The sequence below is a fragment of the Parajatrophihabitans canadensis genome (assembly GCF_053764775.1).
The window spans coordinates 5,091,171-5,134,520 of sequence record NZ_CM132445.1 but is presented as its reverse complement, the minus strand read 5'-3'; the positions used below and the strand labels follow the sequence as shown (position 1 = coordinate 5,134,520).

Annotated in this window: 45 protein-coding genes (1 of these 45 cut by a window edge); 27 read left to right on the top strand and 18 right to left on the bottom strand. The window is 63.6% G+C overall.

Annotated elements, in window-relative coordinates; translation table 11 throughout:
* Positions 1–604 precede the first annotated feature (604 nt).
* From rpmH to ACSMXN_RS24615, 8 genes are all read left to right on the top strand, one after another.
* On the top strand, positions 605–742 hold the full coding sequence (rpmH, locus tag ACSMXN_RS24650) for a 50S ribosomal protein L34 (protein WP_081649318.1): 138 nt from the start codon (positions 605–607) through the stop codon (positions 740–742).
* A 32-nt stretch (positions 743–774) separates the two neighbouring features.
* A complete protein-coding gene (rnpA, locus tag ACSMXN_RS24645) occupies positions 775–1,170 on the top strand; it encodes a ribonuclease P protein component (protein WP_022915135.1) in 396 nt (131 codons plus the stop codon).
* Complete coding sequence (gene yidD, locus ACSMXN_RS24640) at positions 1,167–1,610, top strand: membrane protein insertion efficiency factor YidD (protein WP_081649317.1); 444 nt, start codon at positions 1,167–1,169, stop codon at positions 1,608–1,610. Before rnpA ends, yidD begins: the two co-directional genes overlap by 4 nt.
* Positions 1,610–2,725 (top strand): membrane protein insertase YidC, encoded by a 1,116-nt coding sequence (gene yidC, locus ACSMXN_RS24635; RefSeq protein WP_022915134.1) that lies wholly within the window; start codon positions 1,610–1,612, stop codon positions 2,723–2,725. Before yidD ends, yidC begins: the two co-directional genes overlap by 1 nt.
* An 81-nt stretch (positions 2,726–2,806) precedes the next feature.
* Entirely contained in the window at positions 2,807–3,448 is a 642-nt protein-coding gene (locus ACSMXN_RS24630) for a Jag family protein (RefSeq protein ID WP_022915133.1), read from the top strand.
* The gene (gene rsmG, locus ACSMXN_RS24625) at positions 3,445–4,158 is read left to right on the top strand and encodes a 16S rRNA (guanine(527)-N(7))-methyltransferase RsmG (RefSeq protein WP_022915132.1); all 714 of its coding nucleotides are present in this window, start codon (positions 3,445–3,447) and stop codon (positions 4,156–4,158) included. Before ACSMXN_RS24630 ends, rsmG begins: the two co-directional genes overlap by 4 nt.
* Positions 4,159–4,205: 47 nt before the next feature.
* The gene (locus ACSMXN_RS24620; RefSeq protein WP_022915131.1) at positions 4,206–5,537 is read left to right on the top strand and encodes a ParA family protein; all 1,332 of its coding nucleotides are present in this window, start codon (positions 4,206–4,208) and stop codon (positions 5,535–5,537) included.
* Positions 5,537–6,670 carry a ParB/RepB/Spo0J family partition protein gene (locus tag ACSMXN_RS24615; RefSeq protein WP_022915130.1) on the top strand — a complete coding sequence of 378 codons (1,134 nt, stop codon included), beginning with the start codon at positions 5,537–5,539 and terminating at the stop codon, positions 6,668–6,670. The genes ACSMXN_RS24620 and ACSMXN_RS24615 overlap by 1 nt, the downstream gene beginning before the upstream one ends.
* 81 nt (positions 6,671–6,751) lie before the next feature.
* Here ACSMXN_RS24615 and ACSMXN_RS24610 read toward each other — a convergent pair whose 3' ends face one another.
* Positions 6,752–7,387, bottom strand: coding sequence for a nitroreductase family protein (locus ACSMXN_RS24610; protein WP_051149037.1), 636 nt, complete (start codon positions 7,385–7,387; stop codon positions 6,752–6,754).
* Between the two features lie 75 nt (positions 7,388–7,462).
* Between ACSMXN_RS24610 and ACSMXN_RS24605 the strand changes: the two genes are divergently transcribed.
* The 3 genes from ACSMXN_RS24605 to ACSMXN_RS24595 all read left to right on the top strand — a co-directional run bounded on the left by ACSMXN_RS24605 (position 7,463) and on the right by ACSMXN_RS24595 (position 9,693).
* Positions 7,463–8,698, top strand: coding sequence for a pyridoxal phosphate-dependent aminotransferase (locus ACSMXN_RS24605; protein ID WP_022915128.1), 1,236 nt, complete (start codon positions 7,463–7,465; stop codon positions 8,696–8,698).
* A 9-nt stretch (positions 8,699–8,707) separates the two neighbouring features.
* Positions 8,708–9,331 carry a GNAT family N-acetyltransferase gene (locus ACSMXN_RS24600; protein ID WP_022915127.1) on the top strand — a complete coding sequence of 208 codons (624 nt, stop codon included), beginning with the start codon at positions 8,708–8,710 and terminating at the stop codon, positions 9,329–9,331.
* Positions 9,332–9,426: 95 nt separating this feature from the next.
* Positions 9,427–9,693, top strand: a complete 267-nt coding sequence (locus ACSMXN_RS24595) for a DUF2277 domain-containing protein (protein ID WP_022915126.1) — start codon at positions 9,427–9,429, stop codon at positions 9,691–9,693.
* A 4-nt stretch (positions 9,694–9,697) separates the two neighbouring features.
* On the opposite strand, the gene ACSMXN_RS24590 is transcribed toward ACSMXN_RS24595, so the two are convergent.
* The 6 genes from ACSMXN_RS24590 to ACSMXN_RS24565 form a co-directional block, all read right to left on the bottom strand.
* A complete protein-coding gene (locus ACSMXN_RS24590) occupies positions 9,698–10,831 on the bottom strand; it encodes an N-acetylmuramoyl-L-alanine amidase (RefSeq protein WP_022915125.1) in 1,134 nt (377 codons plus the stop codon).
* A 398-nt stretch (positions 10,832–11,229) separates the two neighbouring features.
* Positions 11,230–11,559 carry a thioredoxin gene (gene trxA / locus ACSMXN_RS24585; RefSeq protein ID WP_022915889.1) on the bottom strand — a complete coding sequence of 110 codons (330 nt, stop codon included), beginning with the start codon at positions 11,557–11,559 and terminating at the stop codon, positions 11,230–11,232.
* Between the two features lie 91 nt (positions 11,560–11,650).
* The gene (gene trxB / locus ACSMXN_RS24580; RefSeq protein WP_455407659.1) at positions 11,651–12,652 is read right to left on the bottom strand and encodes a thioredoxin-disulfide reductase; all 1,002 of its coding nucleotides are present in this window, start codon (positions 12,650–12,652) and stop codon (positions 11,651–11,653) included.
* A 47-nt stretch (positions 12,653–12,699) separates the two neighbouring features.
* Positions 12,700–14,727, bottom strand: coding sequence for a murein biosynthesis integral membrane protein MurJ (gene murJ, locus ACSMXN_RS24575; RefSeq protein ID WP_022915887.1), 2,028 nt, complete (start codon positions 14,725–14,727; stop codon positions 12,700–12,702).
* On the bottom strand, positions 14,724–16,850 hold the full coding sequence (locus tag ACSMXN_RS24570; protein ID WP_022915886.1) for a DUF6049 family protein: 2,127 nt from the start codon (positions 16,848–16,850) through the stop codon (positions 14,724–14,726). Before ACSMXN_RS24570 ends, murJ begins: the two co-directional genes overlap by 4 nt.
* The gene (locus tag ACSMXN_RS24565) at positions 16,847–17,314 is read right to left on the bottom strand and encodes an NUDIX hydrolase (protein WP_022915885.1); all 468 of its coding nucleotides are present in this window, start codon (positions 17,312–17,314) and stop codon (positions 16,847–16,849) included. Before ACSMXN_RS24565 ends, ACSMXN_RS24570 begins: the two co-directional genes overlap by 4 nt.
* A 137-nt stretch (positions 17,315–17,451) precedes the next feature.
* Here ACSMXN_RS24565 and ACSMXN_RS24560 point away from each other — a divergent pair, with 137 nt between their 5' ends.
* Complete coding sequence (locus ACSMXN_RS24560; protein WP_022915884.1) at positions 17,452–18,885, top strand: CCA tRNA nucleotidyltransferase; 1,434 nt, start codon at positions 17,452–17,454, stop codon at positions 18,883–18,885.
* On the opposite strand, the gene ACSMXN_RS24555 is transcribed toward ACSMXN_RS24560, so the two are convergent.
* Entirely contained in the window at positions 18,854–20,233 is a 1,380-nt protein-coding gene (locus ACSMXN_RS24555) for an MFS transporter (protein ID WP_196811475.1), read from the bottom strand. The two genes, ACSMXN_RS24560 and ACSMXN_RS24555, sit on opposite strands and share 32 nt — an antisense overlap.
* Before the next feature lie 185 nt (positions 20,234–20,418).
* Between ACSMXN_RS24555 and ACSMXN_RS24550 the strand changes: the two genes are divergently transcribed.
* The gene (locus ACSMXN_RS24550) at positions 20,419–21,057 is read left to right on the top strand and encodes a YqgE/AlgH family protein (RefSeq protein WP_455407658.1); all 639 of its coding nucleotides are present in this window, start codon (positions 20,419–20,421) and stop codon (positions 21,055–21,057) included.
* A gap of 83 nt (positions 21,058–21,140) precedes the next feature.
* Here the strand turns inward: ACSMXN_RS24550 and ACSMXN_RS24545 are convergent, their stop codons facing one another.
* Both ACSMXN_RS24545 and ACSMXN_RS24540 read right to left on the bottom strand, forming a co-directional pair.
* Complete coding sequence (locus ACSMXN_RS24545) at positions 21,141–22,247, bottom strand: inositol-3-phosphate synthase (protein ID WP_022915880.1); 1,107 nt, start codon at positions 22,245–22,247, stop codon at positions 21,141–21,143.
* Between the two features lie 200 nt (positions 22,248–22,447).
* Positions 22,448–23,005 carry a PadR family transcriptional regulator gene (locus ACSMXN_RS24540; RefSeq protein ID WP_022915879.1) on the bottom strand — a complete coding sequence of 186 codons (558 nt, stop codon included), beginning with the start codon at positions 23,003–23,005 and terminating at the stop codon, positions 22,448–22,450.
* A gap of 288 nt (positions 23,006–23,293) precedes the next feature.
* On the opposite strand from ACSMXN_RS24540, the gene ACSMXN_RS24535 reads away from it, so the two are divergent.
* The 4 genes from ACSMXN_RS24535 (at position 23,294) to ACSMXN_RS24520 (ending at position 30,527) form a co-directional block, all read left to right on the top strand.
* Entirely contained in the window at positions 23,294–25,612 is a 2,319-nt protein-coding gene (locus ACSMXN_RS24535; RefSeq protein WP_155958595.1) for a transglycosylase domain-containing protein, read from the top strand.
* Positions 25,613–25,623: 11 nt separating this feature from the next.
* Positions 25,624–27,081, top strand: coding sequence for a glycosyltransferase 87 family protein (locus ACSMXN_RS24530; protein ID WP_022915876.1), 1,458 nt, complete (start codon positions 25,624–25,626; stop codon positions 27,079–27,081).
* Positions 27,082–27,221: 140 nt separating this feature from the next.
* Positions 27,222–28,670: a S10 family serine carboxypeptidase-like protein gene (locus tag ACSMXN_RS24525; protein ID WP_035944980.1), complete on the top strand. Its 1,449-nt coding sequence runs from the start codon at positions 27,222–27,224 to the stop codon at positions 28,668–28,670.
* A gap of 102 nt (positions 28,671–28,772) precedes the next feature.
* A complete protein-coding gene (locus ACSMXN_RS24520; RefSeq protein WP_035944979.1) occupies positions 28,773–30,527 on the top strand; it encodes a proline--tRNA ligase in 1,755 nt (584 codons plus the stop codon).
* A 106-nt stretch (positions 30,528–30,633) separates the two neighbouring features.
* Here ACSMXN_RS24520 and ACSMXN_RS24515 read toward each other — a convergent pair whose 3' ends face one another.
* Positions 30,634–31,416, bottom strand: coding sequence for a deoxyribonuclease IV (locus ACSMXN_RS24515; protein WP_022916113.1), 783 nt, complete (start codon positions 31,414–31,416; stop codon positions 30,634–30,636).
* Between the two features lie 252 nt (positions 31,417–31,668).
* Here ACSMXN_RS24515 and ACSMXN_RS24510 point away from each other — a divergent pair, with 252 nt between their 5' ends.
* The 7 genes from ACSMXN_RS24510 to dnaB all read left to right on the top strand — a co-directional run bounded on the left by ACSMXN_RS24510 (position 31,669) and on the right by dnaB (position 38,766).
* On the top strand, positions 31,669–33,747 hold the full coding sequence (locus ACSMXN_RS24510) for a hypothetical protein (RefSeq protein ID WP_455407657.1): 2,079 nt from the start codon (positions 31,669–31,671) through the stop codon (positions 33,745–33,747).
* A 128-nt stretch (positions 33,748–33,875) separates the two neighbouring features.
* Positions 33,876–34,928, top strand: coding sequence for a hypothetical protein (locus ACSMXN_RS24505; protein WP_022916029.1), 1,053 nt, complete (start codon positions 33,876–33,878; stop codon positions 34,926–34,928).
* A gap of 259 nt (positions 34,929–35,187) precedes the next feature.
* Positions 35,188–35,532: a 30S ribosomal protein S6 gene (rpsF, locus tag ACSMXN_RS24500; protein WP_022916028.1), complete on the top strand. Its 345-nt coding sequence runs from the start codon at positions 35,188–35,190 to the stop codon at positions 35,530–35,532.
* A 1-nt stretch (position 35,533) separates the two neighbouring features.
* Positions 35,534–36,049: a single-stranded DNA-binding protein gene (locus tag ACSMXN_RS24495; protein ID WP_022916027.1), complete on the top strand. Its 516-nt coding sequence runs from the start codon at positions 35,534–35,536 to the stop codon at positions 36,047–36,049.
* Positions 36,050–36,085: 36 nt separating this feature from the next.
* Entirely contained in the window at positions 36,086–36,322 is a 237-nt protein-coding gene (rpsR, locus tag ACSMXN_RS24490) for a 30S ribosomal protein S18 (protein ID WP_022916026.1), read from the top strand.
* A gap of 17 nt (positions 36,323–36,339) precedes the next feature.
* On the top strand, positions 36,340–36,786 hold the full coding sequence (gene rplI, locus ACSMXN_RS24485; RefSeq protein ID WP_022916025.1) for a 50S ribosomal protein L9: 447 nt from the start codon (positions 36,340–36,342) through the stop codon (positions 36,784–36,786).
* A 519-nt stretch (positions 36,787–37,305) separates the two neighbouring features.
* Positions 37,306–38,766, top strand: coding sequence for a replicative DNA helicase (gene dnaB / locus ACSMXN_RS24480; RefSeq protein WP_081649409.1), 1,461 nt, complete (start codon positions 37,306–37,308; stop codon positions 38,764–38,766).
* A gap of 148 nt (positions 38,767–38,914) precedes the next feature.
* Here the strand turns inward: dnaB and ACSMXN_RS24475 are convergent, their stop codons facing one another.
* The 3 genes from ACSMXN_RS24475 to ACSMXN_RS24465 form a co-directional block, all read right to left on the bottom strand.
* The gene (locus tag ACSMXN_RS24475) at positions 38,915–39,373 is read right to left on the bottom strand and encodes a MarR family winged helix-turn-helix transcriptional regulator (RefSeq protein ID WP_022916023.1); all 459 of its coding nucleotides are present in this window, start codon (positions 39,371–39,373) and stop codon (positions 38,915–38,917) included.
* 67 nt (positions 39,374–39,440) lie between these two features.
* The gene (locus ACSMXN_RS24470; RefSeq protein ID WP_022916022.1) at positions 39,441–40,148 is read right to left on the bottom strand and encodes a hypothetical protein; all 708 of its coding nucleotides are present in this window, start codon (positions 40,146–40,148) and stop codon (positions 39,441–39,443) included.
* Between the two features lie 7 nt (positions 40,149–40,155).
* Complete coding sequence (locus ACSMXN_RS24465; RefSeq protein WP_022916021.1) at positions 40,156–40,374, bottom strand: hypothetical protein; 219 nt, start codon at positions 40,372–40,374, stop codon at positions 40,156–40,158.
* Positions 40,375–40,536: 162 nt separating this feature from the next.
* On the opposite strand from ACSMXN_RS24465, the gene ACSMXN_RS24460 reads away from it, so the two are divergent.
* On the top strand, positions 40,537–40,956 hold the full coding sequence (locus tag ACSMXN_RS24460; RefSeq protein ID WP_027140083.1) for an MmcQ/YjbR family DNA-binding protein: 420 nt from the start codon (positions 40,537–40,539) through the stop codon (positions 40,954–40,956).
* A gap of 11 nt (positions 40,957–40,967) precedes the next feature.
* Entirely contained in the window at positions 40,968–41,483 is a 516-nt protein-coding gene (locus tag ACSMXN_RS24455; RefSeq protein WP_196811485.1) for a DUF1697 domain-containing protein, read from the top strand.
* Between the two features lie 8 nt (positions 41,484–41,491).
* Here ACSMXN_RS24455 and ACSMXN_RS24450 read toward each other — a convergent pair whose 3' ends face one another.
* Positions 41,492–41,806 (bottom strand): GNAT family N-acetyltransferase, encoded by a 315-nt coding sequence (locus ACSMXN_RS24450; protein WP_022916018.1) that lies wholly within the window; start codon positions 41,804–41,806, stop codon positions 41,492–41,494.
* Positions 41,807–41,916: 110 nt separating this feature from the next.
* Here ACSMXN_RS24450 and ACSMXN_RS24445 point away from each other — a divergent pair, with 110 nt between their 5' ends.
* Positions 41,917–42,567: a DNA-3-methyladenine glycosylase gene (locus tag ACSMXN_RS24445; RefSeq protein ID WP_022916017.1), complete on the top strand. Its 651-nt coding sequence runs from the start codon at positions 41,917–41,919 to the stop codon at positions 42,565–42,567.
* A 40-nt stretch (positions 42,568–42,607) separates the two neighbouring features.
* Here the strand turns inward: ACSMXN_RS24445 and ACSMXN_RS24440 are convergent, their stop codons facing one another.
* The 3 genes from ACSMXN_RS24440 to ACSMXN_RS24430 form a co-directional block, all read right to left on the bottom strand.
* Positions 42,608–42,898, bottom strand: coding sequence for a hypothetical protein (locus tag ACSMXN_RS24440; RefSeq protein ID WP_022916016.1), 291 nt, complete (start codon positions 42,896–42,898; stop codon positions 42,608–42,610).
* 35 nt (positions 42,899–42,933) lie between these two features.
* Positions 42,934–43,185 (bottom strand): DUF4242 domain-containing protein, encoded by a 252-nt coding sequence (locus tag ACSMXN_RS24435; RefSeq protein WP_455407656.1) that lies wholly within the window; start codon positions 43,183–43,185, stop codon positions 42,934–42,936.
* 111 nt (positions 43,186–43,296) lie between these two features.
* Positions 43,297–43,350 carry the 3' end of an AAA family ATPase gene (locus ACSMXN_RS24430; protein WP_022916078.1) on the bottom strand. It continues 2,565 nt past the right edge of the window, so only the last 54 of its 2,619 coding nucleotides appear in the window; its start codon lies off the right edge, out of view; the stop codon is at positions 43,297–43,299.

Sequence of the window (43,350 nt, the reverse complement as noted above, 5' to 3'; positions counted from 1 at the left end):
ATTTTACCGGCCACCCTACGGATCATCCACATCGTTATCCACAGGGTGTGGAGGGTCCCGGAGATAGCCACGACGCCTGAGCGACGTGGAACATCACTACCCCGGAACCTCGATGCGTTGTCGTGAGCGGAACCCGCAGCGCATTTAGTTCGAGCGGACAACGTAACAGCGACCCGGGGTTATCCACAATGCAGGGTGGGACGAATTTGAGGCGATCGAAGGGCGCAATCGGCGTGTCGGCGACTCGGTAGAGTGAAGGACCACTAAGGTGCCGACAATTCGGGTGATGTATGACCCGTGTTCTGGGTCGATCGGACCATCGATGCCTTAGCAGCTCGGGTGCAGGTCGACCTTCAGGTCGGTGATGTGATCTTGCTCGTGCTGTCCTGCTGGATCACCCTGAGCCATCACCCTGGGCCAGGTGGTGCGGGTGCATCGGAAGGGACCCGCAGTTTGACCGCGGTGGGGTCCGATCCGTACCGTTGACCTTCCGTGTGCCGCTCATTCTTGCGGCGCACCGAATGTGACGTGGCCACCCACGGCCAGCAGCGCCTCTCGTCCCACCCGGGGTGCTGATGCCTACTTGATGTGATGGAGCGAGACCGTGAGCAAGCGGACCTTCCAACCGAATAATCGCCGTCGGGCGAAGACCCACGGTTTCCGCCTTCGGATGCGTACCCGCGCCGGTCGCGGCATCCTTTCAGCGCGTCGCCGTAAGGGCCGCACCGAACTGTCGGCATAGGCCGGCCAGGACTAGCCGACGGCGGTTCGACCGTGTTGCCCGCTCCGCACCGGATGCGGTCTTCGTCGGATTTCACCGCAGTGACGCGCCGTGGGCGCCGAACTCGTTGCGGCAGTGTCGTCGTGTACTTGCTGGACGATGCCAGCGTTAGCCTTCGAGCTGACCGAGCTGTTGGCGATCCGATTGCTGCTGATTCCTCAGCGGCACCGGCGAAGGTCGGATTGATCGTCGGCAAGACTGTTGGCGCGAGCGTCCTCAGACATCAAGTTTCTCGTCGATTGCGCGCACAGCTCAGCCAGCGCCTCGACCAGATACCCGCTGGATCTCGATTGGTGGTGCGAGCGTTGCCAGAGTCAGGCCCGGCGACCTCGGCTGCGCTCGGTCGCGATTTGAACAAGGCGTTGTCTCGCCTCGTGGCGCAACGATGACTACTTCTGGTGTGTCGACGGATTCCTCAGCGAGTTCCGAATCCACGACCACCCGAAGGATCAGCCCCGCGGCACGGTTGGGCTTGCTGTTGATCCAGGCCTATCAGGCCGGCTGGAGTTCACGCCGGCCGCCGTCCTGTCGTTATCTGCCAAGCTGCAGTGCGTACACCGCCGAGGCGATCGCCGTCCATGGGTTGATCCGCGGTAGTTGGCTTGGTGCTCGACGTATAGCGCGTTGTCATCCGTTTCATAGTGGCGGTTACGACCCCGTGCCTGATCCGGCTCCCGAGGCTTCAGCTCCCAAAGCTCCCAAAGCTCCCACTGCTTCGCCTGCGAAGGCAGGGCACGCCACCGCAGTGGCATCCTCGGGCGCAACTGTCGGAACTGATAACCGTGCCGATTCGTCGGAATATGTGAATCTCCTAGAACAGGCTGGTTGATGCTGGATCCCCTATATACCGCTGTCTCATGGGTACTGCTGCGCTGGTACCAGCTGTTCACCTTCCTCGGGATGGACAAGCAAGGCGGCCTGACGTGGGCGCTGTCCATCATCATGCTGGTGGTTACGGCGCGCCTGCTGTTGTTCCGGTTCTTCGTCAAGCAGGTTCACTACCAGCGACGCATGCAAGAAATGCAGCCGAAGATCAAGAAGCTGCAGGAGAAGCACAAGGGCGATAAGGCCACGCTCCAGCGCGAAATGATGGCGCTGCAGCAGTCTGAGGGATTCAACCCGATCTCCGGCTGCCTGCCGATGTTCCTGCAGATTCCGATCTTTATTGCCTTGTTCCATGTGCTCAAACACATGTCGAACTCGATCAACCTCAAGCCGGGCGACCCAGGGCTAAGTCTGTACGGCTTCACCGAGCAGCAGACTCACGATGCGTCCCACGCGAAGTTGTTCGGCGCGCCACTAGCCGCCTCGCTGCACGAGTCCGCGGACAAGATCCTGCAACTCGGTGGAGACGTCACCGCTACACGAATCGTGACGTTCGTCCTCGTCGTGATCAGTGCGGCGGCCACCTTCATCACGCAGCGCGCCGTCATCCGGAACGCACCGACGCCAGCCGAAGGCCAGGCCGCGGTGATCCAGAAGCTGATGCAGGTCGGTATCCCGATCTCCGTCGTGGTTTCCGGTTTCATCTTCCCGCTGGGTGTCCTCCTTTACTGGTTCACCTCGAACCTCTGGACCATGGGTCAGCAGTTCTACATCTTCAGGTTCCACCCGCACCCGGGCACCGTGACGGCTAACGCCGCCGGCCCGCAGAACGAGGTGGGTCGCAGCCTCGCACCGAAAGTGGGGGCAAAGCCCGTCAACCAGAAGAACAACCGGTCGACCGTGAAGCCGCCGTTGAACGGCGCGACGCCGGCAGACGATTCTTCAGCGGCGAGTGGCACCGAGTCAGACGATGATGTTGCTGTGACACCGAGTGCCGATAAAGCGTCGGGCAATGCCTCAGGTAACGGTTCCGGTGCGAATCGGCCCGCTAATAGACCCCCGCGCAGTACGGCCAATCGACCTGCGAACAAGCGCTCGCCCAGCAAGAAGAGGCGTTGACCGGGCGGTCTCCCCCTCTCCCGATACCTGTACGTGGTGCCAGGCCGGATACCCGGCGGCCCAGCTAGATAAGGAACCGCAATGACCGACACTGAAACCAGCCTGTCCGAGCACGCCTCGGAGGACGGCACTGACTTGAACCCCGCCGAGTTGACCGCCGAGTCCGATGTTCCCCTAGCGTCCGATGCCCAGTCTGATTCTCAGTCTGTTGCTGAGTCTGATTCTGATGAGGCCTTGGATGATGACGAGCCCGAAGAGGGCGGATCGCTTCTGGTGCGCGAGGGTGACATCGCTGCTGATTACCTCGAGCGCCTTCTCGACATCGTCGACTATGACGGCGACATCGACCTCGATGTCGAGAACGGCCGTGCGATGGTTGCCATCGTCGGTTCAGATCTGCAGCCACTCATCGGTCAGAACGGCGCCACCTTGGACGCGTTGCAGGAGCTGACCCGGCTGGCCGTCCAGCAGCAGACCGGCGTTCGAAGCCGCTTGATGCTGGACGTCTCCGGGCATCGCCGAGCTCGCCGTGAGGAGCTGACCGCGTTGGCGCAGCAGGCCGCTGAGAAGGTTGTCAGTTCGGGCGACTCAGAGCGTTTGGCGCCGATGAACCCGTTTGAGCGCAAGGTTGTGCACGATGCGATCTCTGCGATCGACGGCGTCGTGAGCGAGTCTGAAGGCGAAGAGCCCTCCCGCCGGGTTGTGGTTCTGCCCGCACGATGAACGACGGTGACTTCGTCACCGATGGCGGTGACCGCGTCACCGCTGTGGACCGCGAGACTCGGGCGGAGCCGGTAACCCCGGCTCCGCCCGAAGTCGTTGCGGAACGCTTCGGGGCGGCGACGATGCAGGTCTTGATGCGCTATGCGAACTGGTTGGCCGGAGCAGGGACGCTTCGTGGCCTTATCGGTCCTCGTGAGGTTCCGCGCCTTTGGGATCGCCACATCCTGAACTCAGTGGCCGTGAGCGAGCTGCTCCCCCGCGATGCCAGAGTCGTTGATATCGGCACCGGGGCTGGTCTGCCCGGGTTAGCCATCGCTTGCGTTCGGACGGACCTACGGGTCGATCTGATCGAATCATTGCAGCGTCGTACCGACTTCTTGGACGAGGTCGTCGCAGACTTGAATCTCGGCGATCGCGTGCGTGTGATTCGAGGTCGGGCAGAGGACGCGGCGGTGGTCAAGGCGGTAGGTTCAACACCGTTCGTAACTGCTCGCGCCGTGGCTCCACTGGACAAGTTAGTTCGGTGGTCATTTCCGCTTCTCGTGCACGGCGGGAGCCTGCTAGCCCTCAAAGGCGCAACTGCGGAGGACGAGTTGGTACAGCACGCGGCGGTTCTGAGGAAGTACCCCGCGGAGGTTGTCGGTGTTCAGGAGTGCGGGCAGGGCCTGGTGGATCCGCCCACTAGGGTCGTGCACCTAGTCCGTCGTTAGTCGCGGTACCCGATGCAAATCTGTAAGACCGATGATGAGGTGACTGCATGCCTGATGAGGCAGCGATCGATGTTTCACGTGAAACACACGACGCCAGGCCAGAGCTTGCCGACAATACTTCGGACGGCGCTTCCGAAGAGATCTCGGTGGTGAAAGACGGCTCCCCCGGCGCTGCCCCACGGGTCATCACTGACGTCAGAGACGACACAGACGGGTGGTCCACGGTGACGCAGACCCGCGGCACCCTTAGCGAGGTTTCACGTGAAACATCGGCCGACCAGGAGCTGCCTACAGCTGATCCCGCGTTTGACGTTTCACGTGAAACATCAAGCCCGCAGCAGTCGCCGAAAGCTGACCCGGCATTCAATGTTTCACGTGAAACATCAGCCACTGAGACTCCGGGTAACGCTGGCGAGCTGGTGACGGACCACCTCTCCTCGATTCTGGACTCCGAAGACGGCAGCACGGCGCATGTTTCACGTGAAACATCACCTATTGAGCGCGAGGCCATGCAGGCAGTGCATGTCCGCAACGTGCGACAGGAGGTGTGGCCCCGTCCGCCGGAGCGTCGCATTCTCACGATCGCGAATCAGAAAGGCGGCGTCGGTAAGACGACAACGGCCGTAAATATCGCGGTCGCACTCGCGCAGCACGGCCTTCGAGTTCTGCTCATCGACCTGGACCCGCAGGGGAACGCAAGCACGGCGCTTGGAGTCGACCACAGCGTAGGTACTCCGTCCGTCTATGACGTTCTATTAGGCGGTGCGACGCTAGCTGAGGTATCTGCTGTTGTTGAGGTCGCTCCGACGCTGCGCTGCGTTCCGGCCACCATCGACCTCGCAGGTGCCGATATCGAACTGGCGTCGCAAGTGGCTCGCGAACACCGCTTGCGGCGCGCCGTTGCCGAGTATCGCGAGGAGGTCGATTACATCCTGATCGATTGCCCACCGACGCTTGGTTTGCTCACCTTGAACGCCTTAGTCGCGGCACGGGAGATCCTGATCCCGATTCAGTGCGAGTACTACGCCCTCGAGGGCCTCGCTCAACTTCTCAACACCGTTGAGCTCGTAAAGACTCAACTCAACTCGACGCTCGAAGTAACAACCGTCCTACTGACCATGTACGACAGCCGGACCAAGCTCGCGGACCAGGTCGCAGACGAAGTGCGGAACCACTTCGGACCGAAGGTCATCCAGTCAGTCATCCCGCGTAATGTGCGAGTGTCTGAGGCACCCGGCTACGGCCAGACCGTCATGACCTATGACGCCGGCTCACGGGGAGCAATTGGATACCTCGAAGCTGCGCGGGAGTTGGCCGCTCGAGGTGCTGAGCAATCAAATGCGGGTCAGAGTGGTTCTACGTCGGCGAGTGGAGAGTAATGACTGGCAAGCAGCGTCGCGGCGGTCTCGGTCGAGGCCTCGGAGCACTCATCCCGACCGGTCCCGCACCGGTGGAGGACGGGGAGGGTACTGAGGTAGCCGACGCGAACGGGTCCACGCCAGGATCACCGTCGGTTATGTCAAGTCATAGCCAGCCTGTAGAGGGGACGCCCGCTGAGAAGGGGGCATCTCCGGCAACGGCGCCCTCAGGTGCCGGGGTGAAGATTGTCAATCGAGTGCCTTCAGTTGCTTCCATCGCCGCGTCGTCGGCTACCGATTTCTACTTCGACCCGGCTCCGGTGCCCGGCGCTACCCTCCGCGAGATACGTCCGGATGAGATCAAGACGAATCCGAAGCAGCCGCGAACCGTTTTCGACGAAGAAGCGCTTATCGAGTTGACGCACTCGATCAAGGAGTTCGGCGTGCTGCAGCCGATCGTGGTCCGGGCTCGGCCGGACGGCTATGAGCTGGTGATGGGTGAGCGCCGCCTTCGTGCGTCCATCGCGGCGGGCCTGGCGAAGATCCCGGCTATCGTCCGCGACACCGCAGACGATGCGATGTTGCGCGATGCCTTGTTGGAGAACATCCATCGCGCCCAGCTGAACCCGCTGGAAGAGGCGGCGGCGTATCAGCAGCTTCTCGAGGAATTCGGCGCGACCCATGACGAACTGGCGAGCCGGATTGGACGAAGTCGGTCGCAGGTCAGCAACACGATTCGTTTGATGAACCTGCCGATTCCGGTGCAGCGCCGAGTAGCTGCTGGCGTCCTCTCAGCCGGGCACGCTCGGGCACTGCTCGGCCTCGCCGACCGGGACAGCCAGGAGGAGCTCGCCGGCCGCATCGTGGCGGAAGGGCTATCGGTGCGCGCTACCGAAGAACTCGTCTCGTTGGCCGCTAACGCTGGAAGCGCCAACCGCGCCGCCAAGAGGGTGGCACCCGCACGGATCACGGCGCCAGCTCTCGGTGAACTTGCGAACAAGTTATCGGATGTCTTGGAAACACGGGTGAAAGTCGATTTAGGTCGGCGCAAGGGCAAGATCACCGTCGAGTTCGGATCGATCGATGACCTCGAACGCATCGTCGCCGTCATCGCCCCGCAACTCGCCACGAAGCCCAGAGCCAGCGCCGAATAAACGCAGAACACCCGCGCGTTCGCCCGGCAGGTAAGCGTTCGCCGAGCAGCGCTACGAATCTATTCGGTCAGCTCTGCTCGGTCAGCTCTGCTCGGCCGATTCTGTTCGGCCAACGGGGTCCATCAGACCGTAGGTGACGACTTCGGCCAACTCTCGCCGGCCGCGCTTCAACGACGGCGACCGTCGATCCGGTGCGGAGTGGCCGAGGCTGATCACCCCGACGAAGCCGAGACCAGCAGGTACACCCAGAGCGGCCCGTACGGCTCCCTGAGCGGTGGGTGGGACGCCGAAGAAGCAACTCGCCAGCCCGGCGTCGACGGCCCCCAGCAGGATCAACAGGCTCGCCATGCCGGTATCGACGTCCCAGTACGGCACCGGCCAGCGCGCCTCGTCGCGATCCGTCCATCCCTTATCGGGTTCGGCGTAGCGATTCAGATAAACGTCCTTATCGGAAAGAGCCAGAATCAGGACGGGTGCAGACTGCATGCCGAGCAGCCATGGATCGGCGGGACGCCCTGGCTCGGTCGTTGCGGCCCAGAACGCCGCGCGGTCCTCCGCTGACTCGAGGACGAGAAAATGCCAGCCCTGGCTGAACCCCGCCGAGGGTGCTCGGATCGCATACTCGAGCAGTTGGTCGATCGTCTCGCGGTCGACCGGACGCTCGGGTAGGTAGCTGCGAACCATGCGCCGCTTGCGGACGACTTCGGCGAATTCCATGTGCACATTGTCTATGAGCCGCTCGTGACGAATATCCGCGAGCGCAAACATGGCAAGGTGTGAAACCCTTGACCCGTGCAACTCGACCAGTCAAGCAAACTAGCCGGCGTTTCCTATGACATCCGCGGACCAGTGCTCGAAGAGGCAAAGCGCCTTGAAGAGCAGGGCCACCGGATTCTGAAGCTGAACATCGGCAATCCGGCAACCTTCGGCTTCACGGCGCCGGACGAAATCCTGGTGGATGTGATCCGGAACCTTCCTACCGCAGAAGGCTATTCCGATTCGCAGGGCTTGATGTCCGCCCGTACTGCCATCGTCCAGCACTACCAGCAACGAGGCATGCCGGACCTGGACGATGTAGACGATGTTTGGCTGGGCAATGGCGTCAGCGAGCTCATCATGATGGCTCTGCAGGCGATGCTGAACGACGGCGACGAGGTACTGATCCCCGCGCCGGACTTTCCCCTTTGGACAGCAGCAACTTCGTTGTCGGGTGGTACGGCGGTGCACTACATGTGCGACGAGGCCGAGGGTTGGTTGCCGGACCTCGACGACATGGCGGCCAAGATCACCGACCGGACGAAGGCGATCGTCGTCATCAACCCGAACAATCCGACCGGCGCGGTGTACCCGCTCGCGACGTTGCAGGCGATTGCTGAACTGGCCCGTCAGCACGGGCTGGTTGTGCTCGCCGATGAGATCTACGACAAGATCCTCTACGGCGACGCCGTCCATATCCCTTTCGCCTCGGTTGCCCCGGACTTGTTTACCCTTACGTTCAATGGGCTTTCTAAGGCGTACCGGCTTGCCGGTTTCCGGTCTGGCTGGATGGTGGTCTCGGGCCCCAAACGACACGCGGCGAGCTATCTCGAGGGATTCTCGGTGATGGCGAACCTGAGGTTGTGTGCCAACGTGCCGGCTCAACATGCAATTCAAACTGCGTTGGGCGGGCGGCAGTCGATCAAGGACCTTATCCTGCCGGGTGGCAGATTGCTCGAGCAGCGCGACGCCGCCGTCAAGGCCCTGCGAGCCATTCCCGGGGTCAGCTGTGTCGAACCCAAGGGCGCGCTCTACGTGTTTCCCAAAATCGATCCCGAGCTGTACCCGATATCAGACGATGAGAAATTCGTGCTCGACTTCTTGAGGGAACACCAGGTCCTGCTCGTCCAGGGAACGGGTTTCAATTGGCCGACACCTGATCACCTTCGCATCGTCACGCTCCCCCACGCCGAAGACCTGACCGAAGCGATCGGTCGATTGGGCTCATTTCTCGAGAATTACCATCGACAGCGGCCGGTACTTTCGGCTTAGCTAGAAGACATGTCGGCCTCCCGTCGAATCGTTCCGCTCACGCTGGACAATCTCGACGACCTTCCCTCGCCTTGCCGCACTTGCCTGTTCTGGGAGCTCGGCCCGGTCGTCGATTCTCAGGAGCTGCCGAAGGACGAGGCGATACTCGAGAAGGAGGCGTGGCTCTCCGCGGCCCTGCTCGACTGGGGTAGTTGCGGCAAGATCGTCTACATGGCTGGGGTTCCGGCGGGCTTTGCCCTGTTCGCACCGCCCGGTTTCGTCCCGCGGTCGCTGTCCTTTCCCACGTCCCCGGTGTCGGGCGACGCGGTGCTGTTGATGAACGCGCACGTGCTGCCGGAGTGGCGGTCCGCGGGTGTCGGGCGGATGCTGGCGCAAGCAGTCGCGGCTGAGCTTGTGCCGCGAGGGGTGAAAGCGCTCGAAGCGTTCGGATCGACCGGCAGGCTCTCCAAGGGCTGCCTGCTCCCAGCCGATTACCTGCGGGCAGTCGGCTTCAAGACCGTCCGGCCGCATCCGGCTTACCCACGGCTACGGATGGAGCTGAAGTCCACCGTGTCGTGGCGCTACGACGTCGAGTACGCCCTCGAGCGTATCTTCGGCAGCAATCTCGGACGGTCCCTGACGCCGGTCGGCTGAAACCGATGTTCTGACCCCGATGCGATCGGGGCACCCGGCCGACAAACGGTCTGCTGCGATGGCGCACACCTGCCCACACGTGCCAGGCTTGGGTTATGTGCCGAAATATTCGCGTCCTACACAACTTCGACCCGCCGGCCAGTCAGGACGAGGTTCACGCCGCCGCCCTGCAGTTCGTCAGAAAGGTCAGTGGAACGACCAAGCCGTCTGCCGCCAATCAGGCTGCTTTCGATGAGGCCGTGTACGACATTGCCCACACGACGCGCCATCTGCTGGAGGCCTTGGTGACCACGGCGCCGCCGAAGGACCGCGACGAGGAAGCCGCGAAAGCTCGGCTGCGTAGCCAGAAACGGTACGGCTGATATCTCAGATTGCGAAGGCGGGCAACTTCAGGACGCCGGTCGCCGGGTCGAGATCCCGTGGCAGGTACAGCCGCTGGATCGCCGCCAGCAGCCCTTCGGCCACCCCGTCGCGGAACGCTCCGTCGACCAGTAGGGGCAGGTCGACCGGCGAGGTCAGGTAACCGAGCTCGAGCCGGATCGTAGGCATCGCGGTCAGCAGCAACATCGTCCAGGACTTGGCATGCGTTCGGCCGTCCAGCATCCCGGTGCGGGCAACCACTTCGCGCTGCACCAGCCCGGCGAATCTCTCGCCGATCGACGACGAAACCTCACCCGCGCCGTAGTAATAAGTGGCCACGCCGTTCGCGTGCGGGCTGGGTGAGCCGTCGATGTGCAGTGACAACACCAGGTCGGCTCCCTGAGCGTTGGCGAACTTGGCTCGAGCCGTGTCGTCGGGGCCGCCGTGTCGTCCGCGGGTCAGCCAGGTCGTCACACCGAGGGCGGTGAGACGTCCTTCGAGGCGAGTCGCCAGATCGAAGACGATGTCGGCCTCGCACGTCTCGTCACCGTTGCGGTCCGTCGAGACACCGCGGTCATCGCCGCCGTGGCCGGGATCGATGACGATGCGCTTGCCCAGCAGGTTCGGCCCGGCCTCGGCAACGGCCATCATGTCGCGCAACATCTGGGGCGCGCCACCCCGGACCCGGCGGGCTTCGAGCCGGAGCAATGCGCGCAGTGTCTGGGGGCCGCAGATGCCATCGCCGAGCAGGCCCTGCTCGCGCTGGAAAGACAGCAGCGCGAGTGCGGTGTTGGGGCCGAAATTGCCATCTGCCCGGCCCGCGTTGTAGCCGATCTCGAGGAGCTGCCGTTGGAGTTCGGCTACATCATCACCGATCATCGGCTGGGTCGCGTTGTGCGCCAGGGTTCGGTCGCCGAGGCGCCAGCGAGCGGCCTGGAGCGCTCGCCACGACTCTGCGCCGACTATTCCGTCGATGGTCAGCCCACGGCGCTGCTGGAATGCCCTGATCGCCATCTCGGTGGCACCGTCGAGCAGGTCTTCAGTTGCCGGGTCGGTGTTGTCCAGAAGGCCGAGAGTCGCGAGTATCCGCCGGGTCTCGGACACACCGCGATCGCGGTCACCGAGTCGGAAGACCTGCATTCGATGCCTCACCCTTCGCCGAACGAAAACGCTTACTGCCTGGATAGTGCTCGAACTGCCGTGCAACCCGTCAAGCTCGTGAAACACAGCGCCGCGAACCGATCGATACCGGTCATCGTTGTGGCGACCAGTAACTGATCCATAGCGCGGCTGGAACCATTCTGCCCTACCGGAACCGCTACCGGAGAATCCGGTCGCGGTCTCGCACCGCCCAGCGAGAACGGGTGGCCTCTATATCGGAGTTGTGTCGGGGCCGGCGAAGATCATCGGCTCGGGTGGGGTGAGCGGACTGCTGCAAGTAAAAATGGCGGCCATCTCGCATGTTAGCGAGATGGCCGCCATGTCACGTTTAACCGAAGTGCGCGAGGACTCAGCGTCTTCTTAGTGAGGCCGGGCTATCAGCCGATGTAGTCGGCGAGGTCCTTGAGGAGCGCAGCCTTTGGCTTTGCACCCACGATGGACTTGACGATCTCGCCGCCCTTGAACACCGACATCGTCGGGATCGACATGATTTGGTAATCACGAGCTACGCCAGGGTTCTCGTCGATGTTGAGCTTGACGACCTTGATCTTGCCCTGATGCTCGCCCGCGATCTCTTCGAGAACCGGGGCAACCAGGCGACACGGCCCGCACCATTCGGCCCAGAAATCAACCAAGACGGGGACATCTGACTGCAGGACGTCCGCTGCGAAGCTGGCGTCGGTGACTGGGGTGGTGTTCTGGCCCATATGAGCAACTCCTAGAACTGTTGGATTGGTCGTACTGGCTTTATAACGCGGGAGAGGTCGAAACCCTTCCCTGGTTGCATTCGGTTCGCGCTCAGACTTCGAGCGCCGCCAGCACCGGATCATGAGTTGCTTCCAGTGCCGACAGGAACCTCTCGGTGTCCAGAGCTGCCTGACAACCACTGCCTGCAGCGGTGATCGCTTGACGATAGACGTGATCTACGACATCGCCGGCGGCGAACACGCCCGCCTGGTTCGTCCGGGTCGTCCGCCCGTCGACAAGGATGTAGCCCTCTTCGTCGAGCTCGATCTGGCCCTTGACGAGGTCAGACCGGGGATCGTGCCCGATCGCGATGAACAGGCCGGTCGCCTCGATCTCGCGGGTCTCACCGGTGACGGTGTCGCGCAATGTCAGGCTGCTGACCTTGGTGTCACCGTGGATCTCGGCAACTTCAGAGTTCCAGGCGAAGGTGATCTTCGGGTTCGATTCGGCACGCTCGGCCATGATCTTGCTGGCGCGTAGCGCATCGCGGCGCACGACAACCGTCACGGATTCAGCGAACCGGGTGAGGAACGTGGCTTCTTCCATCGCGGTGTCGCCACCGCCGACGACGACGATGTGCTGGCCTCGGAAGAAGAAGCCGTCACAGGTTGCACACCACGAGACACCGTGCCCGGACAGCTCGTCCTCGCGGGCCAGGCCGAGCCGCTTGTAGGCCGAACCCATGGCCAGGATGACGGAGTCGGCTGTGTATTCGCCGCCCAACGTCCGCACGGTCTTCACCGGGCCCTCGAGGTCGACGGAGACGACGTCGTCAGACACCAGCTCCGCGCCGAACTTCTCGGCTTGGGTGCGGATCTCGGTCATCAGTTCGGGGCCCATGACACCATTGGGGAAGCCCGGATAGTTCTCGACCTCAGTGGTGTTCATCAGGGCGCCGCCGTACTGGCTGCCCTCGAACACCAGGGGATTGAGTTCGGCACGGGCGCTGTAAAGCGCGGCCGTGTAACCCGCCGGCCCAGATCCGACGATGATCACCTTGCGGTGGTTCTCGCTCACAACTACCTCGATATCGCTGACGATTGGCACCCGCACGGACTACTGCCCGCTTGAGCTTTGTGTTAACGAGTCTAGGTGTCGCCCTATTCCGCTGGTACGTCCGTCCGATCGACTGGTTCGTCCATGTTGTCATCCCTCCGGGGCGTGCGGCCGCGCACCGCATCGAGGATCTCGCGGACCTCGGGTAACGGCAAGCGCAGGGCCACCCCGCCCATGACTGCGAGGCCGAGGGTGCCCCCCACCAAGAACTCTATGAGCCCCGATACCCGCCCGATTCCCATCGTCGCGTTACCCACCAGCACAACGGCGAGCGCGACCGCACCACCTGCCACCGCGGCGATGCTGATCCAGCCGACGGTACGGGCAACGGGCATCAGCCCGAGGCGGCCGAATTTGCGCCGCAACAGGAAGTGCCCGACGATGCAGCCGGCCACGTAGGACAGCGACGTCGACACGGTCAGTGCGATGACCACGCCGCGGTCACTCAAGGTGGCGGCCGCGATCACCAGGGCGACGATCTTGGTACCGACCATCGCGATATTGATGAACGTCGGCGTCCGCGCATCGCGCATCGCGTAGAAGACCCGTTGCTGAAGCATCACGAAGGCGAACGGCAACAGGCCGAAGGCGCCCGCGGCGAGCGCGATACCGGTGAGCCGTGCATCGTCGGCCTTGAACCGGCCAAGCAGGATCGCGCTCGTGAACGACGGCCCGAGCACGATGAGCCCTGCAGTGATCGGAATCAGCGCAACCGCTGACAATCGGGCGCCCAGGCGGAGGTCATCGAGCACTTCGGCGGTGTTGCCCCTGGCGGCGGCGCGACTCATCCGTGGCATGAGGGCTGTGAGCAGCGAAACGCCCACGATGCCGTATGGCACCTGGAACAACAGGTCCGCTTGAGCGAAGATCTGCACCGCACCGTGCGAATTGGCGACCCGGTTGATGGCGACCACGCCTAGCTGACTGACCGCGACGTAGCCCAGTACCCACAGCGTGAGTGTCCGGAACTCAGCGATCCGGCCCACCTCGTTGGGGCTCGCACGGAAACGCCACCGCCACCTGAAGCCCGTCCGGCGCAGCGGGATGATCAGGATGAGCGACTGCGCAACGATGCCCAACGTCGTACCGACGCCTAGTACGAGGATCTGGGTATCGGTTATCGATTCGGTAGTCAGGGTGCCGCCATGGCCAGGGACCAGCGCGAACAGCGCGGCGGCGGCAATGGTGATGACGTTGTTCATCACCGGTGCCCAAGCGGGCCAGCCGAATACGTGCCGTGAGTTCAGGATGGCCGCGAACATCGCGCCGAGACCGTAGAAGAAGATCTCGGGCAACAGCAGCGTCGCAAAGAGGGTCGCGGTCGGGCGATCCTGGGCATTGCCGCCGAAGACATCGATCAACCAGGGAGCGGCGACCACCGCGACCAGCGTGCCCGCTCCAAGACCGGCTACCGCGATGGACAGCAGCCGCTGGGTGTAGGCAACGCCGCGGTCACGGTCGTCCTGCTGTGCCTTCACCAGTACCGGAATGATCACGCTCGTTAGCACGCCGCCGAGCAGCAGCTCGTACACCATGTTCGGCAGGGTGTTGGCCAAGCCGTAGGCATCACCCGCACTGTGCAGACCCGATCCGACGGCTGCGGCGATTGCGATGTTTCGAAGGAACCCCGTGGCCCGACTCGCGAGGCTGGCGATGGCCATCGTCCGGCTAGAGGCCATCAGGCTCGGTTCAGGCACGGCGTCGAAGGCCACCGACGCCGCGTCCGGAGCCGCGTCCGACGACGCGTCCGGAGTCGTTGCCGGATTCTCGTCGATGACCGGTCCGGCCGATTGAGCTACGGTCCCTGTCGCCAGCCCGGTGACCGCCTGCTCGGTGCCCGACGGCGGGGTGCCGAAGTCGGTTCGCGGACGGTGGCGTCGCGGCCCGTGATAGATCGGTGGACTCCAGGCCTCGTGCACCCGTCCGTCAGCCTGCGCTGTTGCCACCGCGAGCGACGATCCATCTCCGGGAACAGGCATGGGTGCGCCGTAGATGCGAGGGGCACTCCAACCCCCATCACCGTCGCTGGCAGTCACGTCGGCGCCGAATCCGGTACCGGATGGGTCGCTCATACCGGGGCCCCAGCGACGCGATTGGCGCGGCGATGGTTGCGGTAGCGCAGGACGAAGCGGCGAACCAAGGCAATCACAAGTACGGCACCTGCGACGATCGTGATGGTCTTCGTGATGCCACCGAGCGCCGTTGCGCGCAACTTGAGCTCAACCGGCTGCCCCAACTGCTGGCCGTCCGGCGTCGTCAAGTTGGCGGTGACTCGGAACTGACCCAACCGTTCGACATGGGTAGGGAGCTGGACCTGAGTACGTCCCGGGGGCACGATCTGGGTCTGAGGCGTCGCTTCGAAGCCGCTGACTCCCGGCCCGGCGTCGACCGATACCCGGACGGCTATGTCCTGACCCAGATCGTTGACGATCGTGACGACTACTGGTGCCGTCGATGACGAGAGTCCGTAGCTACCGTTGGATGGCTTTACCAGTCGGACCGAATTCAATCTGGCGTTGATCGCTGCCACGAGTTCGTTTGTAATCGCCTCGCCGCCCTGGCGGTCGATCCGCCACGCGCTGGACTCCGCTCGCTGGATTCCGAGGTTGAAGCCTCCTAGCAAAGCAGCCGAGGCGTCACTCTTCATCGCGTCCCGCATCGACGCCACCTGCTCGCCGACTTGGACGATCCGCGCCATCTGGGTCGGACTGATCTCTGCGGCAGCAGACTCCGCCGAAGTCTGCAATGGACCCCGGTCGATCGGTTTGATCGCCCCCAATGCCTGTGGAATCGACAGTGTCGTGCTCCAGGTGTTGCTGACCGTGGCCATGATCGTGGCCACCGCGACCGACGGATTCGGGTCGACCCAGCGGTCGGGCGTCACGACCACGAAATGCGTCTGGCTGGGCTCGGCCACCGCTCGGACGGCCAGTTGACTGATCAGCGTCTGCTGGTTACTCGCAACGTTTGCCACGTCGGCAGCAGAATGGCCGAGGATCGCGTCCACGGACTTCTCGATCGACGTGTCTGTGACCAGTGCCGAGGCAAATCCGCCGGCAGAGGGCAGTGGTGAGATCGCGTCCGGCCTGGCCCGAGCCTTGTTCTGACCGGACAGCGCTACGTCACTCAGAACTACGGCCGAGGCGCCGCTGGCGATTGTCGCATCGAGGGCCTTGCTCGTCAGGGCGTTTCCGGCCGGCCAGCTCACGTCAGTGCTCAATACCGGCAGATACGGCGTGATTCGCTCGCGAACCTGCGCGTCCAGGGCCATCGAGTAAGGGAGACCGGCCCGCGTCACAGCGTTGACGTCCGGGTCACTGTAACCAGTCAGCACCACGTCTTCGGTGGCTCCGAGGGCCTTGAATTGGGCTAACCAGGCCGCCGCGTCGGTACTGCTCGGCACCTTGATGGCCTTGCCATCGGTACGGACCGAATAGCCGGACGGCCCGGCCATGATCGCCAAGCTGTCGATGAGCTCCGGATCGACAACCAGCGTCATCCTGATCTTCGGCGACGTCAGCCGCACTACCTGCAGAGATCGATAGAGGCGGCCGTTGGGTGCGATCGATTTTGCGAGTTCGTTGTCGGTAAAGACCGTGTCGCTCAGGCTCCGATGCGGCTTGTCGAGCAACGGCCAGATCCAGCCGACCTGGACTGGCTTGGGGGTCGAGACGAAGCTCGGGATCAGGATCTGGGTTCGAGCGACCTCGCTGAAGCCCGAGAATTCACTGGTCTGGCCCCGGACGACGAGCGCATACGGGTAGACCGCGGTGGCGCACAGGCACATCATGGCGGACGTCGGGTCGCTCAGGTAGGTGACAGTGACAGAGCTGTGGGCGGGAAGCGCCTTCTTCTGATCGGCATCGTTCGAGCTCAAGAGTGTGTCGGTGGCCGGGGGCTTGGCGATCGCCGCGTCGAGATCGCTCTGCTGGGTTATCGGGGTGCCGCGTTCCAAGCCGACAGCGAAATCGGAATACGTGGTGTCCGAGGTGTTGACGACTTTCGCCGTGAAGGTGACCTTCTGAGTGAGGTTGGTCGCGTCCGGGCTGCGTGGCGTCATCGAGATCAAGGTGACGGCGACGCCCGGGGTGGTAGTCGCGGCCGTTGCGGAGGTAGCTGCGACCGTGCCTGGGATGAGCGCGGCGAGGAAGATACCGGCCGTGGCCAGCAGGTTGGTGAGCCTTCTACCTCTCACGCGGTATCCCTCAGCATGCGGGTGGCTTTGTCCAGGAGATCCCGTTCGTCCGAGTACGCCAACCGGGCGGCGATCTCCGATATCGGCACCCAGGCGACCTCGGTGACCTCGACGTCGGAGTCCGACAACTCACCACCGGTAGCCCGCAGCAGAAAGTGGTGAACTGTCTTGTGAATCCGCCGGCCCTCGGCGACGAACCAGAAGTCGATGGTGCCGAGTTCGCCGATGATCTGCCCTTCGATGCCGGTCTCCTCGGCCACTTCCCGGACTGCGGCCTGTTCGGCCGTCTCACCGGCCTCCAGGTGGCCCTTGGGTAGCGACCACAACAACTGCCCACGTCGGCTCGTCCGTCCGATGAGGGCACCGTACGGAACGGTGCCGGACAGGTCGACAACCAGGCCGCCGGCACTGGTCTCGTCGAAGCGCGGCAGTCGTGGGCGTCGGGTGGTCGACGCTCGGGACATGAACCGATGCTACCCAGCGCATCGGTAGGCTCCGCTTACGTGACCGCCGACGCGACCGTGCCGCTTTCGAGATCCCGCCTATCGACTGCGGATGCGAGATCCATCGAAGGACCGATCGTGGAACCAAAGGATAAACTATGACGAATCCCGGCGAACTGGTCGAGATTCCGGCGGCCGCAGCACGGCTGGGCCAGGCATTTGCGACGGCAGGACACCAGCTGTATCTCGTTGGCGGCCCGGTCCGTGATGCCCTGATGGGCCGCCCGGTGAGCGACCTCGACTTCACCACCGACGCGCGCCCGGAACAGGTCCTGGCAATCACCAAGCCACTGGCGCAGTCCGTCTGGACCACGGGCATCGAATTCGGAACCATCGGGGTCCAGATCGACGGTCAGGCCTGCGAGATCACGACGTTTCGGGCCGATCGCTACGACCGAGTCAGCCGCAATCCACAGGTGGCGTTCGGTGACAACATCACCGACGATCTGCTTCGCCGCGATTTCACCATGAACGCGATGGCGGTATCGGTCGTGGATCGGTCATTCCACGACCCGTACGGCGGGTTGGCAGACCTGGCCCGCGGTGAACTGCACACGCCTGCGGCGCCCGTCGAGTCGTTCGCCGACGATCCGCTGCGGATGCTCAGGGCAGCCCGATTCGTTTCCCAACTCGGTGTCACCGTGGCGCCCGAGGTGCTGGCGGCCATGACCGAACTGGCGCCAGAGCTCTCGCGCATCACCGTCGAACGCGTGCAAGCGGAGTTGAACCGGCTGATCGCTGGACGGTTTCCGAGGCGAGGTCTGGAGGTACTGGTCGATGCCGGTCTCGCGCAAGTGGTGCTTCCCGAAATCGCCGCACTACGCATGACCACCGACGAACACGGGCAGCACAAGGATGTCTATGCACATTCGCTGCAGGTGTTGGAGCAGGCGATCGAGTTGGAGCAGGCGGGAGCGGCCGAGGACTCAGCAGTGCCTGCCGATCTCGTCCTGCGGTGGGCTGCGCTGCTTCACGACATCGGCAAGCCCGACACCCGCCGGTTCGTGGATGCGCCCAGCGGCGGCAGCCAGGTGACCTTTCATCACCACGAGGTGGTGGGAGCGCGGATGACGAAGAACCGGCTCAAGGCACTCAAATTCCCCAAGGATCAAATCGAGGACATCTCGCGCCTGGTGTTCCTGCACTTGCGGTTCTACGGCTACGGTCGCGGCGAGTGGACCGATTCCGCGGTGCGCCGCTATGTCACCGATGCTGGTCCGCTGCTGGATCGGCTGCACAAACTCGTTCGTTCGGACACGACGACCCGCAACAAGCGCAAGGCGGCGACCCTGGCGGCAACCTATGACCACCTCGAGGAGCGCATCGCAAAACTGCGCGAGCAGGAGGAACTGGACGCGATTCGTCCGGACCTGGACGGCACCGAGATTATGGCGATCCTCGATGTACCGCCGGGTCCACTGGTCGGCCAGGCTTACAAGCACCTGCTCGAGCTGCGAATGGAAAACGGGCCGCTCGGGCACGATCGTGCCGTTGCCGAGCTCAGATCCTGGTACGCGGGGAGGACTGAATAAGCGCAGGGTCGGCGGTAACTGCGTCCGGAGCAACGACGGGAGCCTGGTCGATGTCGCGCAGCCGGTAGTAGATGATTCCGACCACGATATATACGACGCCGATCGCGACGACTGCGATCGTCGACTTACCGTTTTCGGGGAGCAGCACGGCCGTGAGCACGGCAGCTGAGACAAAGAGCAGGTTGAACAGGGTGTCGTAGAGCGAGAACACCCGCCCGCGAAAGTCGTCGGCCACCCGTTGCGCGACGAGGGTGTCGACGCAGATCTTCACGCCCTGGGCGACGAAGCCGAGCAGGGCCGCTGCCGGCAGGAATGTCTGCAACTTGAACGGCAGGCCAAGCACGAGTTCGACGATCCCGGCGAAGACCAGCATGACCGCCGGCCACTTGGTGAAGCCGAGCCGGCGAGCGGCCCAGGGCGTGACAACGGCCGCCAGGCCGCCACCGATGGCTATGCCGGCAACGACCTGGGCCAACCCGGGAAGCCCCGCCCGAAAGAAGCCCTCGTCGGAGAAGTAGTTGCGGTACAGCAGCAAGGTCGTGATGGCCGTGACCCCGTACCCGAACCGGTGTACTGCGATCACCCCGAAGGCACGCATCACCGAAGGATGTGACCGGACGTGTTGTGCGCCGGCGATGAGTCCCGAGACCACATTGCGGACCGTCTCCCCATGACTGCGGGTGTCGTCGTCGGGCCCGAGCTTGTGAATCGGGAAGCCCGTCGCGAACAAACCCGCGGCGAGGTAGCCGATGAACGCGCTGCAGGCGATGACCGCCGAGCCGCCATCCCCGCCACCCGCGAGCGAGCGCAGACCTATCGCGATCCCGCCGCCCACCGAGGTCGCCACAGCGCCCGCCGTCGTCGACAGCGCGTTCGCCGATATGAGACGGTCGGACTCTACGACGTGCGGCAGTGAAGCGGACAAAGCCGACAAGATAAATCTGTTGACCGAGATGACGACGAGGGCGCTGAGATAAAACGGCTGGCCGTGGACGCCGGAGGCAATCTCGGCGGCGACGCCGAAGACCATCAAAGCCCGGATGAAGTTGGCGTTGCGGAGGACGCGCTGGCGCCACCAGCGGTCGAGCAACACGCCTGCGAACGGACCGAGAATTGAATACGGCAGGAGCAGGACAGCAAACCCGGCGGCGACATCACCGGCGTGCGCTTGGCGTTCAGGATTGAACAGAACCGCGCCGGCCAATGAGGCCTGAAAGACCCCGTCCGCGAATTGGCCGGACAGCCGGACGCCGAGGAGCCTGCGTAAATCGGGCAGCGCAAGCAGATTCCGGGTCGCTCGCACGGCCGGAGTGATCGTCTTCGGTGTCAGATCGGCGGGTTCGCTCATCAGCATTTCGTTACTCGGTACCTGGTTGGTGAGGGTGGATCATCGGGTCGTGGTGTCGCTCGTGCGGGTGATACCACCGATCGTCACACTGCGACCGTAGTCGGTCTTGGTAACGCTCGGTGCAAGATGTAGGTACGGGTCAACATCCCGGCCGGAGATGTCCTCTGTAGAATCGGAGCCTGCGCGTGACATCTGAATTTTCGGAGTTGCCATTCGACTCGGGGCTGCCCGGGGTACCTGTTTCACAGGCGATGTGGAACCTGCCACCGCTGCCTCCGGGTCCGCATCGGCTGTTGATCGCGGCACCGGCACTCGTAGACCCCGAGTTCTTCCGGACGGTGGTCTTCCTCATCGAGCATGACGAGACCGGCAGCGTCGGCGTGATCATCAACCGTCCCTCACACGCGCCAGTAGGCCAGATACTGCCTGACTGGCAGGACGTGATGAGTGAGCCTTCGGTCGTTTTCAACGGTGGTCCCGTCCAGCGCGATGGCGCACTGGGCCTTGGTCGCCTTGCGGGCTCGACAGATGCTGGTAACGGCCTACGGGCGGTGAGCGGCGGACTGGCGCTGGTCGATCTGGATGCCAACCCGAACGAGGTCGCAGTTGGAGCCGCGAGCCTGCGGGTCTACGCCGGGCACTCGGGTTGGGGAGTCGGCCAGCTCGAGGCCGAGATCGCTGATGGTGCCTGGTTCGTCGTGGCAGGCGGCCTCGACGACGTCTTCTCGGAGCGTCCTGGGACTTTGTGGCGGACGGTATTACGACGTCAACCGGCCCCGCTGTCGCTGCTGTCCACGTTCCCGGTAGACGTCGGACTGAATTGACCCGGGCAACGCATAGTGCGGCCCGAAATTCCGGTCTCCGTCGCTGGAGCCGAAACCTCGGGCCGCACAATGGGTGTTGAGGGCTAGCGGTCGATCTCGCCGTCGATGAACTGCTGCACCTTGCGGCGGGCAGTCTCGTCGTCGTATTGCTCGGGCGGTGACTTCATGAAGTACGAGGCAGCCGAGAGGATCGGTCCCCCGATACCCCGGTCCTTCGCGATCTTCGCGGCACGAAGCGCGTCGATGATGATGCCCGCCGAGTTCGGTGAATCCCAGACCTCGAGCTTGTATTCGAGGTTCAGCGGAACCTCGCCGAAGGCACGACCCTCGAGCCGGACATAAGCCCACTTGCGGTCGTCGAGCCACTGGACGTAGTCCGAGGGACCGATGTGGACGTTGCGAGCGCCCAGGTCGTGCTTGAGGTTCGAGGTGACGGCCTGCGTCTTGGAGATCTTCTTCGACTCGAGGCGATCGCGCTCCAGCATGTTCTTGAAGTCCATGTTGCCGCCGACATTGAGCTGGTAAGTGCGGTCCAGCACGACGCCACGGTCTTCGAAGAGCTTCGCGAGCACCCGGTGGGTGATCGTCGCGCCGACCTGCGACTTGATGTCGTCACCGATGATCGGAACGCCGGCATCTTCGAACTTCTTCGCCCACGCGGGCGTCCCGGCAATGAAGACGGGCAACGCGTTGACGAAGGCGACCTTGGCGTCGATCGCGCACTGGGCGTAGAACCGCGCTGCGTCCTCGGATCCGACGGGCAGGTAGCAGATCAGGACGTCGACCGCGTTGTCCTTGAGGACCTTGGTGATGTCTACGGGCTGCTCATCGGACTCTTCGATTGTCTCGCGGTAGTACTTGCCCAAACCGTCCAGCGTGTGGCCGCGCTGGACCGGGACGTCCAGCGGCGGAACGTCACACAGCTTGATGGTGTTGTTCTCGCTCGCCACGATGGCCTCGGACAGATCGCGCCCGACCTTCTTGGCGTCGACATCAAAGGCGGCGACGAAATCGATGTCGCTGACGTGGTAGTCGCCGAACTTGACATGCATCAAGCCCGGGACGGAACCCGCCGGATCGGCGTCGCGGTAGAAGTGGACGCCCTGCACGAGTGACGCGGCGCAGTTGCCAACGCCGACGATGGCAACGCGAATCCGGCCCTTGGCCGAGGTTGCGTTTTCCGAACCCATCGGGTTCCTCCTTAGGTAGTGGACTGTTCTATTTGGTTGTTAGCTGTTTGTTGCTCAGTACCGCTGGTTACTGCCGTTACTGCTGTTGCCGTTACTGCTGTGTTGCCCGGTGGGCCGGGCGGCGAGGTCGCCGGATCGTTCGGCCTGCGGGGCCGACGTCGGATGACCGTGGCGCCCGAGCGGGCCCCGTGCCGGCGTGTTCAGTCGTCGTCAGGTGGTCGGACGGTGCGCTCGCTCTCGATCAATTCCGAAAGCCAGCGAACCTCGCGATCCGCTGATTCCAACCCGTGCTCCTGCAGTTGCAGGGTGTATCGATCCATCCGCTCGCGGGTCCGGGCGAGTGAGGTTCGCCGTTCGTCCGCCTGCTCCGTCATCCGCTGCCGCCGTCCCTCGAGAATCTGCAGTCGGATGTCGGACCGGGTGTGTGCGAAGAAAGCCAGGCGAGTGCCGAAGCCTTCGTCGTCGTAGGCCTCGGGACCTACCTCAGCAAGCAGCGTCGCGAAGTGCTCCTTGCCCTCGGCCGTTAACTTGTAGACCCGCTTGCCCCGCTTGGATCTGCCGGCGAAGCCGGGGGGTGCGGTGGCAAACGGCGCGTCCTCGTCGATCCAACCTGCTTCCTGAAGTCGCCGAAGGGTCGGGTACAGCGAGCCGTAGGAGAAAGCTCGGAACGCGCCGAGAAGGCTGGACAGCCGCTTGCGCAGTTCATAACCGTGCATCGGGGATTCGTTGAGCAACCCCAATACTGCGATTTCGAGCATGTGCGGAATGTCCTCCTCTCGGTGACTCTGATGTATCAGCACGATACATCAGGACGACACATCACGGCGACATATTGGCTGTGGGTCGTTGAGGACCAGTTCAGAATCTGTTCAGGAAATCGATACCTGCTGGCCACTCGGAGACCCCAGATCAAGCGCGAACCAACGACCAAGTGGGCGTGCACGCGGGTCGACGCTCAGCTCGCTGGTACGTCGTCGCTAAGTCTCGGCTAACTAGTCCACGTACCCTCGGGCGGAGTCCAGTTCGCCGATCAGAGGAGTTTTGTGGTGTCAGACCAGTCGCGGTCAGGCCGTCGACGGGCCGCAACCGGGGTACCTGACACAGAATTGGGCTGGTGGCGCCGCAGGCGTGCTGCGAAGAAACGCCGGCTGGCGAAGATGTCCCGGAAGAAGCGCATCTTCCGGCGGATCGGACTGATCGTGACCTGGCTGCTCGGGATTCTGGCGCTTTTCGTCACCATCTCGGCGATCGGCGTCTACAAGTTCGTGAACGTTCCGGGGCCTGAGTCGCTGACCACCAACCAGCTTGCCACCGTGACCTACTCCGACGGCACGCCGATCGCATCGGTCGGTGTCCAGCGCACCAGTGTTCCGCTGTCGAGGGTCCCGCAGTCCGTGCAGGACGCGGTGATCGCCGCAGAAGACCGGGGCTTCTATTCAGAACCCGGTGTATCGATCCGCGGCACCCTGCGCGCCGTGGTCAACGACCTCAAGGGCGGCTCGGCTCAGGGCGGATCGACGATCACCCAGCAATACGTGAAGAACGCCTACCTCAACTCGGATCAGACGCTCGGCCGCAAGCTCAAAGAGGCCGCGATCTCGCTCAAGCTGAGCCGCGAATACTCCAAGGACACCATTCTCGAGTACTACCTCAATACCATCTATTTCGGCCGTAACACCTATGGCATCCAAGCCGCCTCGCAGGCCTATTTCGGCGTCGACGTAGACAAGCTGACGGTGGCTCAAGGCGCCCTGCTCGCGGCGGTGATCAAGTCCCCGGAGTACTACGACCCACGGGTCACGCCAGCCGCCGCGAAGGGTCGGTGGGACTACGTAGTGGACGGCATGGTCAGTACCGGAAAGCTCACTCAGGCAGCGCGGGACAAGCTGGTCTTCCCGGCGACGATCGCGCCCAAGAAGACCACGTCGTTGCTGGATGGCCCACTCGGCCTGGTGTGGACCCAGGTCAAGAACGAGCTCGCCGCCGACGGCATCGACGCGGCTGAGATCGCCACCCGAGGTTTGAAGATCCAGACCACCATTGACCGGACGGCGCAGGCATCGGCGCAGAGCGCCATCACCCAGACGTACTCGAATCTGCAACCGTTCCAGAAGAATCTGCGACCCGCGCTGACCGCGGTCGATCCGTCCACTGGTGCGGTGATCGCCTACTACGGCGGCGCTTCCGGCACCGGATTGGACTACGCACAATCGTGGCGGCCGCCGGGTTCGTCGTTCAAGCCGTACGTAACGGCAACGGCCTTGACCCAGAACCTGGCCGGAAAGAAGCCGGCCTACACGATCCAGTCAACGTTCGATGGTTCGTCCCCTCAGCTCATCGATGGGCAGAAGTTCGAGAACGATCCGACCGATCCGAAGTCCGGGACGTACACCCTGACGCAGGCCACGACCCTGTCGTTGAACACCGTCTTCGGAAAGCTCACCTCGCTGGTCGGCGCGCAGAACGTGGCCAATACGGCTTATGCCATGGGTATTCCGAAGACCCAGACGGACACCGGGCCAAATCCGGGAGCAAAGACGCTCACCGCAGCAAATGGGACGACTGATGACTACGTCGGAATCGGCAACTATGCAGTTCGGATCCTCGACCAGGCCGCGGGTTACGCGACGTTGGCCAACGGGGGCACGATGCATCCCGCGTACTTCGTGCAGAAGGTCACGGACTCGTCCGGAGCTTTGGTCTTCTCGCACAAGGACGCCGGCAAGCGGGTCATCGACCCTAAGGTGGCCAACGACACCACCCTCGCCATGGAGCAGGTAGCCCCTACGTCCGGGCTGGCTTTGTTCGATGGCCGGACGGTCGCTGCCAAAACCGGAACCGTGGGCATCCAGAACACCGGGGACTCATCCGATGGCTGGACGGTTGGTTTCACTCCGGCGGTGAGTGCCTCTTCATGGGTCGGTTCGGACAAGGTGGAACCCATCTATGACAGCAACCACAACTCTGAGTACGGTCGCGATCTCGCCGGCAACGCCTGGCGCCTGTTCATGAACGGGTACCTGCAGAACCGGCCCGCCACGGCGATGCCGACCACGCAGATGATCTTGCAGGGGTCGAATATTCGTCCGACCTTCACCCCGCCGCCCTCGACGTCGGCACCGACTACAAGCGCGCCGAAGACGACCGCGCCACCGACCACCTCTGCACCGCCTACCCCGAAAACGACCCCGCCGACGCCGACGCCGACCCCCACTACCTCGGTGACCACTGCCCCACCGCCGTCGACAACCCCGCCGACGCCGTCGCCGACGCCGACGACCTCCACTCCGGCTGGGCCCGCCGGGCCGGCTGGCAATGCGCCCGCGGGTGCCGGTGCGGCGGGCCGCAGCGGCGGTAGCGGCTAACGTAGTCCGCTGTGAGCTCTGGGACCGGCCCGCCGCCGTTGACCGCACCGGCAACAGAATCGTCTGCGGATCAGGTTGAACAACCCCCCGCTCCGTCTCTCGTCGACCCGACGGTTCAGCGCGCAAGCGCGGTTATCGGCGGCCCGATAGGCCGCTACGCCCGCACTGGCGGCGGCTGGTGGACGCCGATGCGCGTGCTGCTGGCCATCGCGGCGTTCACCTTGCTGCTTGGGTACGGGGAGAAATCGCCGTGTGCGGACGGCAAATGGGTCGCGAACTCGCAGTACACGCACGTTTGCTACTCCGACGTCATCCCGCTCTGGGGTGCCGAAGGCCTGGCCGATGGCGCGGTGCCGTATCGCGATCACGCCGTCGAATACCCCGTCGTAACCGGCGGGTTCATGTGGATCACTGCTGAACTCACCCACGGCTGGCACGCCGTGGTGATGACAGGTTCGGACGAAGGCGTCGTGTTCGGCGTCCTGACCTGCGTGCTGTTGGCGATCTGTGGATTGCTGGCTGTTGCGGCCACCGTGGGGGCAGCGGGTCAACGTCGTCAATGGGATGCGGCGATCTTCGCGGCGAGCCCGCTGCTGGTGTTTCATGCCTTCTCGAACTGGGATCTGCTGGCGATGGCGTTCACGTCGGGCGCCTTATGGGCCTGGGCTCGAAATCGTCCGATCGCGGCCGGCGTGCTCATCGGTCTCGGTGCGGCGGCGAAGCTGTACCCGGCGCTGCTGCTGATCCCGTTGGTGTTGCTGGCCTACCGCACCCGCGTGTGGCGACCTGTGTTGTGGGCCGGCGCCGCGGCGGCGTTGACCTGGTTGGCGGTGAATCTGCCCGTCGCCTTCGCCTGGACCCGGGGCTGGTGGGAGTTCTATTCGTTCTCGTCCTCACGGCCGGCCGAGGCAAGCACGTTCTGGGCGATGCTCAACCACTTTTTTCCCAAGACGTTCGCCACCGCGAACAGTGGCGGGTGGGTACCGTCCGGCGTGGTCGTAGCGCTCGCGCTGTTGGTTGCAGTCGGCGCCGTCAGCTGGCTCGCGCTGACAGCTCCATCGCGCCCAAGGCTGGCGCAGCTGATGTTTCTCGTCGTGGTGGCGTTTTTGATGACCACGAAGGTGTGGAGCCCGCAGTACTCGTTGTGGCTGGTTCCCCTGCTGGCACTGGCCAGACCGCGTTGGCGGATGGCGCTCATCTGGCAGTTCACCGAGATCGCGGTGTGGATCGGCACCTTGCTCTGGCTGGTTGGTGACGCCCATTCCTTGAGCTATGAAGGTTTGACCTGGTTGTTGCTCATCCGAGACGGCACCCTGCTCACGTTGGCAGGCATGATCGTCTACGAAATCAGGCGACCGGAGGCCGACGTGATCCGGACGGCCGACGACCCCGACCCAGGCGCTGGACTGTTCGCTACCGCGAAGACGGATCGAGTGCTGGGTCGCAACTCGGTTATCGTGCAAGCGTGACTGACGCCGGCCAGACCTCGACCAACAGCCAAAGCGACGCACCGAACGCTCAAACGCCGTCTGGCAGTGCAGGGTCCGGTACTGCAGGGTCGGGTACTGCAGGGTCGGGCGGTGCAGGGTCGGGCGGTGGCGAATCCGCCGTGCAGCCCGCCCCGGTCGATGACCTCTCGGTCACGGCCCACGTGCTGCGGGTCGGGCGTAAGAGCCTGAACTACACCGCCACGGCCGGTCGGGTGGTGTTACGCGAAGAGCAAGTTACGGACGGGCTCTTCAAAGGTCACACGCCGCGCGCGGAGATGTTCGTGACGTCCTACACCTTGGATGGTGCCGATCCGGCGAAGCGGCCGGTCACCTTTGCCTTCAACGGCGGGCCGGGATCGTCGTCGATCTGGTTGCACCTCGGTCTGTTCGGCCCGCGCCGGATCGTGATGGGCGACGCCGATGCCCTGCTACCACCGCCTTACGAACTCGCCGACAACCCGGAGTCACTGCTGGCAGTATCGGATCTGGTCTTCATCGATCCGGTCTCGACTGGCTACTCGCGAATGGCGACCGGTGAGAAAGCCGATGAGTACCACGGTTATGCACGCGACCTCGATTCCGTTGGCGAACTGATTCGGCTGTGGACTTCGCGAAACGGTCGCTGGATGTCACCGAAGTTCTTGGCCGGTGAGTCCTACGGAACGCTGCGAGCCGCCGCCTTGGCCGATCATCTGCAGACCAAGTTCGGCTTGTACTGCAACGGTGTCATGCTCATCTCGAGCGTGCTGAACATGGGGACCATCCGTCCCCATCTCGACAACGACCTGCCCACCACCCTCTTCTTGCCCACCTATGCAGCAATCGCCCATTACCACGGCAAACATGGGCGAAAGTCGCTGCGTACAGTATTGCGCGAGGCGGAGGATTTCGCTGCCCGCGACTATCCCTGGGTGCTGGCCCGCGGCAACCGGCTCACTGAAGGCGAACGTGCGGAGGCCGCCGAACGGCTTGCTGAGCTGACCGGACTGTCGATTCGCTATATTCTGCAATCTGATTTGCGCCTGGAACATCAGCGGTTCTATACCGAACTGCTGCGAGATTCCGGACGGGTCGTGGGTCGGCTGGACGGGCGATTTTCTGGGTGGCTCGAGGATGGCGTCGCGGACACCTCGCCCAATGACCCGAGCTATGACGCGATCGCCGGGCCGTACGCGGCAGGTTTCAACCACTACGTGCGGGCAGAACTCGACTACGCCAATGACCTGCCCTATGAGTTGATATCGCCGAAGGTGCACCCGTGGTCGTTCGCGGAGTTCGAGAACCAGTCGGTGAACGTGACCCGGCGGCTGGCGCGGGCGATGCAGGCGAACCGTCATCTGAAGGTGCACGTGGCCCTTGGTTATCACGATGGCGCTACGCCATACTTTGCCGCTGAGCATGTGTTGGCGCATCTGCCGATTCCGGACGAGCTCAAGACCAACATCGAGTCGGCCTACTACCCGGCAGGGCACATGATGTACGTCCACGAACCGTCGCGGGTGCAGCAGTCAGAGGACCTGGCCAACTTCGTACGCTCCGCCAGCGGTGCCGGCAACCGTTCAGCCTGAAAATCTGTGGTCGGCCCGATAACTGGGCGCGCCGATCTGCGGGGCTGGGTAGCCTTAGCTGGTTAGTTGCCTAGTTGAGGAGTGCCCGAAGTGGCGTTGCGGATGTCCAAGCTTTTCCTGCGCACCCTGCGCGACGACCCGGCCGATGCTGAGGTGCCCAGCCACAAGTTGCTTGTGCGTGCCGGTTACATCCGGCGGGTGGCCCCGGGCATCTACTCGTGGCTGCCGCTCGGCATGGAGCTGCTTCGCAATGTCGAGAAGATCGTGCGCGACGAGATGGTGGGGATCGGTGCCCAGGAGGTTCACTTTCCGGCTCTGATCCCGCGGGAGATTTTCGAGGAGTCGGGCCGGTGGGCCGCCTACGGTGACGGGCTGTTCCGTCTTCACGACCGCCGGGAAAACGATTACCTGCTCGCCCCAACTCATGAAGAGCTGTTCACCCTGCTTGTGAAGGGTGAGCTTTCGTCCTACAAGGACTATCCGCTGTCGCTGTTTCAGATCCAGACGAAATATCGCGACGAGGCTCGACCTCGCGCCGGCATTCTGCGCGGTCGCGAGTTCGTGATGAAGGATTCGTATTCCTTCGACCTGACCGACGAGGGCCTGGCGGCGTCGTATCAGGCGCACCGCGACGCCTACGAGCGCATCTTTTCCAGGCTCGGTTTCGATTACCGGATCGTATTCGCGGTGTCCGGTGCCATGGGCGGGTCAGCCTCGGAGGAGTTCTTGGCGCCGACACCCGTCGGCGAGGACACCTTCGTGCAGTGCACGAACTGTGATTACGCCGCGAACACCGAGGCGGTGGAGATTGCGGGGCCAGACGTGGTCGACGCTTCGACGGTGCCGGCGGCGGTTGTATTGGACACTCCGGACACCCCGACGATCGCCACGCTGGTGGATCGGCTGAATTCCAGCGACTTGCGTGCGTTGCTCGAATCGCAGGAGTTCACGGCTGCAGACACCTTGAAGAACGTGGTGCTGAAGACTCGCGAGCCTGGCGCCACCGAGTGGGAGCTCCTCGTCGTGGGCGTGCCCGGCGACCGCGAAGTCGACCTGAAGCGGCTTTCCGGTCAGCTGGAACCGACTGACGTCGCGCAGGCTGAGCCGGACGATCTGGCAAAGCAACCGGGCCTGATCAAGGGTTACATCGGGCCGCAGGTGCTGGCTGATCTGAAGGTTCGGTATCTGGTCGATCCGCTCGTGGCACCGGGTACCGCCTGGGTTACCGGGGCGAACGAACCCGGAAAGCACGCTGCCTATGTCGTGCGGGACCGTGACTTCACGCCTGATGGTGAGATCGGAGCTGTCGAGATTCGCGATGGCGATCGCTGTGCCAAATGCGGTTCGCCGCTCGAGATCGCGCGCGGCATCGAGCTCGGCCACGTCTTCCAGCTCGGCCGCAAGTACGCCGAAGTCTTCGGCCTGACGGCCCTCGGCCCGGACGGCAAGCCGGTGACGGTGACGATGGGCTCGTACGGGGTCGGCATTACCCGTGCCGTAGCTGCGCTGGCTGAGCAGACGCTGGACGACAAGGGTCTGTGTTGGCCACGGTCAGTCGCCCCTGCCGACGTGCATCTGGTGCCTGCCCACAAGAATGATCCGGCCATCTTCGAAGCCTGCGAGGCGCTTGTCGCCGAACTCGAAGCTGTCGGCGTGCGCGTCTTGTTCGATGATCGACTTGGCCTTTCGCCCGGGGTGAAGTTCAAGGATTCCGAGCTTTTGGGGGTGCCGACCATTCTCATCGTCGGGCGCGGTCTGGCGGACGGCATCATCGAACTCAAGGACCGAGCTTCGGACGAACGTCGTGACATCGCGCTATCGGAAGCGGTCCGCGAGGTGCTGGCCACCCTCGAGTAAGTCGCCGAGCGGCGTCAGTGCCGTCGGTCTGTGCCGCCGGTCTGTGCCGTCAGTCTGTGCCGCCGGTCTGTGCCGTCAGTCTGTGCCGTCGGTGCGCCGCGCCTGGTCAGCCCGTGTTCGCTCGGAGGAACTTGATGTCCTCGGCCTGGCCGTCAGCAGGCGTCTCAACAATCACGTCGGTTCGAGCTGTCTTGACGACCTCGGCGATAGCCTCCGCGGCGATGAAGCCGGTGCCGAAGTTGGTGTGCCGGTCTGCTCCCGAATCGAAAGTGTCCCTGCTGTCGTTGGCGTGGACAAGGTCCAACCGCCCAGTGATCGCCTTGACCCGGTCGACAATTCCGTCCAGGTCTTCGCCGCCCGCGTGTGCGTGGCAGGTGTCGAGGCAGAAGCCGGGCTCGTATTCGCCGATGGCGTCCCATAGCAGAGCAATGCGGTCGAGGTGCCGCGCCATGGCTTTCGTCCCGCCAGCGGTGTTCTCGATCAAGATCGGCAACGGGAAGCCACCCGTCTCGGCGGCCTGAGCAAAGGCCTTTCGCCAGTTGTCGACGCCGATGGCCGGGTCGTCGGAGGCCCCGACGTGGCCGCCGTGCACGATCAGGCCCTTTGCGCCGATCGCCGCGGCCGCCGCTGCGTGTTGGCCGAGCAGCTTTCGGCTCGGAATGCGGATGCGGTTGTTCGTGGTCGCGAGGTTGAGCACATACGGCGAATGGACGTAGATCGTCAGGCCGCTGGCCTTGATCTCCTCAGCGTGTGGATGTTCCTTCGGCGCCTTCCAACCTTGCGGGTCGGCGAGGAAGAACTGAATCGCTGCCGCGTCGACCCCGCTTGCGGCCTTCAGTGGATCGGTCGAATCGACGTGCGCGCCTATGGCGGTCTGGGCTGCGGGCATGGACTCAGATTACGTCGGCCATCTGACAGCTCTGACGCGACTTGGCTGACGCTCGTGCCTCGGACTGGGCCTCGCCCGTCGGGCTGAGTTGTCCACAAGTTCGCTGCTCATCCACAAAGTACGGCCGCGCGGTCCGCTCAGATCGTCGCCTCGATTTGATCAAGAGGTTCGAACGGAGGGTTCGCCTGATCCCACGTTCTCCGGTCCGTTCTCCGGTCCGACCGATCCGACATGAGCAGGAGCACCAGAAGCATGAACAGACTCAACCCAGCCTCGGCCAGCGGCTTCGCAGGGCCGCCACCGGCCGCCGAGCACCGCCGCGCTTGGGGGCGTTGGTTAGCCGTCGTCCTACTCGGTGTCCTGGGGTATTGCACCGTTTCGACGGGGTCCGCGGGCGCGACGGCGCCGTTGGATCATCGCTCGACAGCGCCGAATCACTCGTCGGAGCTGGCGGGCACCGGCTACCTGCTGACCGACCCCTTGCAGGGAGCATCGCGTGCGTACTGGGCGGGCGCCTACCGAAGCATCAACGGTGCTCGCTCCTACTGCATAGACGATTTCTATGACTACCCCAATCCGTCATATGGCTATCGGACGACTGAGGTCTCCAGCTGGGCCGGGCGATCGGGCTCCAACGCCGGGGCGAGCGGGCACACCGCCCAGCGCATCATCTGGATCATCAACCGCTACGGCCAGGCCGCATCGCCACTAACGACCTCAGCGGTGTCGATGGCAATCAACCTGTTGACCGGGTCGAAGCCCTTCACCACGAGCTACAACCGCTATTTCAAGGCCCAGTTGATGACCATCAATCCGCAGATCGTGGGTCAGATCAATCAGATGATCGCCGACTCCGATAGGTATGCCGGGCCCTACACAACGAAAGTCAGCTTCGACGTTGCGCCACCTGTCGGGGGCACCGCGAGGATCGCGATTTCGGTTCGTAGCGCAACCGGGGTCGCGATTCCACATGCGCCTTTCGCCATAGGTTCTCTGACGGGGGGCGTCTTGGTATCGAGTTCGTCGGGCAGCACCGGAGCCTCAGGCACAACGTTGCTGACCTATCGAGCGACGAAGGCCGGTCCAGTCGTTGTAACCGCACGCGGGACCGCGGAGCCGAATGTGACGATGCGTCTGGGGTATTCACCAAGCCATAGCGTGGCCACTTTCCGCGGTGGCTCCCAGCGGCTCGCCGTGTCGTCTGCGGTGCCGTTGAAACCAGTCCCGGCAGCGACCGCGTCGGTGGTGGTAGTGGCCCCTCGGGTGACGACGTCGGTCCTCGGCGGCACGCAGCCGCGGACGAACGGGTCCGCCGCCGTTGATGTGGTGAATGCGTCCGGCCTGATCCCAAAGGCTCGTTACACCATTAACGCGACGTTGCGTACGGCGACATTGCGCGCCGAAACCGGCCCAAGCGCGGCCGGTACCGCCGCAGACGGCACAACCTGCGGGACAGTGACCGCGGTCGCGATTGCCGACGCGAAAGGCGCCCTGTCGGTCGCGATGCCGACCATCGCCGCCTGCGGAACCGGCGCTGACACCTTTGTCGAGCAAATCGTCGGCGAACAGGGCCTCGTTGTTGCGACGACGCCGCCCGGGCAACCCACCGAGACCTTCACCGTGTTGCCGGCTCTGGTCACCGCCGTGGTAGGCGGAGTCGGTCCACGCATCGTCGGTACGCCGGCAGCCGATCACGTGATCGGGGCCGGATTTGCCCGCGTCAGTGACTACGTGTTCGCCGTGACGCTGACCGATAGCGCGGGTGCGGTTTGCGCTCAGCTGAGCGCGTCGGCGACGAGCGACCAAGAAGGCCGTATCGAGTTCGATACCGCACCCATTCGATCGTGCGGAACCGGCTCGAACACCTTCTCCGAGGTCGCCACTGACCGGACAGGTCACCAGGTGGCGATCGCGCTGAGCGGGCAGCGGAGCGAGACCTTTCCGTTGACTCACCCCGCGCCGTTGACTCACCCCGCGCCGTTGACTCACCCCGCGCCGTTGACTCACCCCGCGCCGTTGACTCACCCCGCGCCGTTGACTCACCCCGCGCCGTTGACTCACCCGGCGCCGCCAACGGCTCCTGCCTTACGGCCGGGCAAAGCGGTGCCATCAGCGCCCGGCCTGACACCGAAGCGCGTATCTTCCGTGATCGTCGAGGCAACCCGTCGGCCTGCTCCGTCAGCGGTCAAGACGTCGGCGGTCACCGCCAAGTCCGGCCAGAGGCTAGCCAGTACCGGTGCGGCGCCAGTGCTGGCAGCCGCGATCGGCGGGCTGTCGGTTTGTGTGGGCGTGATGTTGCTCTGGTTGACGGCTCGCCGCCGCCAGTCGTGATCGCTGGGGCCGACGGTGATCGAACGGGATCTCCAAATAATAAACAGTGACCTAACGCTTGCTGACCGCTTGTTAGTAGGCATACGCTGCAAAACGGGCATGAGCAGCGACTCGTCGAGGAGACAACGATGAACCGAGGTCGCGTTACCGGGGCCATTGTCGCCACCGGGCTAGCGACCGGCACGGCGCTGCTGCTCATCCCGTTCGCAACCTCGACGGCCAGCGCGTCGACGACTCCGGTGCCCGTCGGTCTGACGCTGACCGGCATGAGCTCGGCTGCGTGTCCATTGCCGTTGAACGGGTCGCTGGCGGTGACCCCAGGGTCCACGCTGACATTCACGAAGGATCCGATACTCGGTCTCCTAGGCAGCGAGGCACTGACCATCAGGCCGGCACCCGATTCGGCTGATCCGAACAGCTCCAAGGCGTTCACCGATCTCGGGGCGCACGGTCAGTCGGTCACGTTCGCCAGATCGGCCACCTACAAGCTGAGCTGGACAAACAAGGCCGTGCTCGGCATCGCCGCCACGACACAGACCGGAAAACTCCAGATCGATGCATCCGCGCAGAAGTGCGTGGTGGCCATCAACCTGCCGTCGCCAAGTGTCAGTGTCGCGGTGCTGCCGTCCGCAGTCACTGATCCGGTCAACGGTGTCGTAGGGGGGTTGGTCGGTGGCGTGAACGGCGTCCTCGCACCGGTGAACGGAATCGTCGGCTCCGGTCTTGGACAGATCAACCAAGGCGTCGGTGGCCTTACCGGTGGGGGGTCGACGGCGACAGGACCAGGGTCACCGGGTGCCTCAGCTGGGCCCACCGACTCGGCGTCCAATGGTGGCTCGACGGGAACCGGGTCTGAAGAAAGCGCTGCGCCGGGTCGCGACGGCGCTGCGCCGGGTCGTGACGGCGCCGCGCACCGGGGGAATCTAGCGATGCCCGCCAGGACGTCGAGTACCTACCGTTCAGATGAGGCTGCGGGCTCGTCGAACTCGACCGGCACTGCGGCGTTGGCCAAGCCCGCGCCGTCCGCTGTCGAGGTGGCAGCTAACCGGGATCGATCTGCGCTGACCGGTATGCCCGGCGTCTTGGTAATGCTCGCGATCATCGCGCTGTCTACGGCGACCGCGTGTTACGCGCGGACCTTCTTGCTGCCACACCCTCAGCGGGCACGCTCCCACCGTTGATTGCTGCCGCACGGAGATCCCGGCGGCAATCCGTCCCGCTCAGCGACTCGATTTCGTCCACGCGGCCTCGGCCGGTAACCTAACTGGGTTGGCTGTCTTGTGGAGACGTCTGGTGTCTCCCTTTCCGGGCTCACGCGCCAGGTTCGCCTGCTCCTCTATCTCGTTAGGGCGGCGGCGGAGCGGTGCGCGCCGGGCAGTCACACCCTCCTGCCACGGAGAGTCCGTGGCCGCATAGTCCACAGGAGGCTGGGTTAATCCCATGCGCCACTACGAAGTCATGGTCATCCTTGACCCCGAGCTAGACGAGCGGACGATCGCACCGTCGCTGGACACCTTCCTGAGCGTCATCAAGAAAGATGGCGGCACAGTAGAGAAGGTAGATATCTGGGGACGTCGCCGGTTGTCTTTCGAGATCAACAAGAAGCCTGAGGGCATCTATGCGGTCATCGACATCAGCGCCGAGCCGGCATCGGTCATCGAACTCGACCGCCAACTCAACCTGAACGAGTCGGTGCTGCGCACCAAGGTGCTCCGTCCTGTTCCCAAGAAGGCAAAGGTCAAGAAGGCCGAAGCCAAGGCCGCCGCCAAGAAGGCCCTGGCCTGACATGGCTGGCGAAACCGTCATCACCGTCGTGGGCAACCTGACGGCGGATCCGGAGCTGCGATTCACCCCGTCGGGTGCAGCAGTTGCGTCATTCACGGTCGCCTCGACTCCGCGCACCTTCGATCGCCAATCCAACGAGTGGAAGGACGGCGAAGCGCTGTTCCTCCGCTGTTCGATCTGGCGGCAGGCTGCCGAGAACGTCGCCGAATCACTGACCCGTGGCATGCGCGTCGTCGTGCAAGGTCGCTTGCAGCAGCGGTCCTTCGAAACCCGTGAGGGCGAGAAGCGCACCGTTATCGAGATGCAGGTCGACGAGGTTGGTCCGTCGCTGCGCTACGCCACTGCCAAGGTGAACCGCACTCAGCGCGGATCCTCCGGCGGCGGATTCGGCGCCGACAACTCCAGCGGCGCACCCACCGGCGGCGGCGGTAACTACGCACCCGCAGATGACCCGTGGGCATCGTCCGGCCCGGCTGGCGGTTCAGCCGGCGGTTTCTCCGACGAGCCCCCTTTCTAAGTCTCTTTGCCAAGATAAATCAGGAGCATCAACACCATGGCCAAGCCACCCATTCGTAAGCCCAAGAAAAAGTCGAATCCGCTCAAGACCTCAAAGATTGAAGCGATCGACTACAAAGACACCGCACTGTTGCGCAAGTTCATCTCCGACCGCGGCAAGATCCGCGCTCGTCGCGTGACCGGCGTCAGCACCCAGCAGCAGCGTGAGATCGCGAAGGCAGTCAAGAACGCCCGCGAGATGGCGCTCTTGCCGTACACCTCAACCGCTCGCTAAGAAAGGGCAGGAAGAATATGAAGCTCATCCTGACCCGCGAAGTCTCAGGCCTCGGACTGCCCGGCGACGTCGTCGAGGTTGCCGACGGTTACGGACGCAACTACCTGGTCCCCCGCGGTGCCGCCATCAACTGGACGCGTGGCGCGGAGAAGCAGATCACCCAGATCAAGCGTGCGCAGGACGCTCGCGAGATTCGTGGACTCGACCACGCCCAAGAGATCAAGACCCAGCTCGAGGGCCTCAAGGTCACGCTGAATGCCCGTGCAGGTGACGGCGGAAAGCTATTCGGTTCCGTCACCCAAGCTGACGTAGTCACAGCGGTCAAGGCGGCCGGAGGGCCGCTCGTCGACAAGAAGCGCGTGCACCTGCCAGGTCACATCAAGACCACTGGTAGCCACACGGTGACGATCGAGCTGCACGCCGACGTCGTCGCGTCGCTTCCGGTGACCGTCGCAGCGCAGTAACGCACCACGACATAGCATCACATAACGGAGCCCGGGCTGTGCGCGTAAGCGGACAACCCGGGCTCTGTCGGTCTCGAAATCGGGACTGGGTTGGCCTGTGGATGATCAACTACTGGCGGTAATTTTTCGTATCGCTTTCGTAAACCCTATGTGTGTGGTATCGCTTCCGGCCCAGTTTTATCCAGCACCGACTTCACAGAGAAGTTTCTTGTCCACGAGTTTTTATCCACAGGCACTTTTGGCTAGGCCGCAGTAAATATGGGGGCCAGGGCCCACGGATATAAGTCTGTGCACAGTGATATCCCCAAGTCGTGAACAACCTTTACCGGCGTTGCCCACACCTTCGTCCACAGCTGTGTGCACAGGCCGAATTGCTGAACTAGCGCAACGTCCCTAACGTAGGCGCGGGCTTCAAAGCGGGAGGATCATCTCCCGTCGCGTTGCCCATCGTTTGCTGGCACCTTCACCTGAATTACAGCGATGTATTTCTTGTCAGTGTCATCGCGTAGAACTACATGCATGGCAGGTGTCGATACGTGGGGCCGGCGAGAACAGGTCCCACGCGCGGTCGTTCGAGGTTCAGAGGGGCAGGGGCGCGTGTCGGTCGTCGCAGGCGAATTCGGTGGCGGCGAGGATCGCGGCCCTAGATTCGACCGCACCCCTCCACAAGACATCGAAGCTGAGCAGTCGGTACTGGGCGGCATGCTGCTGTCCAAGGACGCTATTGCCGACGTTATCGAGGTGCTTCGCAGTAACGACTTCTACCGACCAGCTCATCAGCTCATCTACGACGCCGTTCTCGACCTCTACGGCCGAGGCGAACCCGCAGACGCGGTGACAGTTGCCGGCGAGCTCACCCGTACCGGCCAGATGAACCGCGTCGGCGGCCATCCGTATCTGCACACGCTCATTTCGGGTGTGCCCACCGCCGCCAACGCCGGGTACTACGCAGAGATCGTCGCCGAGCGTTCAATCCTGCGTCGCCTGGTCGAGGCCGGGACGCGGATCGTTCAGATGGGCTACGGTGCGAACGAGGGTGAGGGCCTCGCCGGCACGGTCGATGACGTGGTCGATCGGGCGCAGGCCGAGATTTACGAGGTCACGGAACGCCGGACGACGGAGGACTATGTCTCGGTCGAGGGGCTCATCGAATCGACCCTCGACGACATGGCCCGGATCGAAGAAAGCGGCGGCAAATCGTCCGGCGTTCCGACCGGGTTCAGCCAGATCGACGAGATGACGCATGGCCTGCACCCGGGTCAGATGATCGTCGTTGCTGGGCGCCCAGGTTCTGGAAAGTCCACGCTCGCCATGGACTTCGCACGTTCGGCGGCCGTCCGAAATCACATGCCGACGGTGATCTTCTCGCTGGAGATGTCCAAACAAGACATCATGATGCGGCTGTTCTCTGCCGAGTCACGTGTGAAGCTCAATGACATCCGGGCGGGTCGGATGACCGACGAGGATTGGCGCAAGATCGCGCTCAAGTCTTCCGAGTTGGCAGAAGCCCCGTTATTCATTGATGATTCTCCAAACCTGACGATGATGGAGATCCGCGCGAAGTCACGACGGCTCAAGCAACGACACGACCTGCGATTGATCGTGATCGACTACATGCAGTTGATGACGTCCGGTAAACGGGTGGAATCTCGCCAGCAAGAGGTCTCGGAATTCTCGCGGGCCATGAAGCTGATCGCGAAAGAACTCGAGGTCCCGGTGGTGGCGCTGTCACAGCTCAACCGCGGTCCCGAACAGCGGACGGACAAGAAACCAATGTTGTCCGATCTTCGTGAATCTGGCTCCATCGAGCAGGACGCCGACGTGGTCATGTTGGTACACCGCGAAGACATGTACGAACGTGAGTCCCCGCGGGCTGGCGAGGCCGACATCATCATCGCCAAGCACCGCAATGGCCCCACTGGCAGCGCTGTAGTGGCCTTCCAGGGCCATCTGTCCCGCTTCGTCGACATGCCGTCCTGAGCCGTGCGTCTTGCTACGTTGCCAGCTGACCGCCTTGCTCCGGAATGCAGCTGGTGTCTAGGCCATTGCCGGTTCTTGCGTGGGCAAGCAACTCACCTATTACCAGAGCTTGGTGCGTGATCCGGTTACGGATCCGTCGCTGCTTGGCCTATGCGTCCTCGAGATGGGTCGCAATCACGGCGAGGGCTTTAGCGACTGGCTCAAGAGCGGTTGCATCGACGCAATCGATGAAGCTACGGCGAACGCTTTCCAGGTGAACGGGCCATGCAGCCTTCAATTTCGCCAAGCCCGCGGGCGTGAGCCGGGCAACGTTGCCCCGCGTATCGGAAGAGCTTGCCGTCTTCGTGACGAGCCCCCGCGATTGGAGATCATCCACCAGGCGGGTGATCCGGCTCGCCGACAAGTCAGTGGCTTTGGCCAGGTAGGCCATCCGCAACTCGCGATTCGGAGCCTCCGAGAGGTGCATGATCGCCGTGTATTCGCTCGCTGTCAGACCAGCGCCTCTGACCAGGTCGCTGTCCAGCAATCGCGGTAGGACCTTCACGATTCGCATCACCGCGCGCCACAGCGCTTCCTCTGTCGCGGAAAGCGGCTCGACGGCGGTCATACCTTGAATCGTAACCTTGCTTGCCCCAGCAATCGCGGACGAACAGCGCTGGGAGCGCTAGACGCGGTTACCAGTCGCCACTACCGAAGTCGCCACCACCGAAGTCGCCACCGCCGAAGTCACCACCGCCGAAGTCGCCACCTGAGTCGCCTCCGCCCGAGTCTCCACCGCCGTCCTGCTGATCGATGTCCTGCCCGCCATCAGATCCTGCATCAAATCCTGCATCAAATCCTGAGTCGTACCCGCCGCCGCCCCAGCCATAGTCACCGAAGCCGTACCCCCAACCCGGAGTCAGCGCCTCAGCGATAAGCAGGGTCTGCCAGAACGGCGCTGAATACCACCCGCCGACGTACCCACCCCCACCGGCGAAGTAGTAGGGGGCGCCGGGAGTGTAGGACGGATAGCCCTGAACGGTTTCGCCTTCGACGTTCAGCCGTTTCGGCTCGGTCAGCTGTGGTGCTGTTGATTCGGCTATTCGCGGCAGGTCCGGGCCCGGGTCGATGCCCAGCGCCACGCGCGCCGTGCGCGCCGCCTGCAACCCCTCGAGAATGCTTCGGCGTGCACCGCCCAGCTGCGCCAGGGTAGTCCCCGTCGCCATCTGCGCCCCCGCGGAATTGAATCGCTGCGAGGCATCCGAAAGTGCCTGCCGGGCGACCGCGTTGTCGCCGGGTTGCAATGTGCCGATATCGGCAGCCAGGTAGTCGTAATAGGGCTGGATGAGCGCGCGCGCATCCGCGACGGCTTGTTTCTCTCTGCGTTTGCGCCACCAGATCAAGGGTGGATCAGTCTCCAGCCGCGTAGCGGATCATGAAGTCGCGGTCGGTGTCACGTCCGCCCTCCGGGTCGCGTGCAGGCTCGGTCTCCTGGCTGGTGACGAGATCCTTGGGATCGACATGCTCCGGCAGGTGCTTGAAGCGCTGCGGGTCCTGCTCTGCTGGCGGCACCGGTCGATCGCGCTTCGGATCGCGCTTCGGATCGTGCTTCGGATCGTGCTTGGTCATGGAAACCGTCCTCTCGATGTTCACTCTGCGCCGCGCAGCGCTCGCTGTCGAGGCGCGCCGCCGTCGGCTTGCTTCGCCCAACTTGCGCCGACGAATGGTGGGCTGGCGAGTCTTGCGCCGGGCCGCCGCAGCCGGGCGCCTGGATCACCCTAAGCTGCAAAGATGGCGCCATCGAATCGGAAGCCGACCGTGGCTGACGTGCATGAGCTGGCGAAGAACATGCCACATGTCACCGTGATACGCGGGCCGCAGGGCAACGCGGTTTACCAGGTGGGTGGCAAGTCATTCGTGTTCTTTCGTACTCCCCGCCCGGATGCCGTTGACCCCCTCACAGGGACGAGATATGACGACGTGATCGTCTTCTGGGTCGGATCCGAGGCGGACAAGCAGTCGCTGATCCAGGCCTCGGACTCCCCGTTCTTCACCACGCCGCACTTCGATGGCCACCCGTCGGTGCTATTGCGGGCAAGTCGCGTGGACGAGCTCAGCAGTCAAGAGCTTGCCGAGCTGGTGCAAGATGCGTGGCTATCCCGCGCATCTACCCGCCGAGCTGCCACCTGGCTGAAAGATGGGGTCGGCTGATGGCGCGTTTCGTGGCATTTCTCCGTGCAGTGAACGTTGGTAAGCGAACCGTCGCCATGGCAACAGCTCGGCAGACGCTTGAGGATCTCGGCTTGGACGAGGTCGGCAGCTATGTCAACAGCGGCAACCTGATCTTCAGCGCACCGGGCAAGGCAGCTGATCACGAGGCAAGAATTCGGCCAGCGCTCGAAGAAAAGTTCGGGTTCGAGGTGACGACGTTCGTCCGGACGGCAGCGCAGGTGAAGGCACTGGCGACGGAAAAGCCTTTCGGTGAGATTGCGTCCGGCCACACCCATTTCGCGCTGCTGCCGCTTATCCCGCTCTCCGCGGCGGAAAAGGCCGCGGTGGAGGCGCTCTCGAACGATCACGACCAGGTACTCGTGCGCGGCCGTGACGTGCACTGGCTGATTCGCTCCAAGTCGACTGAGACCACCCTGACCCAGAAGCGCTGGAAGGACGCGCTGCCCGAGAACCCGACGACCGCGCGTAACACGACGATGCTTGCAAAGCTGGTGGACCGGCTTTAGGACGCCCGTCAGCCAGGGCGGGAGACACCCGGGTGATTGGCGTCGATCAGATCGGCGTACTCCGGGTGCGCGCTGACAAAATGAGATACGAAGTTGCAGAAAACGCTGATCAGCACACCGGACGCTCGGATGTCATCGAGAGCGCCCCGAACGAGCATCGTGGCGATGCCTTGGCGCCGGTATTCAGGCTCGACGATCGTGTGGGTCAAGGCGATCCTTGGGCCTTCGACCTCGTAGATGATCAGTCCGACCACCTGGTCGTCGATGACAGCCTCATACGTTCGTGACTCGGTGTTGTTGCGCACTGTGATGTCAGGCGTCATACCAGCCTGCCTATCTCGGCCGAATGATTTCTGGGCGATCGCTCCTAGGGCGCACAGTACACAGCGAAGCCGAGCTTTTTCGGCGGGCGGGCTGCTAGCGTCGTTGAGCGATGACTGTTCTCCCAGCCGAGCCTCGCCCGCGCCGCAGAATTGGGTTCCGCGAAGCTGCTCGACTGCTTGCAGCGCGCGACCCCGTGATCGCGCAACTGGTTGATGCGCACGGTCTGCCTACGCTGCCGGTTCCGCGCGAGACCCACTTCGCCACGTTGGTGCGTTCGATCACTTACCAGCAGCTCGCCGGCGCCGCGGCCCGCGCGATCCACGGGCGCCTCATCGCGGTCCTGCAAGACGACGTCAGCCCCGAACGCGTGCTGGCCACACCGCCCGAACTTCTGCGTGGCAGCGGCCTGTCCGGAAACAAGGTCGTGTCTGTGGTTGACCTCGCGACCAAGGTGCTCGACGGGACCGTAGTGCTCGACTCTCGCCGCCTGGCTCGCCTGGGCGATCAAGAGATCGTGGCCAGGCTCTCTACCGTGCGCGGCATCGGCAAGTGGTCAGCAGAGATGTTCCTCATGTTCCAGCTGCGCCGTATCGATATCTGGCCGACCGGTGATCTCGCGGTGCGCAAGGGCTTCGCCCAGGCCTGGGATATCCCGGTGCCGACGGCTAAAGCGCTCGAGGTGTTGGGCGACCCCTTTCGCCCTTACCGAAGCGTCGTCGCCTGGTACTGCTGGCGAGTTCCGCAGCTCGGCTTGGGCTGAAAGGGCATCGCTTCTTGTCGCATGTTCGAGGGTCAGGCGATCAGGCGGTGGTGAGAGAGCGGGGCATCCGGTGCACCCGTTGAACGACCAGCAGTGTGATGGCCACCGTGACTACCGCGGTGAGTGCCCCGACAACGACGAACGTCCAGATCGGCGAGCCGTGCGAGATCATCCGGATCGGCCCGGTTGAGGTTGGAACGGGATCGCCCGGTGGCGCCGGGGCAACCTGAGCGCTGGCCGCAACCGAGGTGAGGGTTGCGAGCGTGACAAAGGCGGTTACGGCGGCTGCAAACGCGGCCCCGCCAGCAAATATCTTACGGATTCTGTGCATGGTTTTGCCTTTCCCTAGCTGACTGAAGCTGGCTTCTAGAAACCTTCTGTGACCTCAACGATCTCGTCGGCCACCAAACCGTGTGCCTCCGCGTGGACGTCGGCGGCCGCCTCAGCGGAGGGTGCATCTACGAGGCAGAAAATCTTGCCTTCTTCCTCGTTCACCCAATATCGCAGGTAGTTGACGTGGTACTCGTCCTGCGTCTGCAGATCGGCCATGTGCGCCTTGGCGACGTCGTCGAGGCTCACGCCGTTAGCGATGTTGTGCACGTCCAGGTAGAGCGGCATTGGAACTCCTTGATCGGCGAATTGTTTCCAGCTGACCGTATGGCGGCCGGGTCATCTGCGGATCGGGAGCGGTTCCCCATCTTGGGGATGGAGTTCCCTAGTTTTGTGCCTCTACAGCCCGAGCTCAGCGGCCTTGGCAGCGGCAGCGCCGCGACTGGCGACGCC

Excerpts from the sequence above, each read along its gene's own strand:
- ACSMXN_RS24630 (WP_022915133.1), top strand. The coding sequence starts at position 2,807 with ATGACCGACACTGAAACCAGCCTGTCCGAGCACGCCTCGGAGGACGGC.
- trxA (WP_022915889.1), bottom strand. The coding sequence starts at position 11,559 with ATGGGCCAGAACACCACCCCAGTCACCGACGCCAGCTTCGCAGCGGAC.
- ACSMXN_RS24545 (WP_022915880.1), bottom strand. The coding sequence starts at position 22,247 with ATGGGTTCGGAAAACGCAACCTCGGCCAAGGGCCGGATTCGCGTTGCC.
- ACSMXN_RS24465 (WP_022916021.1), bottom strand. The coding sequence starts at position 40,374 with ATGACCAAGCACGATCCGAAGCACGATCCGAAGCGCGATCCGAAGCGC.
- ACSMXN_RS24555 (WP_196811475.1), bottom strand. The coding sequence starts at position 20,233 with ATGAGCGAACCCGCCGATCTGACACCGAAGACGATCACTCCGGCCGTG.
- ACSMXN_RS24615 (WP_022915130.1), top strand. The coding sequence starts at position 5,537 with ATGACTGGCAAGCAGCGTCGCGGCGGTCTCGGTCGAGGCCTCGGAGCA.
- ACSMXN_RS24435 (WP_455407656.1), bottom strand. The coding sequence starts at position 43,185 with ATGCCGCTCTACCTGGACGTGCACAACATCGCTAACGGCGTGAGCCTC.
- ACSMXN_RS24515 (WP_022916113.1), bottom strand. The coding sequence starts at position 31,416 with ATGCCCGCAGCCCAGACCGCCATAGGCGCGCACGTCGATTCGACCGAT.
- dnaB (WP_081649409.1), top strand. The coding sequence starts at position 37,306 with ATGGCAGGTGTCGATACGTGGGGCCGGCGAGAACAGGTCCCACGCGCG.
- rpsR (WP_022916026.1), top strand. The coding sequence starts at position 36,086 with ATGGCCAAGCCACCCATTCGTAAGCCCAAGAAAAAGTCGAATCCGCTC.
- ACSMXN_RS24520 (WP_035944979.1), top strand. The coding sequence starts at position 28,773 with ATGTCCAAGCTTTTCCTGCGCACCCTGCGCGACGACCCGGCCGATGCT.
- ACSMXN_RS24495 (WP_022916027.1), top strand. The coding sequence starts at position 35,534 with ATGGCTGGCGAAACCGTCATCACCGTCGTGGGCAACCTGACGGCGGAT.
- ACSMXN_RS24565 (WP_022915885.1), bottom strand. The coding sequence starts at position 17,314 with ATGTCCCGAGCGTCGACCACCCGACGCCCACGACTGCCGCGCTTCGAC.
- ACSMXN_RS24440 (WP_022916016.1), bottom strand. The coding sequence starts at position 42,898 with ATGCACAGAATCCGTAAGATATTTGCTGGCGGGGCCGCGTTTGCAGCC.
- ACSMXN_RS24450 (WP_022916018.1), bottom strand. The coding sequence starts at position 41,806 with ATGACGCCTGACATCACAGTGCGCAACAACACCGAGTCACGAACGTAT.
- rpsF (WP_022916028.1), top strand. The coding sequence starts at position 35,188 with ATGCGCCACTACGAAGTCATGGTCATCCTTGACCCCGAGCTAGACGAG.
- ACSMXN_RS24510 (WP_455407657.1), top strand. The coding sequence starts at position 31,669 with ATGAACAGACTCAACCCAGCCTCGGCCAGCGGCTTCGCAGGGCCGCCA.
- ACSMXN_RS24620 (WP_022915131.1), top strand. The coding sequence starts at position 4,206 with ATGCCTGATGAGGCAGCGATCGATGTTTCACGTGAAACACACGACGCC.
- murJ (WP_022915887.1), bottom strand. The coding sequence starts at position 14,727 with ATGAGCGACCCATCCGGTACCGGATTCGGCGCCGACGTGACTGCCAGC.
- rsmG (WP_022915132.1), top strand. The coding sequence starts at position 3,445 with ATGAACGACGGTGACTTCGTCACCGATGGCGGTGACCGCGTCACCGCT.
- ACSMXN_RS24560 (WP_022915884.1), top strand. The coding sequence starts at position 17,452 with ATGACGAATCCCGGCGAACTGGTCGAGATTCCGGCGGCCGCAGCACGG.
- ACSMXN_RS24595 (WP_022915126.1), top strand. The coding sequence starts at position 9,427 with ATGTGCCGAAATATTCGCGTCCTACACAACTTCGACCCGCCGGCCAGT.
- ACSMXN_RS24460 (WP_027140083.1), top strand. The coding sequence starts at position 40,537 with ATGGCGCCATCGAATCGGAAGCCGACCGTGGCTGACGTGCATGAGCTG.
- ACSMXN_RS24610 (WP_051149037.1), bottom strand. The coding sequence starts at position 7,387 with ATGGAATTCGCCGAAGTCGTCCGCAAGCGGCGCATGGTTCGCAGCTAC.
- ACSMXN_RS24590 (WP_022915125.1), bottom strand. The coding sequence starts at position 10,831 with ATGCAGGTCTTCCGACTCGGTGACCGCGATCGCGGTGTGTCCGAGACC.
- yidC (WP_022915134.1), top strand. The coding sequence starts at position 1,610 with ATGCTGGATCCCCTATATACCGCTGTCTCATGGGTACTGCTGCGCTGG.
- yidD (WP_081649317.1), top strand. The coding sequence starts at position 1,167 with ATGACTACTTCTGGTGTGTCGACGGATTCCTCAGCGAGTTCCGAATCC.
- ACSMXN_RS24600 (WP_022915127.1), top strand. The coding sequence starts at position 8,708 with ATGTCGGCCTCCCGTCGAATCGTTCCGCTCACGCTGGACAATCTCGAC.
- ACSMXN_RS24445 (WP_022916017.1), top strand. The coding sequence starts at position 41,917 with ATGACTGTTCTCCCAGCCGAGCCTCGCCCGCGCCGCAGAATTGGGTTC.
- ACSMXN_RS24540 (WP_022915879.1), bottom strand. The coding sequence starts at position 23,005 with ATGCTCGAAATCGCAGTATTGGGGTTGCTCAACGAATCCCCGATGCAC.
- rplI (WP_022916025.1), top strand. The coding sequence starts at position 36,340 with ATGAAGCTCATCCTGACCCGCGAAGTCTCAGGCCTCGGACTGCCCGGC.
- ACSMXN_RS24505 (WP_022916029.1), top strand. The coding sequence starts at position 33,876 with ATGAACCGAGGTCGCGTTACCGGGGCCATTGTCGCCACCGGGCTAGCG.
- ACSMXN_RS24475 (WP_022916023.1), bottom strand. The coding sequence starts at position 39,373 with ATGACCGCCGTCGAGCCGCTTTCCGCGACAGAGGAAGCGCTGTGGCGC.